This is a genomic window from Ottowia thiooxydans, assembly GCF_040548795.1.
In the GTDB taxonomy this organism is placed as follows: domain Bacteria; phylum Pseudomonadota; class Gammaproteobacteria; order Burkholderiales; family Burkholderiaceae_C; genus Ottowia; species Ottowia thiooxydans_A.
The window spans coordinates 403347-458872 of sequence record NZ_JBEPSH010000007.1 but is presented as its reverse complement, the minus strand read 5'-3'; the positions used below and the strand labels follow the sequence as shown (position 1 = coordinate 458872).

General features: G+C 58.6%; 58 protein-coding genes (2 of these 58 cut by a window edge). 39 read left to right on the top strand and 19 right to left on the bottom strand.

Going from position 1 to position 55526, the window contains the following annotated elements; translation table 11 throughout:
- Positions 1-339, top strand: the end of a protein-coding gene (gene boxA, locus ABIE13_RS19170; RefSeq protein ID WP_354446367.1) for a benzoyl-CoA 2,3-epoxidase subunit BoxA. It extends 957 nt beyond the left edge of the window; 339 of the gene's 1296 nt are visible here — the last part of the coding sequence; the start codon falls outside the window, past its left edge; it ends in the stop codon at positions 337-339.
- Between the two features lie 371 nt (positions 340-710).
- Here boxA and ABIE13_RS19165 read toward each other — a convergent pair whose 3' ends face one another.
- Together ABIE13_RS19165 and ABIE13_RS19160 are read right to left on the bottom strand one after the other, a co-directional pair.
- Entirely contained in the window at positions 711-1871 is a 1161-nt protein-coding gene (locus ABIE13_RS19165; RefSeq protein ID WP_354446365.1) for an acyl-CoA dehydrogenase family protein, read from the bottom strand.
- Positions 1861-2661, bottom strand: coding sequence for a GntR family transcriptional regulator (locus ABIE13_RS19160; protein WP_436278445.1), 801 nt, complete (start codon positions 2659-2661; stop codon positions 1861-1863). The genes ABIE13_RS19165 and ABIE13_RS19160 overlap by 11 nt, the downstream gene beginning before the upstream one ends.
- Positions 2662-2911: 250 nt before the next feature.
- Between ABIE13_RS19160 and ABIE13_RS19155 the strand changes: the two genes are divergently transcribed.
- From ABIE13_RS19155 to dapA, 7 genes are all read left to right on the top strand, one after another.
- Positions 2912-4372 carry a 2-hydroxymuconic semialdehyde dehydrogenase gene (locus ABIE13_RS19155; protein WP_354446361.1) on the top strand — a complete coding sequence of 487 codons (1461 nt, stop codon included), beginning with the start codon at positions 2912-2914 and terminating at the stop codon, positions 4370-4372.
- Between the two features lie 59 nt (positions 4373-4431).
- Positions 4432-5214 (top strand): 2-oxopent-4-enoate hydratase, encoded by a 783-nt coding sequence (gene dmpE / locus ABIE13_RS19150; protein ID WP_354446359.1) that lies wholly within the window; start codon positions 4432-4434, stop codon positions 5212-5214.
- A gap of 30 nt (positions 5215-5244) precedes the next feature.
- Positions 5245-6159 carry an acetaldehyde dehydrogenase (acetylating) gene (locus ABIE13_RS19145; RefSeq protein ID WP_354446357.1) on the top strand — a complete coding sequence of 305 codons (915 nt, stop codon included), beginning with the start codon at positions 5245-5247 and terminating at the stop codon, positions 6157-6159.
- Between the two features lie 13 nt (positions 6160-6172).
- Positions 6173-7237, top strand: coding sequence for a 4-hydroxy-2-oxovalerate aldolase (dmpG, locus tag ABIE13_RS19140; protein WP_354446355.1), 1065 nt, complete (start codon positions 6173-6175; stop codon positions 7235-7237).
- 16 nt (positions 7238-7253) lie between these two features.
- On the top strand, positions 7254-8042 hold the full coding sequence (gene dmpH, locus ABIE13_RS19135; RefSeq protein ID WP_354446353.1) for a 2-oxo-3-hexenedioate decarboxylase: 789 nt from the start codon (positions 7254-7256) through the stop codon (positions 8040-8042).
- 222 nt (positions 8043-8264) lie between these two features.
- Positions 8265-9248, top strand: coding sequence for a Bug family tripartite tricarboxylate transporter substrate binding protein (locus ABIE13_RS19130; RefSeq protein WP_354446351.1), 984 nt, complete (start codon positions 8265-8267; stop codon positions 9246-9248).
- A gap of 578 nt (positions 9249-9826) precedes the next feature.
- Entirely contained in the window at positions 9827-10693 is an 867-nt protein-coding gene (dapA, locus tag ABIE13_RS19125) for a 4-hydroxy-tetrahydrodipicolinate synthase (protein WP_354446349.1), read from the top strand.
- Between the two features lie 62 nt (positions 10694-10755).
- Here dapA and ABIE13_RS19120 read toward each other — a convergent pair whose 3' ends face one another.
- From ABIE13_RS19120 to bfr, 11 genes are all read right to left on the bottom strand, one after another.
- Positions 10756-10974, bottom strand: coding sequence for a SlyX family protein (locus ABIE13_RS19120; RefSeq protein WP_354446347.1), 219 nt, complete (start codon positions 10972-10974; stop codon positions 10756-10758).
- Positions 10975-11035: 61 nt separating this feature from the next.
- The gene (locus ABIE13_RS19115) at positions 11036-11467 is read right to left on the bottom strand and encodes a Fur family transcriptional regulator (protein ID WP_354446345.1); all 432 of its coding nucleotides are present in this window, start codon (positions 11465-11467) and stop codon (positions 11036-11038) included.
- Between the two features lie 253 nt (positions 11468-11720).
- Positions 11721-11921 (bottom strand): hemin uptake protein HemP, encoded by a 201-nt coding sequence (hemP, locus tag ABIE13_RS19110; RefSeq protein WP_354446343.1) that lies wholly within the window; start codon positions 11919-11921, stop codon positions 11721-11723.
- 14 nt (positions 11922-11935) lie between these two features.
- The gene (locus ABIE13_RS19105; protein ID WP_354446341.1) at positions 11936-12346 is read right to left on the bottom strand and encodes an ExbD/TolR family protein; all 411 of its coding nucleotides are present in this window, start codon (positions 12344-12346) and stop codon (positions 11936-11938) included.
- A gap of 22 nt (positions 12347-12368) precedes the next feature.
- Positions 12369-13085, bottom strand: a complete 717-nt coding sequence (locus tag ABIE13_RS19100; RefSeq protein ID WP_354446339.1) for a MotA/TolQ/ExbB proton channel family protein — start codon at positions 13083-13085, stop codon at positions 12369-12371.
- 2 nt (positions 13086-13087) lie between these two features.
- Positions 13088-13822 (bottom strand): energy transducer TonB, encoded by a 735-nt coding sequence (locus tag ABIE13_RS19095; RefSeq protein ID WP_354446337.1) that lies wholly within the window; start codon positions 13820-13822, stop codon positions 13088-13090.
- A 200-nt stretch (positions 13823-14022) separates the two neighbouring features.
- Positions 14023-14256, bottom strand: coding sequence for a (2Fe-2S)-binding protein (locus ABIE13_RS19090; protein ID WP_354446335.1), 234 nt, complete (start codon positions 14254-14256; stop codon positions 14023-14025).
- A gap of 109 nt (positions 14257-14365) precedes the next feature.
- Positions 14366-15463 (bottom strand): alpha-hydroxy acid oxidase, encoded by a 1098-nt coding sequence (locus ABIE13_RS19085; protein WP_354446333.1) that lies wholly within the window; start codon positions 15461-15463, stop codon positions 14366-14368.
- A gap of 86 nt (positions 15464-15549) precedes the next feature.
- A complete protein-coding gene (locus ABIE13_RS19080; protein WP_354446331.1) occupies positions 15550-16245 on the bottom strand; it encodes a Fe2+-dependent dioxygenase in 696 nt (231 codons plus the stop codon).
- Between the two features lie 119 nt (positions 16246-16364).
- A complete protein-coding gene (locus ABIE13_RS19075) occupies positions 16365-18647 on the bottom strand; it encodes a TonB-dependent receptor (RefSeq protein ID WP_354446329.1) in 2283 nt (760 codons plus the stop codon).
- 458 nt (positions 18648-19105) lie between these two features.
- Positions 19106-19576, bottom strand: a complete 471-nt coding sequence (gene bfr / locus ABIE13_RS19070; RefSeq protein ID WP_354446327.1) for a bacterioferritin — start codon at positions 19574-19576, stop codon at positions 19106-19108.
- 532 nt (positions 19577-20108) lie between these two features.
- Here bfr and ABIE13_RS19065 point away from each other — a divergent pair.
- From ABIE13_RS19065 to hisD, 15 genes are all read left to right on the top strand, one after another.
- Entirely contained in the window at positions 20109-21668 is a 1560-nt protein-coding gene (locus ABIE13_RS19065) for a serine hydrolase (RefSeq protein ID WP_354446325.1), read from the top strand.
- Positions 21669-21780: 112 nt separating this feature from the next.
- A complete protein-coding gene (locus tag ABIE13_RS19060) occupies positions 21781-22617 on the top strand; it encodes an ABC transporter ATP-binding protein (RefSeq protein ID WP_436278443.1) in 837 nt (278 codons plus the stop codon).
- Complete coding sequence (mlaE, locus tag ABIE13_RS19055; protein ID WP_354446323.1) at positions 22614-23396, top strand: lipid asymmetry maintenance ABC transporter permease subunit MlaE; 783 nt, start codon at positions 22614-22616, stop codon at positions 23394-23396. Before ABIE13_RS19060 ends, mlaE begins: the two co-directional genes overlap by 4 nt.
- 28 nt (positions 23397-23424) lie before the next feature.
- A complete protein-coding gene (mlaD, locus tag ABIE13_RS19050; RefSeq protein WP_354446321.1) occupies positions 23425-23928 on the top strand; it encodes an outer membrane lipid asymmetry maintenance protein MlaD in 504 nt (167 codons plus the stop codon).
- A gap of 81 nt (positions 23929-24009) precedes the next feature.
- Positions 24010-24819: an MlaA family lipoprotein gene (locus ABIE13_RS19045; RefSeq protein WP_354446319.1), complete on the top strand. Its 810-nt coding sequence runs from the start codon at positions 24010-24012 to the stop codon at positions 24817-24819.
- A gap of 147 nt (positions 24820-24966) precedes the next feature.
- The gene (locus tag ABIE13_RS19040) at positions 24967-25620 is read left to right on the top strand and encodes an MlaC/ttg2D family ABC transporter substrate-binding protein (protein ID WP_354446318.1); all 654 of its coding nucleotides are present in this window, start codon (positions 24967-24969) and stop codon (positions 25618-25620) included.
- Between the two features lie 35 nt (positions 25621-25655).
- Positions 25656-25943 carry an STAS domain-containing protein gene (locus tag ABIE13_RS19035; RefSeq protein ID WP_354446316.1) on the top strand — a complete coding sequence of 96 codons (288 nt, stop codon included), beginning with the start codon at positions 25656-25658 and terminating at the stop codon, positions 25941-25943.
- A 319-nt stretch (positions 25944-26262) separates the two neighbouring features.
- On the top strand, positions 26263-28071 hold the full coding sequence (locus tag ABIE13_RS19030; RefSeq protein ID WP_354446314.1) for a serine hydrolase domain-containing protein: 1809 nt from the start codon (positions 26263-26265) through the stop codon (positions 28069-28071).
- A gap of 142 nt (positions 28072-28213) precedes the next feature.
- Entirely contained in the window at positions 28214-30295 is a 2082-nt protein-coding gene (locus tag ABIE13_RS19025) for a hypothetical protein (RefSeq protein ID WP_354446312.1), read from the top strand.
- 125 nt (positions 30296-30420) lie between these two features.
- Positions 30421-31383 carry an ABC transporter ATP-binding protein gene (locus ABIE13_RS19020; protein ID WP_354446310.1) on the top strand — a complete coding sequence of 321 codons (963 nt, stop codon included), beginning with the start codon at positions 30421-30423 and terminating at the stop codon, positions 31381-31383.
- A gap of 83 nt (positions 31384-31466) precedes the next feature.
- Positions 31467-32207, top strand: a complete 741-nt coding sequence (locus ABIE13_RS19015; protein WP_354446441.1) for an ABC transporter permease — start codon at positions 31467-31469, stop codon at positions 32205-32207.
- A gap of 84 nt (positions 32208-32291) precedes the next feature.
- Positions 32292-32534 carry a BolA family protein gene (locus ABIE13_RS19010; RefSeq protein ID WP_354446308.1) on the top strand — a complete coding sequence of 81 codons (243 nt, stop codon included), beginning with the start codon at positions 32292-32294 and terminating at the stop codon, positions 32532-32534.
- Between the two features lies 1 nt (position 32535).
- Positions 32536-33843, top strand: coding sequence for a UDP-N-acetylglucosamine 1-carboxyvinyltransferase (gene murA, locus ABIE13_RS19005; protein ID WP_354446306.1), 1308 nt, complete (start codon positions 32536-32538; stop codon positions 33841-33843).
- Positions 33840-34493: an ATP phosphoribosyltransferase gene (gene hisG, locus ABIE13_RS19000; protein WP_354446304.1), complete on the top strand. Its 654-nt coding sequence runs from the start codon at positions 33840-33842 to the stop codon at positions 34491-34493. Before murA ends, hisG begins: the two co-directional genes overlap by 4 nt.
- Positions 34494-34518: 25 nt before the next feature.
- A complete protein-coding gene (gene hisD, locus ABIE13_RS18995) occupies positions 34519-35838 on the top strand; it encodes a histidinol dehydrogenase (protein WP_354446302.1) in 1320 nt (439 codons plus the stop codon).
- A 70-nt stretch (positions 35839-35908) separates the two neighbouring features.
- Here hisD and ABIE13_RS18990 read toward each other — a convergent pair whose 3' ends face one another.
- Positions 35909-37141 carry an IPTL-CTERM sorting domain-containing protein gene (locus ABIE13_RS18990; RefSeq protein ID WP_354446300.1) on the bottom strand — a complete coding sequence of 411 codons (1233 nt, stop codon included), beginning with the start codon at positions 37139-37141 and terminating at the stop codon, positions 35909-35911.
- Between the two features lie 257 nt (positions 37142-37398).
- Between ABIE13_RS18990 and ABIE13_RS18985 the strand changes: the two genes are divergently transcribed.
- The 4 genes from ABIE13_RS18985 (at position 37399) to hisB (ending at position 41290) form a co-directional block, all read left to right on the top strand.
- Positions 37399-38379 carry a helix-turn-helix transcriptional regulator gene (locus tag ABIE13_RS18985; RefSeq protein WP_354446298.1) on the top strand — a complete coding sequence of 327 codons (981 nt, stop codon included), beginning with the start codon at positions 37399-37401 and terminating at the stop codon, positions 38377-38379.
- Positions 38380-38632: 253 nt separating this feature from the next.
- Entirely contained in the window at positions 38633-39454 is an 822-nt protein-coding gene (locus tag ABIE13_RS18980; protein ID WP_354446296.1) for a hypothetical protein, read from the top strand.
- A gap of 124 nt (positions 39455-39578) precedes the next feature.
- Positions 39579-40697, top strand: a complete 1119-nt coding sequence (gene hisC / locus ABIE13_RS18975; RefSeq protein ID WP_354446294.1) for a histidinol-phosphate transaminase — start codon at positions 39579-39581, stop codon at positions 40695-40697.
- Positions 40694-41290 (top strand): imidazoleglycerol-phosphate dehydratase HisB, encoded by a 597-nt coding sequence (gene hisB / locus ABIE13_RS18970; RefSeq protein WP_354446292.1) that lies wholly within the window; start codon positions 40694-40696, stop codon positions 41288-41290. Before hisC ends, hisB begins: the two co-directional genes overlap by 4 nt.
- An 8-nt stretch (positions 41291-41298) precedes the next feature.
- Here hisB and ABIE13_RS18965 read toward each other — a convergent pair whose 3' ends face one another.
- The 4 genes from ABIE13_RS18965 to ABIE13_RS18950 are packed head-to-tail and all read right to left on the bottom strand — an operon-like array spanning position 41299 to position 46024.
- A complete protein-coding gene (locus ABIE13_RS18965) occupies positions 41299-42798 on the bottom strand; it encodes a TolC family protein (protein WP_354446290.1) in 1500 nt (499 codons plus the stop codon).
- Positions 42767-44710, bottom strand: a complete 1944-nt coding sequence (locus tag ABIE13_RS18960) for an FUSC family protein (RefSeq protein ID WP_354446288.1) — start codon at positions 44708-44710, stop codon at positions 42767-42769. Before ABIE13_RS18960 ends, ABIE13_RS18965 begins: the two co-directional genes overlap by 32 nt.
- On the bottom strand, positions 44691-45740 hold the full coding sequence (mdtN, locus tag ABIE13_RS18955; protein WP_354446286.1) for a multidrug transporter subunit MdtN: 1050 nt from the start codon (positions 45738-45740) through the stop codon (positions 44691-44693). Before mdtN ends, ABIE13_RS18960 begins: the two co-directional genes overlap by 20 nt.
- On the bottom strand, positions 45737-46024 hold the full coding sequence (locus ABIE13_RS18950; protein WP_354446284.1) for a hypothetical protein: 288 nt from the start codon (positions 46022-46024) through the stop codon (positions 45737-45739). The genes mdtN and ABIE13_RS18950 overlap by 4 nt, the downstream gene beginning before the upstream one ends.
- Before the next feature lie 217 nt (positions 46025-46241).
- Between ABIE13_RS18950 and hisH the strand changes: the two genes are divergently transcribed.
- The 12 genes from hisH to tatC all read left to right on the top strand — a co-directional run bounded on the left by hisH (position 46242) and on the right by tatC (position 54662).
- Positions 46242-46913 carry an imidazole glycerol phosphate synthase subunit HisH gene (hisH, locus tag ABIE13_RS18945; RefSeq protein ID WP_354446282.1) on the top strand — a complete coding sequence of 224 codons (672 nt, stop codon included), beginning with the start codon at positions 46242-46244 and terminating at the stop codon, positions 46911-46913.
- Between the two features lie 81 nt (positions 46914-46994).
- A complete protein-coding gene (gene hisA / locus ABIE13_RS18940; protein ID WP_354446280.1) occupies positions 46995-47735 on the top strand; it encodes a 1-(5-phosphoribosyl)-5-[(5-phosphoribosylamino)methylideneamino]imidazole-4-carboxamide isomerase in 741 nt (246 codons plus the stop codon).
- A 174-nt stretch (positions 47736-47909) separates the two neighbouring features.
- Entirely contained in the window at positions 47910-48689 is a 780-nt protein-coding gene (gene hisF, locus ABIE13_RS18935) for an imidazole glycerol phosphate synthase subunit HisF (protein ID WP_354446278.1), read from the top strand.
- A 102-nt stretch (positions 48690-48791) separates the two neighbouring features.
- Positions 48792-50120, top strand: coding sequence for an NADP-specific glutamate dehydrogenase (gdhA, locus tag ABIE13_RS18930; protein WP_436278444.1), 1329 nt, complete (start codon positions 48792-48794; stop codon positions 50118-50120).
- Between the two features lie 53 nt (positions 50121-50173).
- Positions 50174-50563 (top strand): phosphoribosyl-AMP cyclohydrolase, encoded by a 390-nt coding sequence (gene hisI / locus ABIE13_RS18925; protein ID WP_354446274.1) that lies wholly within the window; start codon positions 50174-50176, stop codon positions 50561-50563.
- A 4-nt stretch (positions 50564-50567) separates the two neighbouring features.
- Positions 50568-50948, top strand: a complete 381-nt coding sequence (locus ABIE13_RS18920; RefSeq protein WP_436278442.1) for a phosphoribosyl-ATP diphosphatase — start codon at positions 50568-50570, stop codon at positions 50946-50948.
- Positions 50945-51337 carry a DUF4870 family protein gene (locus ABIE13_RS18915; RefSeq protein WP_354446272.1) on the top strand — a complete coding sequence of 131 codons (393 nt, stop codon included), beginning with the start codon at positions 50945-50947 and terminating at the stop codon, positions 51335-51337. The genes ABIE13_RS18920 and ABIE13_RS18915 overlap by 4 nt, the downstream gene beginning before the upstream one ends.
- Positions 51330-52379 (top strand): patatin-like phospholipase family protein, encoded by a 1050-nt coding sequence (locus ABIE13_RS18910; protein ID WP_354446270.1) that lies wholly within the window; start codon positions 51330-51332, stop codon positions 52377-52379. Before ABIE13_RS18915 ends, ABIE13_RS18910 begins: the two co-directional genes overlap by 8 nt.
- Complete coding sequence (locus ABIE13_RS18905; RefSeq protein ID WP_354446268.1) at positions 52376-52741, top strand: histidine triad nucleotide-binding protein; 366 nt, start codon at positions 52376-52378, stop codon at positions 52739-52741. The genes ABIE13_RS18910 and ABIE13_RS18905 overlap by 4 nt, the downstream gene beginning before the upstream one ends.
- Before the next feature lie 105 nt (positions 52742-52846).
- Positions 52847-53083: a Sec-independent protein translocase subunit TatA gene (gene tatA / locus ABIE13_RS18900; protein WP_354446266.1), complete on the top strand. Its 237-nt coding sequence runs from the start codon at positions 52847-52849 to the stop codon at positions 53081-53083.
- 82 nt (positions 53084-53165) lie between these two features.
- Positions 53166-53654 carry a Sec-independent protein translocase protein TatB gene (gene tatB, locus ABIE13_RS18895; RefSeq protein ID WP_354446264.1) on the top strand — a complete coding sequence of 163 codons (489 nt, stop codon included), beginning with the start codon at positions 53166-53168 and terminating at the stop codon, positions 53652-53654.
- Between the two features lie 195 nt (positions 53655-53849).
- Positions 53850-54662 carry a twin-arginine translocase subunit TatC gene (tatC, locus tag ABIE13_RS18890; RefSeq protein WP_354446262.1) on the top strand — a complete coding sequence of 271 codons (813 nt, stop codon included), beginning with the start codon at positions 53850-53852 and terminating at the stop codon, positions 54660-54662.
- A 437-nt stretch (positions 54663-55099) separates the two neighbouring features.
- Here tatC and ABIE13_RS18885 read toward each other — a convergent pair whose 3' ends face one another.
- Positions 55100-55526, bottom strand: partial view of a Do family serine endopeptidase gene (locus ABIE13_RS18885; RefSeq protein WP_354446260.1) — the final stretch only. It continues 719 nt past the right edge of the window; only the last 427 of its 1146 coding nucleotides appear in the window; its start codon lies off the right edge, out of view; it ends in the stop codon at positions 55100-55102.

Here is a 55526-nt window from a genome sequence, read left to right as displayed (position 1 = left end):
AAACTCATGCTGTTCTTCGGCGCGCGCACCAAGGAAGAGCTGCCTTATTTCGGCCCTTTGCAAAGCCTGCCCAAGGACTTCATCGACACCAGCTTTGCGTTCAGCCGCACGCCGAATCAACCTAAGAAGTATGTGCAGGATCTGATGCGTGAACGCGCCGCTGATCTGGTTGAGCTTCTGAAGGACCCCAATACCTTCATCTACGTCTGCGGCTTGAAGAGCATGGAAGAAGGCGTGGTGATGGCGCTGCGTGATGTGGTGCAGAACGCTGGCCTGAACTGGGATGAGATTGGCGGCCGCCTCAAGAAAGAAGGCCGTTTGCATCTCGAGACTTATTGATTTTGGTCCCCCCCTGAGGCGCTTCGCGCCTTCCCCCCAGGGGGACGCAACCAGCGGCCTGGAGAAATTAGCTCCCCCCTGAGTCGCTTCGCGCCTTCCCCCAAGGGGGACGCAACCAGCGGCCTGGCAAAGCCAGCTCCGCGGTTACTCCCGAATGGCCTGCTCCGCGGCCTTAGGTTTTACTCCCTCTCCTGCGGGCGGGCGCCCGGCCAGGGGAGAGGGCGGGGGTGAGGGTAGGCGGCGGTCAATTGGAGAGCCGAGCTTGTTAAGGAATTCAGGCCGCATTGCGTACAAAGGGGCCAGTCGAAGAGGTAGGGCCGGCGTGCGAATCTTCGCGCCTTTTAACGCTGGCAATTCATCGAATGCAGTGGTCAATACGACTTCGGAAGCCCCAGAATATGCTCAGCCACATAGCTGAAGATCATGTTCGTGGAGATGGGTGCCACCTGGTAGAGCCGGGTTTCCCTAAACTTGCGCTCGACGTCGTACTCGCAGGCAAATCCAAATCCGCCATGCGTTTGCAGGCAGACGTTGGCAGCCTCCCAGCTGGCCTTGGCAGCCAGGTGCTTGGCCATATTGGCTGCCGCCCCAGCGTTCTCGTGTCCATCGATCTTCTCGCAAGCCTTCCAGCGCATGAGGTTGGCGGCTTCCAGTTCAATCAGTGACTCTGCAATGGGAAACTGAATGCCCTGGTTCTGACCAATCGGACGCCCAAACACCACACGCTCTTTGGCGTATTTGGTCGCCCTGTCGATGAACCAATAGCCGTCGCCAATGCACTCGGCAGCAATCAGAGTGCGCTCGGCATTGAGTCCATCGAGCAGCGTCTTGAAGCCTTTCCCTTCAGGCCCGAGCAGGTTCTCCTCTGGAATCTCCAGGTTGTCAAAGAACAGCTCATTGGTCTCATGGTTCACCATGTTCAGGATGGGTTGCACGGTAAGCCCCTGGCCCACAGCCTCCTTCAAGTCGATCAGAAAGCAGCTCAAGCCCTCTGAACGCTTCTGCACTTCTGCCAGAGGTGTGGTGCGTGCCAGCAAGATCATCATGTCGCTGTGCTGGATGCGAGAGATCCAGACTTTCTGACCGTTGATCACCCACCGGCCGTCCTTCTTCGTGGCCGTGGTCTTGAGCTTGGTGGTGTCGCTGCCGGTGGTGGGTTCGGTCACCCCCATAGATTGGATGCGCAAGTCGCCGCTGGCAATGCGAGGCAGCAGGTCGCGTTTTTGCTTGTCCGAACCGCTGCGAACAATCGCGTTCATCACATACATCTGGCCGTGGCACGCGCCAGAATTTCCACCAGATCGGTTGATCTCTTCCATGATGACTGAAGCCTCTGCCATCGTCAGGCCCGAACCACCGTACTCTTGCGGAATGAGCGCTGCCATCCAGCCGGCGCGCGTGAGCGCGTCTACAAATTGCTCCGGGTAGCCTCGTTGCTCGTCAATCTTGCGAAAGTACTCGTCGGGGAACTGCTGGCAAAGATGGCGAATGGCGTCGCGGATTTCCTGGTACTGGTCGGTTTCATGGAGCATGGTGCGGTGCTTTCATTCCTTCACGGGTCAGTCGAACTTGAGCGGATGATTCAGGCGATGCGCGAAAGATGTCTATGCCCTCGCGCGCGGCGGCCTTCAGCAGTTCGGGGGTGGCACGGATGTGTGCTTCCAGCTCCAGGGCTGCACGGAATTCATTGCCGGCCATTGCGGCTTCAAAAATCCCGTGATGCTCCATGTGGACGTTGCGCCGGCCCTTGCCCAAGTCGATGGCATAGCGTCTGTAGCGCTCGCTATGACGATTAAGTATACGAAGTAGGCGCACGGTCCAGGCGGAGCCACAGTTGGCAACCAGCAGTTCATGGAACTGGGTGTTCAGCGCCTCCCAACGCTGAATGAGGTCAGGAAGAATGGGTTGCTCGAAGGCCGACATCTGTGTGTAGACCTGTTGCAGTTCCTGGCGCCACGACTCATTGGCATGCCGGATGGATTGCCTGAGCGCTTCGATTTCAATTCGAACTCGCAAATCTGTCAGATCGTCCAGATCCTGAACCGTGATGGGCGTGACGCGAAAGCCCCGCTGGCCTTCCGCCTCTACCAAGGCATCGCTGACCAAGCGGTTCAGCGCTTCGCGCAAGGTACCCGCGCTCACATCGTAACGAGCCCGTAAGTGCTCCACCCGGAGTTTCTCTCCCGGGGCGATCCGGCCTTCCACGATGTCGTCGCGCAGTTGCGTATAAGCGCGCTCAATCAGCGTGCGAGGCGTGGTCGTGTCATCGTTCGGAGCTGAGCCTTCTGCAGGCGGTGGGGGGAGGGCGGATCGTTTGACCATGGGTTCGCGTAACTGTCTGGCGCTGGCGTGCTGTAGCAGGAGCATAGCAGTCATGCGCGCCCATAGTTGATAGGAAGTGGCGGATTTTCCTTAAATATCGATAAACAATCGGAAATATAGAGTCGATGCAAAGATGGATTCTGATTTTCGTGAAAATTATCGATATTTTTGTAGACACGCAACCAATGCGATCCTAGAATCAGCTCCATCCAAGCAATGGCGCAAAAGAGCGCCTGATATCAGGGGTGATATGAAAGAGTTTCTTAACTTCATCAATGGCGAATACGTCCGTAACGCCAGCGGCAAGATCTTCGAAAACCGTAACCCGGTGGACAACAGCCTCATTGGCAATGTGTTCGAAGCCGGTCAGGCCGAAGTGGATGCAGCTGTAGTGGCTGCCCGTGCGGCACTTAAGGGGGATTGGGGTCGGCTCGCCATCGGCGAGCGCGTCAAGCTGCTAGACGCCGTAGCCAATGAAATCAATCGGCGCTTCGATGATTTCCTGCAGGCGGAGATTGCTGATACCGGCAAGCCCTACGACCTCGCCTCGCATGTGGACATTCCACGCGGCGCAGCCAATTTCCAGGTCTTCGCCGACACCATAAAAAGCATGTCGACGGAATCATTCAACATGCGCACGCCTGACGGCAAGACCGCACTCAGCTACGGCGTGCGCGTACCGCGTGGTGTCATCGCCGTCGTCTGTCCCTGGAACCTGCCCCTTCTGCTGATGACCTGGAAAGTGGGCCCGGCCTTGGCGTGCGGTAACACCGTGGTGGTGAAACCTTCTGAGGACACACCCGCCACTGCCACGTTGCTTGGCGAGGTGATGAACGCCGTTGGCATGCCCAAAGGGGTGTACAACGTGGTGCACGGCTTTGGCCCTGGCTCAGCGGGTGAGTTTCTGACTAAGCATCCTGGTGTGAATGGCATCACCTTCACTGGCGAAACCCGTACCGGCACAGCCATCATGCAAGCTGCGGCGGTGGGGGTTCGTCCGGTCTCGATGGAACTGGGTGGCAAGAATGCCGCCATCGTGTTTGCAGATTGCGATTTCCAGACGGCCGTGGATACCGTGACACGCTCCTGTTTTGAGAACGCTGGCCAGGTGTGCCTGGGCACGGAGCGCGTCTACGTGGAGCGGCCAATCTTCGATAAGTTCGTGGCAGCGCTGAAGGTCAAAGCAGAAACCATGAAGCCCGGCCTGCCGTTCGAGAAGGATACGAAAATAGGCCCGGTCATCAGCAAGGAGCACCAGAAAAAGGTGCTGTCCTACTATCAAAAAGCCAAGGATCAGGGGGCCACAGTGGTGACCGGTGGCGGCGTGCCGGAAATGCCTGAAGCGCTCAAAGACGGCTGCTGGGTACAACCCACCATCTGGACAGGCCTGCCAGAAACCGCCGCCGTCGTGACCGATGAAATCTTCGGCCCTTGCTGCCACATTTCCCCTTTCGACACGGAAGAAGAGGTGCTGGCCAAGGTCAATAACAACCCCTATGGCCTGGCGACTTCCGTGTACTCCCAGGATATTGGCCGAGCCAACCGCATGGCGCAATCCATTGAAGTGGGGTTGTGCTGGATCAACAGCTGGTTCTTGCGCGATCTGCGCACCTCGTTCGGTGGCTCCAAGCAGTCAGGCATCGGGCGCGAAGGCGGTGTGCATTCCTTCGAGTTCTACACCGACCTTCGCAACGTGATGGTGAAGTTTTAAGGCGCAGCGCTCAGGCAACCCGCGCCAATGCGGGGAGTCTTTTGAAAAACCGAGGTGACATGAAAGCCGAACAGATCAATCAACTGGGCGATGAGCTCTTCGAAGCGCTCAAGGCCTGCCGCACGGTCGAGCCGCTGACCAGTCGACATCCCGAGATCAGCATTGACGATGCCTACGCCATCCAGCAACGCATGATGAAACGCCGCCTCGACGCGGGTGAGAAAGTCGTGGGTAAGAAGATTGGCGTCACCTCCAAGGCGGTCATGAACATGCTTGGCGTGTTTCAGCCGGATTTTGGTTGGTTGACAGACGGCATGGTCTACAACGAAGGTGAAGCCATTGAGGCCAGCACGCTGATCCAGCCCAAGGCCGAAGGTGAAATTGCCTTTGTGCTCAAGAAGACGCTCCAAGGTCCTGGCGTGACCGCTGCCGACGTACTGGCTGCCACCGAAGGTGTCATGGCCTGCTTCGAAATTGTGGACTCACGCATTCAGGACTGGAAGATCAAGATTCAGGACACTGTTGCGGACAACGCCAGTTGCGGGGTGTTTGTACTGGGCGATCGCCTGGTGGATATCCGTGATGTCGATCTCGCCACCTGCGGCATGGTCCTGGAGAAGAACGGTGAAATCGTCGCCACCGGCGCTGGCGCCGCCGCGTTGGGGCATCCGGCCAACGCGGTCGCCTGGTTGGCCAACACGCTGGGCGCACATGGCATCGCTTTGGAGGCGGGTGAGGTCGTGCTGTCAGGCTCGCTGGCGATCATGGTGCCGGTCCAGGCTGGTGACAACCTGCGCGTAAGCATCGGTGGCATTGGTTCCTGCTCTGTGCGCTTTATCTGATCTTCATCATCGAATTCCGAGGAAAAAGTCATGAGCAGGAAAATCAAATGCGCCTTGATCGGCCCCGGCAACATTGGCACGGATTTGCTGGCCAAACTGCAGCGCAGCCCGGTGTTGGAGGCTGTGTGGATGGTGGGCATCGATCCAGCATCTGACGGGCTCAAGCGCGCCCGTGAAATGGGCATCAAGACCACCGCAGAAGGTGTGGACGGCCTGATTCCTCATATCAAGCCAGACGGCGTTCAAATTGTCTTTGATGCCACCAGCGCTTACGTCCATGCCGAGAATTCGCGCAAGGTCAATGCGGAGGGGGCCATGATGATCGATCTGACGCCCGCCGCTATCGGCCCCTACTGCGTGCCGCCTGTCAATCTCAGGCAGCATGTGGGCAAGGCAGAGATGAACGTCAACATGGTCACTTGCGGCGGCCAAGCCACTATCCCCATGGTGGCTGCGGTGAGTCGCGTACAAGCGGTCGCCTATGGCGAAATAGTGGCGACGGTATCAAGCCGCTCGGTCGGCCCCGGTACCCGCAAGAATATCGATGAGTTCACGCGCACCACGGCTGGCGCCGTCGAGAAAGTGGGCGGCGCGCAAAAAGGCAAGGCGATCATCATCATCAATCCGGCCGAGCCACCGCTGATCATGCGCGACACCGTGCATTGCCTGACTGTCGATGAACCCGATCAGGCTGCCATCACCCAAAGTGTCCACGACATGATCACCGAAGTGCAGAAATATGTGCCAGGCTACCGGCTGGTGAATGGTCCTGTGTTCGATGGCAACCGGGTCTCCATTTACCTGGAAGTGGAGGGGCTGGGCGACTACCTGCCCAAGTACGCTGGCAATCTGGACATCATGACAGCCGCTGCCGCGCGCACGGCTGAAATGTTTGCCGAAGAGATTCTTGCCGGCACCTTGAAACTCCAACCCGTCGCGGCCTGAGGGAGAAGCGAACATGAACGGACAAACGAACGCGAGTGCTCTGAAGGGCAGGAAAATCACCGTGCACGACATGACGCTGCGCGATGGCATGCACCCCAAGCGCCATCTGATGACGCTGGAGCAGATGACCACCATTGCCAAGGGGCTGGATGCTTCCGGAGTGCCACTGATTGAGGTGACACATGGCGACGGCCTTGGCGGCAGTTCAGTCAACTACGGCTTTCCCGCACACACAGACGAAGAGTACCTTGGCGCGGTCATCCCTCTCATGAAGCAGGCCAAGGTGTCGGCGCTGCTGCTGCCCGGTATTGGCACTGTCGATCATTTGAAAATGGCGCGGGACCTCGGGGTTCACACCATTCGCGTGGCAACGCATTGCACCGAGGCCGATGTGAGCGAGCAGCACATCTCCATGGCGCGCAAGATGGATATGGATACCGTCGGCTTCCTGATGATGAGCCACATGCATACGCCAGAGGGCTTGGTCGCTCAGGCCAAGCTGATGGAGAGCTACGGCGCCAATTGCATCTACATCACTGACTCGGCCGGCCACATGCTGCCAGGAGACACCAAGGATAAGCTCAGCAGGGTTCGTCAAGCTCTCCGGCCGGAAACCGAGTTGGGCTTTCACGGCCATCACAACCTGGCGATGGGCGTGGCCAACTCGATTGCCGCGATCGAAGCGGGGGCCAACCGTATCGATGCAGCTGCAGCGGGCCTGGGAGCTGGCGCTGGCAATACGCCGATGGAAATCCTGGTGGCAGTGTGCGATCTCATGGGCATAGAGACCGGAGTGGATGTTTTCGCTATCCAGGATGTGGCAGAAGACCTGGTGGTGCCCATCATGGATTTCCCTATCCGCTGCGATCGCGATGCGCTCACGCTAGGTTATGCAGGCGTGTACGGATCCTTCCTGCTGTTTGCCAAACGTGCGGAGAAAAAATACGGCGTGCCCGCGCGCGAGATCCTGGTCGAGATGGGCCGCCGCGGCATGGTCGGTGGACAGGAAGACATGATTGAAGACACGGCACTGACCCTGGCCAAGGCACGCGAAAACGCGGCGCGCAAGGCTGCCTGACTGGAGACGAACGAACATGGCACTGGATAAGCAAACTCTCGATCAACTGGCCCTCCATCTGGAGAATTGCCAGTTGGAATGCAAGGACACGCTCAAGGTGACTGATACCCACCCAGACATGGATTGGGATGATGCCTACGCCATCCAGGATCGCATTCTGGCCGCCAAGCTTGCACGTGGCTCTCGCATGGCAGGCTACAAGGCCGGCCTGACTTCACACGCCAAGATGAAGCAGATGGGCGTAACCGACCCGGTGTTCGGTTTCCTGGTGGACGACTACATCGTGGCCGAAGGCGCAGAGGTCAAGGTGAGTGAACTCATTCACCCCAAGGTAGAGCCCGAGATCTGCTTTGTCACCAAAGTGGAGCTCAAGGGGCCTGGGTGCAGCATTGCCAACGTGCTGGCCGCAAGCGATATCGTCCTGCCTGGAATTGAGGTCATCGACAGCCGCTACCGCGACTTCAAGTTCGATCTGAAAAGCGTGGTTGCAGACAACACATCCGCCTCTCGTTTCGTCGTGGGCGGCCGTGCGGTAGATGCACGCAGCGTGGATCTGCGTACCACCGGCATCGTGTTCGAGAAGAACGGTGAGGTCGTAGGCCTCGGTGCCGGCGCTGCTGTATTGGGACATCCGGCCGCCGCCGTGGCCATGTTGGTCAACCACCTGGGCCGGCGCGGCAAGAGCCTGCCTGCGGGGAGCCTGGTGCTTTCCGGCGGGATCACCGAGGCGGTATCTGTGAAGGCAGGTGACTGCGTCACGCTGCGTGTGCAAGGCATGGGCAGCGTATCGACACGATTCGTTTAATGCCGGAGATGGAGCGCTTCAGCATGGAGCCTCTCGGCAAACCATCTGAACCCTAGGCTCGCCCTGCCCTGAAGGAGGGCCCATCTGCCTCCCCCCGCTTTCCCGTGCGAGGCAGGGAGTTTGCACGCCGGTGCGCTCTCTTGGTTCAGCACGCCCGCTCAGAAAGCCACCCTCAGGCGAGCGGGCCCGTAGTTCACTTGAAACTCATTTTTAGGAGACATCATGAAACGACCCCATTTGATAGCCGCCGCAGCTGCAGTTGCAGGTACAAGCACTCTGCCCACGCTGGCCTGGGGGCAAGCGGCCTACCCTGGCAAGCCGGTCAAACTGATCGTACCGTTTCCACCTGGCGGCCCTACGGACATCATGGGGCGTACGGCTGCCAAAGCCATGGGTGACAAGCTGGGTCAGCAATTCGTGGTCGAGAATAAAGCCGGCGCCGGTGGCAACATTGGCACCGACGCCGTTGCCAAGGCCGCGCCAGATGGCTACACCATTGCCCTGGCTGCTATCAGCAGCCTGGCGATCGGACCGCATCTGTACAGCAAGTTTCCTTTCAACGTCGAGAGGGATCTGGCGCCGATTTCGCTCGTTGGCACCACGCCTTGCGTCGTTGTGATCAATCCTTCAGCGCCGTTCAATGATCTGAAAGGCCTGATCTCGTATGCCAAAGCCAATCCAGGCAAACTGCAATACGCCGTCTCAGGGGTGGGCACCAGCAACCATCTGGCCGCCGAGTTGCTGCAATCAGTGGCTGGTATTCAGCTTGCGAGCATCCCTTACAAGGGTTCGAGCCAGATCATTCCTGACTTGCTATCCGGAGTGATACAGCTGAGCATGGAGAGTTCGCTTGCGACCACTTTGCAGCACATCAAGGCAGGAAAGTTGAAGGCGCTTGCCGTCACATCTGCCAAACGCTCCAAGGCTTTGCCGGACGTGCCTACCGTGGCCGAATCAGGCTTTCCCGGGTTTGAGGTAGAGACCTGGTTTGGCCTGGTGGCACCTGCCGCGACGCCGCCGGCTATTGTGCAAAAACTTCACGATGCCTGGGCGGAAGGTGCCAAGACCGCCGAAGCCCAATCCGCGTTCGATAACATTTCTGGCAATCTGCGCGTGAATTCGCCTCAGGAGTTTGCGACCTTCATCAAGGCTGAGAACAAGCGCTGGGGGGACTTGATCCAGAAGCTGGGCATCAAGGCTGATTGATACCGTTGCGACTAATCTATAAACACCGTTCAGCCTGTCGAAGCCTCGCGCAACGCTTCGACAGGCCCAGCGCGAACGGATTAGTGTGGAACCCGAATCTTTGCGAAAACAGATGCTATTCATTGAGGTCCTATAGTTTTGGTCGAACGGAAAGTGGCATTTGAACTCACTAAAACCGTTCGGGCTGAGCCTGTCGAAGCCTTGCGTAATGCCAGCCAGCGCGCCAAGGGCTCAGTGAAATCTCATCGAGCATGGCTTGTTCCAAATCCAAGCTAATGTGTTTGGAATGCCGCACGATCACCGATATACTCCAGCCCATGGTTCGCAATCTGCCTTTCCAATTCACTCCGAATAGCCTCGTCGCTTCCTGCGCGATGCTTGGGTTCGTGTGTGCATTGGCACAAGTCAGTTCGAAATCCAAAGCCAAGAAACAGTCGCTCATCTGACCGGAGCCAGCTGTTCCGTCGGATGAGCGACGGAACAGCAAGCCGGTGGCCTTTCCCTCTCAATTTTCCCGGCTCGCTTGTCTAGCGCGCCTCTGAACGGACTTTTTAGTCGGTCGAGTTCAAGGGAAAAATATGTCTTCTTTTTCAGGTATCTGGATTCCACTGGTGACGCCGTTCAATGCGGGCAGCGTCGACTTCAACGCGCTTGATGCGCTTGTGCGGCGCTACGCGCGCACCGGTATTTCCGGGTTTGTGGCCCTGGGCACAACAGGTGAACCCGCTGCGTTGAATGAGCACGAGCAAGATAAGGTGCTCGCTACCGTGCTCTCCGCCGCGAATGGCCTGCCGGTCGTGGTGGGCGTGAGCGGCAACCATACTGCACAGCTCTGTGAGCGTGTTGCTGCGCTCAACACCCAGCCGATTGCTGGGGTACTGGTCAGTGCGCCTTACTACATCAAGCCTTCACAAGCGGGAATCATCGCCCACTTCACTGCAATCGCCGATGCGAGCCGAGTCCCCGTGATCCTCTACGATATTCCGGGACGTACGGGGGTGAGGCTTGAATTGACGACACTCCTGGAGCTCGCGGCGCATGAGCGGATCGTGGCCATTAAAGACTGCGGCGGTTCACCTGAAAAGACACGATCACTCATTCTGGATGGGCGACTCCAAGTGCTCTGTGGCGAAGACCTCGACCTGTTCAATGTGCTTTGCGAGGGTGGGAGCGGAGCGATCGCAGCGTCCGCGCACCTTTTCACTGAGCGCTTCGTCGCGCTGGCTCGTTTGCTGGGGGAGGGCAAGCTCACGGACGCGCGCACGATCTGGCATGCCTTGGTTCCGGTGATACAGGCCACATTTGCGGAGCCGAATCCAGCGCCTTTGAAGGCGGCACTCGCCCAACTAGGGAGCATTCGCAACGAACTGCGCGCGCCGATGACACCCGCCAGCAGGGGTTTGGAGATCGAGCTGCAGAAACTAGGGCGTGTTAACACGCCCTAATCGCGTAGCAGGCGAGACGACAAAGGGGCGCTTCTATGGTAGGCCTGCCCAGGGCCCCTGCGTCAATAGTGCGGCGGAAGCTCGTCGCGTGCGTTGGTAGAGGTGTGGGGCCCGCCTTCGGGAATCCGTCGGCGCAAATCATCAAGCTCCATCAGCAGCCGGTCAATCTGTTGCTGCTGCCGGTAAATCGTCATATTCAACTGGTCCAGCAGGTCTTCGCTGTAGCTCGCCTTGATCTCCAGTGCGGTCAGTCTGTCGTCGGTGATGTCAGGGCTTTGCATGGGCAGATCATAGTGCGCCTCTTGGCTCAGTGCGCCGGCTCGGGCTGACAATCCTGGCGACTCAAGGAGGCGGGGGCTCAGCGGATTTGGCCTCACAGTTGGCGCAAACGCCGTGCATCTCCACCGCAGCGCTGTTCAAGGTGAAAGTATTTTCGCGAGACCAGGCCTTCAGCCGTCGCTCTATGACTGGCTCCGAGAACTCGTCCACGTTTCCGCATTGGTCGCATATGGCGAACACGGTGAGGTGATGATGGTCGTGCGGATGCGCGCAGGCCACGAAAGAGTTCAGGCTCTCGACCTTGTGCACCAATCCATATTCCACCAGTTTGTCCAATGCACGGTAGACCTGTTGTGGCGCACGCAATCCTTGGCCACGCAACTGATCCAACAGGTTGTAAGCACTGCTGGCATTTTCTTCGCGCGCAAGGGCATCCAGCACGAGCGACTGGTGCTTGGTCAGCTCGTGGGTGTGCGGCTTTTCAAATTCCGGCATGGCATCAGATTGGGTTGAACGAAGCCAGTTTATCGCGTCTGAGACAAGCCTACATTTCGCAAATCGATGGGAAGGTCTTATGCAGGGACAAAAAAATGAGCCTCGCTGGCAAGCACCCCTTAGGCACCAGCTGGCAGGCTCTTCAATGGCGCCACACGGGCGCCTCCCACGATGATCGAATAACGGTCGGTGACTGCGATGGCCGGGACGCGTTCGCCGTTGGATGTTGGTCGGCGGTCCTCGCGTTCTTGTCTTATTTCGTCAGAATCAGCTTACCCAGCTTGGTAGCTTGCAGTCGATACACCGAACCGTTATGAGTAATTTCTATGGCCTTGCGCCCTTTGAGCAGGTGATTGCTCGATAGCGGAGCAGGGGTTGTTGCAGGCTCCACCGCTGAAGCCAGATTTCCCACCGATGTGGTGGGCGATTGAGGCCTGCTGGTGGAGCTTGGCATGAGGGGCTGCCCGTTCAGCGTTTGGGTTCAGTGATGAAGCCGATTTTCTTCAGGCCAGCTTGCTGGGCTGCAGCCATGGCCATGGCGACGCGTTCGTAGCGAACCTCCTTGTCGCCCCGGATATGCAACTCCGGCTGCGGCTCCTTGGTGGATTCGGCAGTCAGGCGCGCAGGTAGCGCGTCGTCTGAAATCCTTTCCTCACCCAGGAAGTAGCTGCCGTCGGCCTGAACTGAAAGGTTCAGAGTTTCGGGCTTGATCAGCTCTTTTTCGTTGGATACATTAGGTAATTCGACATTCACAGCGTGCTTCATGACGGGCACAGTGATGATGAAGACGATCAGCAACACCAGCATCACGTCGATGAACGGGACCATATTGATCTCGCTCATCACCTCGTCGGTGTCGTCGGCGGTAAATCCTGCCATTTATGTTGCTCCCAGGACCTGTTCAGGCCTTTTTCATCGGCACGACGCGGTTATCGGTAGGCGCCGTGATGACACGGGCGCCCGTGACGTAGTAGGCGTGCAGATCGTGCGCGAAGCGGCCAAGCTTGGCCGTGATGTGCTTGTTGCCACGCACGAGCGCGTTGTAACCCAGCACGGCGGGAATGGCCACTGCCAGACCCAGGGCCGTCATGATGAGCGCTTCGCCAATCGGGCCTGCAACTTTATCGATGGTGGCCTGGCCAGCTGCACCGATGCTCATCAGCGCGTGGTAGATGCCCCATACGGTGCCAAAAAGGCCCACGAACGGCGCGGTGGAGCCCACAGACGCCAAAATCGCCAGACCGGCTTGCAGCTTGCCGGTCGAATTGTCAATGCTGTTGCGCAGAGCGCGTGAAATCCAGTCGCTCACGTCCAATGAATCATGCAATTGCGCCTGAGTAGCACGGTGGTGGGCAGCGGCTTCCCGCCCTTCAATGGCCAGCTCGCGGAACGCATTGCTATCTGCTGGGCCGAGCTTGTTCAAGCCCTCTGCCATATCAGAGGAGTGCCAGAAACTCTCGACTCTTGCCGCCAGCCCTTTGGCGCGCACGACATCCAGCGCCTTGATGAGGATCACAATCCAGGACACCAGCGACATTGCGATCAAGGTGACAAAAACCGCGCGGGTGACCCAGTCACCTTGTGACCACACGTGAAAAAGACCAAACTGAGAATCCATGCTTACTCCAAAACGAAATTGATAGGTACGTTGAACCACATGGCTGAGGGCACGCCATCGGTGGTGCCAGGCTTATAGCGCCAGCGGTCGCGCGCAGTCTCCAAAGCCACTTTGTCCAGCCTCTCGAAGCCACTGGAGGCTTGAATGCGGGCATCTTGTGCACGGCCATCGGGGCCAATCAAAACCCTCACCACGACGCGTCCGGTTTCGCCGAGTCGACGGCTCATGGCCGGATAGGGCGGCGGTGCATTGTTCAAGTAGTCCGCCGTGCTGGACGGCTGCACCACCTTCGGAGGCGGCGGGGGAGCTGGGGGAGCGGGCGGGGCAGGCGGTGGCGGCGGCGCGGGAGGTGCAGGCGCTGGAACGGGCGCTGGGGTGATGGGCGACACGTCCACTGCAGGTGCCGGGGACTCTACTGCCAAAGGCTGGGGCGCAGGCGCGGGGCGCGGGCGCTGAACAGGTTGTGGGCGTGGTTTGGGCGGCGCGGGTTGCGGCGGCGTGGGCGCAGGTGGGGGCGGTGCGGGAGGACGCTCTGGGGCGGGTGGCGCAGGTGGGGTGATGAATTCCGCCAGGATTTCCGCCGGGACCACTACTTCTACTGCACGCCGCAACAATCCGCTTTGAAGCGCCCACAAGCCGACCCCGTGAAACAGCAAAACGCTGCCCACAATGATGGTGTTGCGGCTAAGGCGCGGTAGGCGTGTTGGTTGGGGAGACAAGGTAGCAGAATTCGACATCGTAATCGCGGCGGCCAGGGGAGCCCTTGCGGCGGCTGAGCACGGCAGGACGAAATGAGAAGGAAAGAGTCCGCGGTTTGCGTTTCAGTAAAGGAGAACTATGAGCTTAGCGCTTCAGGACCCAGAAGAGTGCGCCAATGACCAGAATCAAGCTGCCACCGAATGCCAGGAAAACTTCGCTGTGCATTGTGGGCTCCAGGTCAGGCGGCGGCGTAGGTGTTGAAGCCTGACGCGTTGGCTGCGCTTTCCTGCCGCAGAGCGGCGACGGGGTGGCCCGCATTGCATTGGTCCACGATATCACGGGCGCAGCCTTCGCAGGAGCCGCAGCAAGTCGCGACTCCCAGCTCCAGCTGGATGTCATCGAAACTCATGCCAGCACGGGCATGGCGAGTGATGTCGCGATCCGAAACACGGTTGCAAACGCAAACGATCATGTGAAACAACTCTTGGGGGAGAAATCTTAGGCTCGATAATAAATGCGAATTACTCTCATTGTCAATGTCTATGCTGTCGATAGGGTGAAGTCACCACCTAAATCAGTACTCAGCTGGGGGTGAGGAGCCCGGGCGTGGCCTCGGCAAGCGTGCGGCAGCCAGTCAGCGCCATGGCGATTTCCAGTTCATCGCGCAGAAGTCGGATCACGCGTGCAACACCCAAAGCCCCCTCTACGGCCAGGCCGTGCACCATGGGGCGGCCAATGAGTACAGCGTCAGCTCCCAGCGCCAGGGCTTTGAGCACGTCGGTGCCACGTCTGATTCCGCCATCGACGATCAGCGGCAGTGTTCCTCCCAGCGCTTTGGCAATGAGCGGCAGGGCGCGCAGGGTGGTGGGGGCCGTGTCCAAAGTACGTCCGCCGTGGTTGCTGACGATCACGCCGGCCACCTCCATGCGTTGCGCTTGTTGGGCGTCAAGGGGGTGGAGTACGCCCTTGATCCAGATGGGCAGGCGTGTTCGTTCCTGTAACCAGGCAATATCGTCCCAGCAAAGCGCGTGCGCAGGCAGGCCGCCGCAGTAGGTATCAGTGGGCAGATGCGCAGGTGACGGCAGGTTCTGCAGATGGACACTGCCGATACCAGGCGGTAGCCTGAAGCCGGATTTTCGCTCGCGATCGCGTGCACCGCTGACAGGAGCGTCCGCCGTCAAGACCAGCGATTCATAACCGGCGGCGTGTGCACGCTGGGCAAGTTCGAGATTGAAGACGCGGTCATGTTGCCAATAAAGCTGGAACCAGAGCGGCCCCCGCCCCGGATCGCCCTGCACGGCGCGTGCGACAGCTTCCAGGGGGGTGCTGGACTGCGTGCTCAGCACATACCCCGCACCCTGGGCGGCGGCGGCAAGCGCACTGGCGAGTTCGCCGTCAGGATGCGCCAGTTTTTGATGGGCGACCGGTGCCAGCAAGATAGGGTGGGCTATCTCGCGCCCGGCCAGATTCACCCGTGTATGTCCTCCAGCCAATTGCCGAAGGACGCGCGGCCAAAGCTCCATGTTTTGCCAGGCCTCCGTATTTCTGCGGAGAGTGAATTCGTCAGCCGCGCCCCCGCTGAAGTAGGCCCAGATGCCAGGCTCCAGCTTTTCGCGCGACTGTGCTTCGTAGTCAGCCAGCGTCAGGGCCTGTGGCGGCGTGATGTGCGGAGCAACCATGAGCGAGGCGTGTGCCGTGAGCGCTTGTTTCTGCGCTCAGAATGTGTGAATGGATCCGTCGGGCATAGGCGACTCTTCGCACCTTCTCAGGTGTTGGCCCACATGCGCAGCAGGTTGTGATACGTGCCGGTCAGGGCCCGCGCCTCAGCGGTTTCTCCGTGTCGTTGCCGCATGGCGAGTAGTGACATGTCCATTTCGAACAACAAGGCGCGCTGCTCAGGTGAGCGCACCATGCTTTCGATCCACAGAAAACTGGCCAGGCGTTCGCCGCGCGTGACAGGTCGTACTTCGTGAACACTGGTGCCAAGATACAGCACGGCGTCTCCGGCCGGGAGTTTGACCTCGCGTGAAGGCTCGCCTGGCGCGCCGTGCACCACAAGTTCCCCGCCCTCGTATTCACTTGGGTCCGAAAAGAACACCGTGCAGGAAAGGTCACTGCGAATCCATTCCCCAGTGGCGGCGGAATGCATGACTGCACCATCCACGTGAGGTCCGTAATGATTGGCCTCGCCGCTGTAGCGATTGAAAAGCGGGTTGAAGATTCGACGCGGCAATGCGGCAGAGAGCACGACAGGGTCTTGCCGCAGGGCGTTCAGGACCAGTTCCCGAAGGGCATGGGCGCTCGGACTTTCCTGGGCCAGTTGTAGATTGTTTTTTTGCTGAACAGCTTGCGCACCTGCACTGGTGCGCCCGTCCACCCATGGCGCTTCCGGCGCCATCAAAAGAGAGCGGGCTTGTGAGACTTCAGCAGTGGACAGCAGGCCTTTGAGGTGCAGCAGCATCGAACCTCGGGTGCAGCGGTGAATAGGTTGTGTGCTGGATACTACCGCAGCTTGGGTCCACGCTCGGGCCCGGGCTGTTAAGGAACAGCCGAGCGGCGAGCGCCGTCTTCATAGGAAGATCAGAACAGCACTTTCAGCGCAAGCTGTACACGGCGTGGAGCGCCGGGTTGATAGAAGCCGCGATACAGGGAGTCTGCGTAGAGCTTGTTGGTGAGGTTACTCACGTTAAGCTTGAGCGTCACCTTTTCGGTGAAAGCGTATTCAGCCATCGCATCAAATGTCACGAAGCTGGCCGCCTTGATGTGGCGCGCACCTTCTGGGCTCTGGCTGGAGCGGTAGTTGGCGCCTAGCCCGAAGCGCAACTGAGGTATGACGCGGTAAGTGGTCCACACGCTACCCGAGTGCTTGGGCGTAAGACCTGGGCGATCTCCCTCAACCTGTGCACCTGTACCTGCAGCATTCAGAGCGACGTTGCTGCTGTCGATCTTTGCACTGGGAATCCAGGTGTGGTTCCAGAAAATTTCCCATGCGGGCGTCACGCGGCCGGCGAAATTGAACTCCATACCAGCTGCATGGCGCTTGCCCGAGAGCAGCTCTTGAGCGGCCGCCGAATCGGGGTCGGTATTGCGCTCGTTGTACTTCTCGCTGTAGAAGATTGCCACACCGGCCAAGGCGCGCTTGTCGAACAGGTCCCACTTGCCGCCGATTTCGAAGTTGCGGCTTTTCTCGGGTGGGGTATTTGATGAGCGAGCTGTGCCAGAGCCGACGGAGACTCCGTATTGGTAGGCATCACCTGACGTATTGAACGAAGTTCCGTAGGACACGTAGTAAGAGGAGATGTCGTTGGGCTGATAGATCAGACCCAGACGAGGACTCCACATGTTGTCACTGCGGGCGTTGGTCAGCGAACCGTCGGTGTTGTGGTACGAAGCGCGGAAGTGGTCGAAGCGCACGCCACCCACCAATTTGAGCGTGTCATTGAGCGCCATGGTGTCTTGCGCATACAGGCTGACACTGCGCGAGCTGAAATCGTTGTACGGTACCGGCGTGGCGCGCATATCCGGAACCCAGGCGCCGTCATTAGGTGTGCCAACCGTGGTGTTGGGACGTGCAGGCGTGTTGGGCAAGGGATAGTTGTTGGCGCGCTTGGCTTTTTCGTCGTAGATGTCGATACCGGTCAGCAGAGTGTGCTTGCGGCCACCCAGATCAAAAGTTTGGCTGTAATCGCTTTGCAGCTGCACGACATCGCTCTTGCCGATACGGCCCTTGGAGCCACGCGTCAGCACGGTGCTGTCGGTGATGTCTTCCACCACGGTTGGACGGGGCGTCGCAAACCCGACGGTGGTGCCTAACAGGTCACGCTCGTATTGGCCCGCGCGCAGGCGCGTCTTGAGTTCGCCACCGTTATCGAAGCGGTGGGTGTGGCCAAAGTTGAGGTATTTGGCTGAGGTATTCAGGTGATCACCATCCAGCCCGTAGAAACCTTTGGCCGGCAATGTGGGAATGATGGTGCCGGAAGCGTCCGTCAGCCATGGATGCGAATAGCTTTGACGCCCCTTCACGTCGAGATAGTAGGCCCCCACGGAAAACTCATCACGGGTTCCGATGCCCCAGCGGAAGGTTGGCGCGACGCCGATCTTGCGCTGCTTGGATCCCCAGTTCTCTGCGTCATAACCCATCAGGTTCAGGCGCAAGGCGGAATCTTCGCTGGTCTGGAAGTTGAGGTCACCGGACACGCGTTTCTCGCTGCCCGTTCCAATCATGGCGTTGAACTCATGCTGCGTCATCAGGAAAGGCTGTTTGCTGACCTGGTTCACGACGCCGCCAGTGGAGCCTTTGCCGAACAGCATCGATGCAGAGCCCTTGATGATCTCGATGCGATCATCATTGAACGTGTCGCGTTCGTACAGTGGGGCATCACGCAGGCCGTCGCGATAGATATCACCTGCCTGGCCCAGCGAGAAGCCGCGCAGGCGGACATCTTCTTCACCGGTTTCACCAGCCTGGAAGGTCACGCCTGCTGTGGTACGCAGCACGTCTCGGAAGTCGTCCAGGTTGCGGTCATTGATGAGCTTTTCAGTCATCACCGTGACACTTTGTGGAATGTCGCGCAGTTCCTGGTCACCCTTGCCAAGCTGAGTGCGGTTCGCGCGCAACTCATTTTTGCTGTTGGTGGCGCCATCTTTCTGCACGGCGTCTCGTACGGTCACAGTACCCAGGGTAGGCGTCGCTGGCGCCGCTGGCGCTTGAGTTTGCGCCCACGCTCCTCCCGCTAAAGAGCCTGCCAAAAGCATCGCCCCCAGGGGGCGCAGCGCAGGTACAGCCGCGGCCAATGCGGGGCTGGACGCCTCACGCGCAGCACGGGCGAGAGGAGACTCAAAGTCATGGAAAGAAGAGGACATGGAAAAAGGCCAGTCAGACGAAGTTGGAGGAAAAATAGCTGGCTACATAAGCGACCCCAACAGGGAGGTGCGTTTCGCTTGCTTGCAATGAATGGAAAAACTTTGCGATTCTACTAAAATGAGAATCGTTTTCATTCAATATGTTGCTTCATAGCAACAAACTGCATGCGGCGCGCAGCGCAGACTTGGACCATGAAAAAGTCCACATGCGAGAGTCTTCGCGTTGAATTGGAGACAGGGAGAGGGAGGAGATGGGGGTAGCGCTGTCCCCATCCCTGCGTTGCCCGTCTGCGAGGACGGGGCAATGAATTCGACTGACCGAATACCGAGCGCTTGAAGATCTGTTTGAAAGGTATTTTCAGCAGTTTTCGATATTACCGAGATTTTAACAAGAATGAAAATAATTCTTGATTAGATTATCGGTGTTCGATTTCCAAAACCTTGCGTGTTTAACCAGATCAGGCGCCCATCTGAGTTTGCAAGTAGTTCTGAATGCCGACTTTTTCGATCAAATCCAGCTGGGTTTCCAGAAAGTCGATGTGCTCTTCCGTATCGTTCAAAATTTCCTGCAACAGATCGCGAGAAACATAATCACGGACGCTTTCGCAGTGGGCCATGCCGTCTTTGATGGTGGCTTGTGCGCCGTATTCCATTTTCAAGTCGCTGCGCAGGGCTTCCGGCACGTCTTCTCCTATGAGGAGCTTGCCCAGATCCTGCAGGTTAGGCAGGCCATCCAGGGTGAAGATGCGGTCCATCAGCTTGTCGGCGTGTTTCATCTCACCGATGGACTCTTCGTACTCTTTCTTGGCAAGCTTTTCCAGCCCCCAGTGCTTGTACATGCGGTAGTGCAGGAAGTACTGGTTGATGGCTGTCAGTTCATTTTTCAACTGAGCTTGCAGGAATTCGATGGCCTTTTTATCGCCTTGCATGCTTAACTCCATTAGGGATTCTTGAGCCCGGATTTTAACAAGTCTGAATAAGAAATGAGTGATTGGCTGGCCAAAAATCCAATAAAAGCAGGGGTTTCCTGATTCATTTATTGAGATATTGGGAGGGATTGCCGTGCAGCTGCGGATGAGAATCTTTTACGAACGCGGCGGACGGGTCATACGGTCTGTGGTTTTTCCGGCCAGCATCATTGAAGTGCGACCTTCTCAGGTCCGCAACAGCGGGCAGAGGATGTGTGGGCTTTTTGGGGTTGCATGCAAAAGAATGCTTTTGGTGTACGTTCTTTGCTTTGGCATTTGCTGACGCCATACTAGACATTCTTTGCAAAACTCGATGTCGCAGAAGGCAGCTGGGTGCCCTCTGGGCAATGACCTGGTGGGCTGTCCATCCGGGCGATAGGGTAGTTGCAGAGGCCTCCTGAAGCGCGCCTATTTCATCGCTTGGATGTGGAAAAGGAGCGCGCTTGGCAATCGACACCATCTATCAAAGGACTTTCTGCGGAGAGCAATTAGCATGAACAATAAGTTTCGTACTGCCGGTACCAGTCACCCTGCTCCAGCACCTGAGCGTTGGTTGGATAGGCGCACCTTGCTGCAGCGGGCGGCGTTACTTGGCGCCGGCGTGAGCCTGGGCGGGGGCCTTGCCGCCTGCGACAGCGATGGAGCGACCGTTTCGGCTGCCGCACAGGTGCCGGAGATGGCCCGCAACTTGATGAAGAAAACGGGTATTCCTGGCCTTGCCGTCGCCATAGTCCACAGAGATGAAACCCTGTTGGCCGAGGGATATGGCGTGCGCCGGGCCGGGCATTCAGAGGCCGTCAATGCCGATACCGTGTTTCAACTGGCCTCGGTTTCCAAGCCTCTGGGTGCGACGGTCGTGGCGCGCCAGGTGGGTGAAGGCACTGTGGGCTGGAATACGCGTATGCGGGAATTGCTGCCTTGGTTTGAGCTCAGCAATGCAGAAACTCCCGACCAACTCACGGTGGCCGATCTTTATTCCCACCGAAGTGGATTGCCCGACCATGCTGGCGACGATCTGGAGGAAATGGGCTGGTCGCAGCGCGAAGAGCTGGAACGCCTGCGTCTTCTGCCCCTTCTGCCATTTAGACAACACAATAAATATACGAATGCGGGCCCGACTTTGGCGGGCATTGGCCTCGCAGGCCGGCTCAATACGGACTGGGCCACTCTCTCGCAGAGCACGCTTTATGGCCCCTTGGGAATGACGCGGACCACCTCGCGCTACGAAGAATTTGCCGCACAAAGCAATCGAGCAGTGGGGCACGTGCGAGACGGTAATGGGTGGACGCCCGGCGCGCCTCGAAATGCCGATCCGCAGTCACCCGCCGGTGGGGCCAGCAGCAGCGTGCGGGACATGGCCAACTGGCTGAAGCTGCTGTTGGCGGAAGGGCGCTGGCAGGGCCGTGCGCTGGTCAGCGCCGCGCCCTTGCAAGCGGCCATGTCACCCCACTCATCGGATGGCAGCTACGGTTTTGGCTTCAATGTGGGCACGGTCGGGGCGGGTGGCCCGCGCATGGCAAGTCACTCAGGCGGGTTCCAACTGGGGGCGGCCACTTGCTTCATGGTGGTGCCTGAGTACGAAGTAGGCATCATTGTCCTGACCAATAGTTCCCCCATTGGTGTGCCGGAAGCAATTTGCCGCCAGTTCCTGGATCTGGTGGTGGAAGGGCGTGAGACTGCGGATTGGTGGACCCGATTCAACCAGGCATTGGCAAATTTTTCCGCACCTGTAGGAAGCCTTGTCGGTCAGTCGCCGCCTGCCAATCCCGTACCGCCCCAATCACTTGAGCGTTACGTGGGTAGTTACAGGAACGACTACTTCGGCACTTTCAAAGTCGAGCGTGCGCAAAGTGGGGGGCTGACGATTGCAATAGGGCCGACTCTACAGCGCTACCCCATGCGCCACTGGAGCGGTAACGACTTTGTCTACTATCCCTCAAGTGAGAGCATCCCATCAGGAAGTGTTTCATTGTTGCGCTTCAATCCAGACATTGGCAGCCTTTGGGTGGAGGTCTACAGCGCCAATGGGCTAGGTACTCTCATGCGCGTCTGAGCATTCAATTGCTCACAAAAGTCGAGGTCTTGCTCGCTCTGAGGATATTTCTGCCGCTCTGTACAATGAGTGGAACGAATTCCCGCGCCGGCTTTGACCGGCGATTTTTGTCTTGACGCCAGACATTTCCCCTGCTGCTGACGCCTTGGTGGAGCTGCGCAACGTGACTTTCGGTTACGACGAGCGGTTGATCCTCAAGGATCTCTCGCTCGTGGTTCCACGAGGACGGGTCACGGCACTGATGGGCGCGTCCGGTGGTGGAAAGACCACGGTACTGCGCTTGATCGGCGGGCAACATCGCGCGCAAAAGGGAGAAGTCCTTCTGGACGGCAAAGACGTGGGTAGCATGGACGAAGCAGCGCTTTATGTGGCGCGCAGGCGCATGGGCATGCTCTTTCAGTTTGGCGCTTTGTTCACAGATTTGTCCGTTTTTGAGAACGTGGCATTTCCGCTGCGTGAGCACACTGACTTGCCAGAAGCCCTGATTCGCGACATTGTTCTGATGAAATTGGGGGCAGTGGGTTTGCGGGGCGCGCGCGATCTGATGCCTGCTCAGGTATCCGGCGGCATGGCTCGACGCGTGGCGTTGGCGCGGGCCATAGCGCTCGACCCGGATCTCGTGATGTACGACGAGCCCTTTGCTGGACTCGATCCCATTTCCCTGGGAACGACCGCGCGGCTGATCCGCCAACTCAACGATGCTCTGGGCATCACCAGCATCGTGGTTTCACACGACGTGGATGAAACTTTCCGCATTGCGGACAACGTCATCATTTTGGCGGAAGGCGGTATTGCCGCTCAAGGCTCACCGGACGAAATTCGCGCCAGCAATGATCCGTTGGTTCGGCAGTTCGTGGGTGCGCAAGCTGACGGACCAGTGCGCTTTCATTATCCCGGCCCCAGCATAGAACAGGATTTTGGCGAAAACGTATCTGAGGTGGCCCGATGAGCTGGTGGCGCCCATCCGACGTTGGCTATGCGCTGCGCGTCAGCGTTTCCGACATGGGGTATGCCACACGCTTTTTTTGGCGTCTGCTCAAACTGGCTGGCCCCACTTTCCGGCGTTTTTCGCTGGTGAGGGACCAAATCCATTTTCTAGGCAATTATTCGCTCGCAATTATTGCCATTTCCGGCCTTTTTGTTGGCTTTGTTCTGGCCTTGCAGGGCTATAACATTCTGCAACGCTATGGCTCTGCCGAGGCAGTGGGGCTCATGGTCGCGCTCTCGCTGCTGCGCGAACTGGGTCCAGTGGTGGCTGCGCTTTTGTTTGCCGGCCGGGCCGGCACATCGCTCACGGCAGAGATCGGTCTGATGAAATCCGGTGAGCAATTCTCAGCCATGGAGATGATGGCGGTAGACCCGGTGCGTCGCATCATCGCACCGCGTTTCTGGGCTGGAGTGATCGTGTTGCCACTGCTCACCGCTGTGTTCAACGCGGTGGGTATCCTGGGCGGCTGGGTGGTCAGCGTGCTGATGATCGGCGTTGATCCGGGCGCTTTCTGGAGTCAGATGCAGGGCGGCGTCGACGTCTGGGCCGATCTCGGCAATGGCGTCATCAAGAGCCTGGTATTTGGCGTGACGGTCACTTTCGTTGCCTTGCTCCAGGGCTACCGCGCCAAGCCTACGGCAGAAGGCGTCGCCAGAGCCACAACGCGCACCGTGGTGATGGCTTCTTTGATGGTCTTGGGGCTGGATTTCCTGCTCACGGCCATGATGTTCAGTTTTTGAGTGCCTGGTTTAAAGGACGACAAGCAACATGGGACGTTCAAAAAACGATTTCTGGGTGGGCCTATTTGTGCTCATCGGCCTGGCAGCGTTGGTGTTTCTGGCGCTGCAGTCGGCCAACCTGCTGAATATGAACTTCCAGCGCGGCTATCGCATCACGGCAGATTTTGACAACATAGGCGGGCTCAAGCCCAAGGCTGCCGTGAGGAGCGCGGGCGTGGTTGTGGGACGCGTGGTCTCCATCGGCTTCGACGACCAGAAGTTTCAAGCCCATATCACCCTCGATATGGATCCCCGATTCGCATTTCCGAAAGACAGCTCGCTAAAAATTCTTACAAGCGGATTGCTGGGCGAGCAGTACATTGGGGTTGAACCTGGCGCCGATGAGAAAAATCTGGCGGCCGGTGATAATGTCACCACCACACAATCGGCCGTGGTATTGGAGAATCTCATCAGCCAATTCCTGTTCAACGGGGCAGCTGATGGCGGCTCTGGAGGTGGAGCATCCAATCAGTCGAAAAGCGGCAGCAAGTAGCGCTGCCAACGCCGTAAAAATAATGCATAAGTGGCTCTGCTTCAGAGGCAGGGCCTATATAAATCAAGAATAAGGTACTCGATGAATACGCAATCACCGGCATGGGTCCGGTTGTCCGGCCGATTGGCCGTCGTGTTGCTGGCTACGGTCCTGGTCGGTTGTGCCAGTGCGCCCAACGCTGATCCTCGCGATCCCTGGGAGCCGTATAACCGCTCCATGACGACGTTCAACGACGCAGTGGATGACGCAGTGCTCAAGCCCGTGGCCACTGTGTACAAGGAAGTCCTGCCGCGTCCGGTTCGAACAGGTGTGGGTAATTTCTTCGGCAACCTCAGTGATGTCTGGTCCTTCGTCAACAATGTCTTGCAAGCCAAACCAGAAGGAGCCTTGCATTCCTTTTGGCGCGTGGTGATCAACACCTCCATTGGTATTGGCGGGGTGTTTGATCCGGCCAGTGAAATGTCGCTGGAGCGCCATAGGGAGGATTTTGGCCAGACCTTGGGGCGTTGGGGTGTCCCATCTGGCCCTTATGTCGTTCTGCCTATCCTCGGATCGAGCACGCTTCGAGATTCGTTCGCCTTGCCCGTGGACTCTTACGGTCAACCGCTCCGTTACTCAGATAACGTTCGCCTGCGCAATTCTCTTTCAGTCCTTGGAATTGTGGACGTTCGGGCGCGATTGCTTGATCTCGGCAACATTCTGGATGAGGCTGCGCTTGATCCATACACGTTCAAGAGGGACGTCTATCTCCAAAAACGCCAAAGCGACATCTCGGACGGATCAACGTCCTCTGATGAAGAGCGTTATGACCTCGATGAGGGTGATTCTGGGGCCGCGGAAAAATCACCCGTGTCGCCTCGCCCTCCCAGGGCCGGACGGCGAGCGCGCTAGCACGCCCTAGTACGAATACATCACTGCGGCAAGTGCTGACTGGATAGTCGTGGAACAACTTGTAACAGCCTTGGGGAACCTCAGGCTGCCCGGTGTATTCGAAATAGAGCTGACGCACGTTGCGTCCTTTTGCGAGAAAGAAAAAATATGACACAGCCGATTCGACGTTCATTCATCAAAGCTTCAGCGGCACTTCTAGGTGCCTTGACGTTGGTTGCAGCCGCCCCCTGGGCCCATGCTGCAGACGAAGCCCCCGATGCCATGATCCGCCGCCTCTCGGTCGAAGTACTGGACACCATTCGCTCAGACAAAAGTTTGCAATCAGGTGATGTGGCGCGGGTGATGGCGGTGGTTGACAGCAAGATCATGCCCAACGTGAACTTCCGCCGTATGACAGCCTCGGCGACGGGCCCCGGCTGGCGCAAGGCGACACCTGATCAGCAGCAGAAGTTGCAACAGGAATTCAAAACCCTACTGGTGCGGACCTACGCAGGCGCCCTCAGGCAGGTAAGTGACCAGTCCATAGAAGTGCGCCCCATGCGTGCTGCCGACACCGATAAGGAAGTCATGGTTCGCACCCTGGTCAGAGGCAAGGGTGAGCCAGTGCAACTTGACTACCGCATGGAGAAAACTCCTGGGCAGGGCGCTGGTTGGAAGATCTATGATCTGAACGTGGCCGGCATCTGGTTGGTAGATACCTACAGACCCCAATTTGCCCAACAGATCAATTCCAATGGCATCGACGGCTTGGTTTCGTCTCTGGTTGAGCGCAATCAGACCAATGCCGGTGCAAAGAACTGATTCATGTGATTTGTATCCTGAGTTAGGACTTCAAATTGCTTGTTCTGCCTGCTGAACTGACATCCGCACAGGCGCAGCCGTGCCTGAACATGCTGTTGAAATCAAGTCGACACGAGTCTGGTGACGAGGTGCTGGTAGATGCCACCGCGCTTGTGAAGTTCGATTCGTCCGCTCTGGCAGTTCTGCTGGAGTGCAGGCGCCATTGTTTTCATGACGGGAAACGGTTCGCAGTGCAAGGACTGGCTCCTCGTTTACGCGAACTTGCCGAGCTATATGGTGTTTCCACCTTGCTTCCGGAGCCCGGGTCGGCTCTAACCGCTTGAAATTGATGATTCGAGTGTGACATCCCCTCAGTGGGCGAATAACACTCTGACCGCACTGTTGGCGTTGTGGCCTTTGTTCCCGCTGTGACCGTCGGGCAGACTCCACACGGCGTGCCTGCTTTGGATCAAACTTTCCCGAATGCCTCTTCGCGGACATGCTTGCGCTAGTGGAGTGAACCGCATAATGCGATGAGCTTTTCCTCGCATTTTCCATCCTTAATGGGCGTTCCAGAGCATGAACATGATCAGACGTAGGATCCTTCACCCTCTATCCTTTAGCACCGGGAGGCGGCAGTTTCTAGGAACGGCTGGCGCTGGCATGCTGGCGACCAGCCTGCCAGGCTGTAGCACTCCTGCCAGCGTGGTTCCCTCCTACCCGAACACCATTGACTGGGCTCAGAAGGCCATCGCTCAAGTCATGAGCGAACAAGCTGATGCGGCAGCTATTTCTGTCGCGCTTCTCAAGCGCGACAAGCTCGTATGGCAGCAGGCCTTTGGCATGGCTTCCGTGACGGACCATCACCCAGCCACCACTCGTACGCGATTTAATATTGGCTCGGTTTCCAAGGTTTTCGCAGGCTTGGCGGGCGTGATTCTCCAGGACCGGCGATTGATCGACCTTGACGCTCCGATCAGCCGCTATCTCCCCGGCTTCAAGATGCTTTCGCCGGAATATCAACGCATTACTTCCCGGCATCTGTTGTCTCATTCTTCCGGGCTGCCCGGCACCAACGGCAGAAACATATTTTCTTTCGCACCCATAGCCGGTTATGCCGCAGACACTGAAAGCGAGCTTGCGAACGCGCACCTGAAGCATTCGCCTGGGCAACTCGCCGTGTACAGCAATGACGGATTCACCATGTTCGAGCAGGTGGTGCTGGCAGTCACAGGTCAGGCGTATGCCGATTTCGTCGAGGAGCACATCCTCAAGCCCTTGAAAATGACCGACTCCGGCTTCCTGCGCACTGCTAAGCCGCCGGGAGAGTTGGCCTACCCGCGCTACCAGGGCAAGCAATACCCTCTTGAGTTCGTCAATGCGTTTGCAACAGGCGGGCTAAGCTCCACGCCTGCTGACATGATGAACCTCGCGCAGATGTTTCTTGGTGGCGGAGTTTTCGAGGGAAATCGAATCGTCTCTGCATCTGGGGTGGCTGCGATGGCAGAGGATCAGACGAAAAATCTGAAGATCAATCCATCACCGGAATGGCGTTGGGGCCTGGGGTGGGACAGCGTGCAGCAACCCGGGCTGGCACAAGCGAATATTCATGCCTGGGAGAAAAACGGAGGAACGGCGTTTTTCTCCACGGAGTTCTTCGTGTTGCCAGAAGCCCAGATGGGCTTGCTTCTCACGGGAAATTCCGCATACGGTGCGAAGGCGCTTGCGATTGCGGAGGGCATCTTGCTGCGTGCATTGCAAGAGGAGGGCACCCTCGCGGCGCTTCCCCCAATGGTCGTCAATGCGGTCCCTGCTCTGGCGACCCCTGCCAACGTGACAGATGCTGCAGGCATATATGGCAACTACAAAGCGCCTATGCAGGTCGATCTGGACAAGGACGGTGGCCTGACGCTGAACCAATGGAATGGACAGGAATGGGAGCCTCTCTTCAAGGGTGCACCCCGGTTTCAGTACCGCAGCGATGGTTGGTGGTGGAGTGACAACGGTTCACTGCCGAGTTTTCGCTTTTCTGAAGCATCGGGAACCGATGAGTCAGGTAAGGCCTATCGTTACCGTTACCTGATGCAGCGGGTGGCTCCAGGAGCCAGGCTCGGATATGTCACCTTGCCGATTGCTCAGCAACTGGCGCCGTTGCCAAACATTTCCGCGGCCTGGCAAGCCAGGGTGCAATCTAAATGGTCTCCCACCAATGAGTCGCGGGAATCGGTCTCATGGAGCTTGACGGAGAACATGCAGTTTTCAGTGAGCACTCTCGCAGCTTTGCCAGGCTACATTCTGTTTGGCGGCGCAGACATGGGCTACCAGTTGCTTACTCCGCTAGACGACGATCGCGCGGGGCCATCGGTCAAGATCCCCGTCAACCATGGCCGGGACCTCAACGAGATCAATTTCTCAACGCATAACGGTACGCTGGTACTGAAAACCGGCAGTTTGATCTGCACGCTCGTTTGATAACTGTCCCCGCCGGGGCTAGGCAGGGCAGCCAGAAGTTCCTATTCGATCGTCTTCCTACCCCGGTGGGGTGGTGCGCGAAGCGTCGTGAATAGATAACTTTCGCGTTCTTGAATCCAACAACTTGGAAACGGACGCGATCATGAAACCATCAGACACCACGAGACGCCAATTGCTGGGGCGGGCTTTGACCATGGGATTGGGGGCTACCCTCGCAGCCTGCGGAGGCGATGACGACACTCAGGGAGGAGGAGGCGGTAGCGGAGGCGGCGGTAGCGGCGGCTTCACCGTGGATGAGCGCTCGGAAGCGACCTACCGCATCGCAGAGAAATATGAGCAAATCATGGCTGCGAATTCCCCGGCGCCTTTCGAAGCCTTGAAAGAATGGGTGCGTCAGCAGCCTCAGTTTGATGAAGTAGGTATTGGTGCGGGGAGCCTGTGGGCACGCTTTACGGACGGACGCTACTTTCTGTTTACGGACAACTGGCGAAACACAGGCGCAACGGCCAAGGCGGCCTCTGCCTCAGAGCCGCACAGCGCCGACATCGCCAAGCTGGTTCCAAAGGCTGGCGCTTCCATGCAGGTGCCAGGTAGCGATCAGACCGTGCTGCTCAAGATGATGAAGGATCCGGCGTCCTTTTCGCCCGAGGGTGATGCGGCTCTGGCCCAGGCCAAGGCGGCACTTGAGAAGCGTGGTTGGACTGTGCCAGCCCAGCATGCGCTCACAGTGGACGCGCTCAAGAATATAGGCCAGCCTGGACTTCTTTATCTCAACACGCATGGAGCCGTTTTCGGCACGGAAAGCGGGCGCGACGCCTACCAGGACTACTCGATCACCACTGATACGTTCATCAGTGGAGATCTGGATGAGGCCTACAAGGACGACCTGGACAACCGCCGACTCATCTACCACCGCGACCGCAGCTACTGGGCAGAGATCGTCGAGGGCAAACATCGTCCCAAGTACGCGGTCACAAGCTTCTTCATCTCGAAATATATTCGCCTGGCTCCGAACTCGCTGGTCATCCTCATGCTTTGCGAGGGGGGGCTGCCTCAGGCTGCTGTTTTCCGCGCAGCATTGAGCAATGTGGGCGCTGCGGAAATCATGGCGTGGCAGGGTAACGCGACGGCAGCCGGCTACCGGACAGTGAACACCCTCATAGATCGGATGACTGGCGCCAACACGCATGACCCGAGAAGCCCGGCCAATAGAGCCTTTGACTTCGAACACGTCTGGGCTTATCTCGGCGCTCAGGGTTTATTGGTGAACCCCGCGAGCGGGGAACCTGGTTCGAGCCCCGCGCCCATAAAGCGTTATGGCTTGGGTGGCTTCGATCTGACCAATCCGGTTATCACCATGCTGGAGATGGATTGGAAAGACAAGCTTGTCATCCACGGTAGCTTTGGGTCGGAGGCGGGGACTGTCCAGGTAGGGGGAATTGACTTGCCGATCTCGCGTTGGAGCGAGGATCGAATCGAGCTGGTGTTGCCCACTGGGGCCAACGATCCTCCGGGCTCCCATGGCGACGTGGTGGTCACGGCGCGCAAGCGAACGAGCAACGTGCGTCCATTGACATCCTGGCGTGGACAGATCGAATATGTGGAGGAGGAGACAGGTGGACCCAACGCCACTGGAAAACATACCAAGCGCCTGATTCTGGACTTGCACCTTCGCGGTGATGCCTATGCGAATCGCTCAGATGTGGACGGACCGCTCAAGCCCAACACTTTCAACCTGATCGCCTCCTCGGACAGCCGGGCGAGCTACTCGGTGGGTGGATCGATTGTGCGCAATGTCGAGGGGGGCAACTACACGACATCGCAAAAAGGGGAGGGGGAACTGCGCGTGGTGGGGCCTCGCGAGGCAGTGGATGGCCCCGGTCTGATCGTGGTGATAGGCCGAGTGGATGCACCAGGCAAACGGATTGAGATCATGCCGATTGTCACCGTGGGGGACTACTACAAGCATTATCTGGATGGGGAATACAGGGGAACCGGCTTTCTCCTGCTCAATACGGGGTCGCTCGGATTCGTGAACAACAATGGCGGTGCCCACTCGCACGTGCCGCTGATGTACGGTAGTTCATTGCCCATCGGAAGCTCGGGCGCTGCAAACCCCTATGAAGGTGTGATTTTGGTGAACGATAACCCCCTGCTCAAGCAGATCGTCAGGACAGCCGGGCTGAATGCCACGCCCGCACTTCGTGGAGATGTCGGGTTGTAGTGGGCGGCATTCCCCGTCTCTCATTCCTCGGCCATGGCCCGGCTCACCAGCGGGTGGACGGCTCGGGGTAATGAGGTGCGGGCTACGCTCTGAACCCCAAACACGTAGAATTGGGGGTTCAGCCTATGTCCGCCATTTCCATTCAATCGGTATCGAAGGTCTACCAGGCCTCCGGTAAACCCGGCTCATCCCCCCTCAAAGCGCTCGACAACGTCAGCTTCGACATCGAAGAGGGCGAATTTTTCGGCCTGCTCGGCCCGAATGGGGCGGGCAAGACGACTTTGATCTCCATTCTGGCCGGCTTGGCTGGAGCGACCAGCGGAAGCATCAAAGTCCATGGTTTTGATGTCAGGCAGGATTTTGTCCAGGCCCGCCGTCATTTAGGCATCGTTCCCCAGGAATTGGTGTTCGATCCATTTTTTACCGTGCGCGAAGCGCTGGTTTTCCAGTCCGGCTATTTCGGTCTCCATCGCAATGGCGCCTGGATTGATGAACTCCTTCACGGACTGGGCCTGACCGACAAGGCTGGTGCCAACATGCGGCAGCTTTCGGGCGGCATGAAGCGCCGTGTGTTGGTGGCGCAGGCCCTGGTGCACAAGCCGCCAGTCATCGTGCTCGACGAACCGACGGCGGGTGTCGATGTCGAGTTGCGCCAGACACTGTGGCAGTTCGTCGCCGAACTTAACCGACGTGGTCACACGGTGCTTTTGACCACGCACTATCTCGAAGAGGCCGAAGCGCTGTGCTCGCGTCTTGCCATGCTCAAGAGAGGGCGGGTGATTGCGCTGGAAAAAACCAGCACCTTGCTCAGCAACGCGACGTCCAACGTACTGCACTTCAAGACGGACAGCCCCCTTCCGGATCACTTGGCACGCCTGGCAAGAGTCACCGGCCGCATTGTGGAAATGCCGGCCGATGGTCCGGTTGCCATAGAACGCCATCTTGCAGCGTTGCGTGAGGCTGGGGTAGCGGCGGAAGATGTTGAAATTCGCAAGGCGGATCTCGAAGACGTCTTCATCGAATTGATGAGCGGCGCCCCGGAAGCGGGTGTCACGGAAGCCGGACTGGCAGAGGTGGCCACTGTATGACCCATCCAGACGTCACCCTGCCCACGACCCTCAAGGTTTCACCTCATCTTCAGGCCGTGCCAGCGCCCAATGATGGCTGGAAGATGCTGCTGAAAAAGGAAGTGCTGCGGTTTTGGCGCGTCGCCTTCCAGACCATTGCCGCCCCCGTACTCACGGCCGTTCTCTACCTGCTCATTTTCGGACATGTGATGAGCGATCGCGTGCAGGTCTACCCCGGTGTGAGCTACGTGGCATTTCTGGTGCCCGGCCTGGTGATGATGAGCATGCTGCAAAACGCATTTGCCAACAGCGCCTCCAGCTTGGTGCAAAGCAAGATCATGGGTAATCTCGTGTTCGTGCTGCTGACCCCATTGGGGCCCTGGCACTGGTTCATCGCCTACGTTGGAGCTGCCATTTTGCGCGGCTTGCTGGTGGGCGCGGGGGTTTATCTCATCACGCTGTTCTATGCGCCGGCACAAGCGGCAGCCCCTGTCTGGATTTTCGTATTCGCGTTCCTGGGTACTTCGCTGATGGGCGTGCTGGGTTTGCTGGCGGGACTGTGGGCGGACAAGTTCGACCAGATGGCGGTCTTTCAGAACTTTGTGATCATGCCCATGACCTTTCTGGCGGGTGTCTTCTATTCCATTCATTCTCTGCCGGGGGTTTGGCAGAAACTCAGCCATTTCAATCCGTTTTTCTACATGATTGATGGATTTAGGTACGGTTTCTTTGGTGTGAGCGACGTTTCGCCCTGGCTGAGCCTGGCGGTCTCTGGGGCAAGCTGCCTGGGCGTTGCGCTTTTGACGCTCCATCTCCTGAAAATCGGATACAAATTAAGAGGCTGAAGACGCGCTGGAGTCTCGAAACTCGAGCTCCGATGCGTGACAAGGAGGGATATTTCTCCGCCTCGACGCCATTCAACCAAGACCATGACTGCGCAAGAACTCCAATCCATCATTGCCGCCGGCCTGCCGTGCGAGCACCTCAGCGTTGAAGGCGACGGGCGCCATTGGTTCGCGACCATTGTCTCGCCTGCCTTTGAAGGCCTGCGCCCGATCGCACGCCATCAGCGTGTGTATGCTGCCCTTGGCGATCGCATGAAGACCGATGAAGTCCATGCCCTGTCGATGAAAACGCTTACACCGACCGAATATCAAAAAAATCCTGCATGACATGGACAAATTGCTGATCCGCGGAGGCCGGCCACTTCGGGGCGAGGTCGTCATCTCCGGCGCCAAGAATGCCGCATTGCCTGAAATGTGCGCTGCGTTGCTGACCGAAGAACCTGTCGTGCTGACCAATGTGCCGCGCCTTCAGGACGTGCGCACCATGCGTAAGCTTCTCGACAATATGGGTTGCGTGACCGATACGCATGGCGAGCGGGGCGGCATGACCTTCAATGCAGGCGGGACCATCAATCCTGAGGCCCCCTACGAATTGGTCAAGACCATGCGAGCTTCGGTGCTGGCCTTGGGTCCGTTGCTGGCGCGATTTGGACAGGCCAAGGTTTCCTTGCCGGGTGGCTGTGCCATTGGCTCGAGGCCCGTAGACCAGCACATCAAAGGCCTTCAGGCCATGGGCGCTGAAATCGACGTGGAACATGGCTACATGCTGGCGCGCTTGCCAGAAGGCCGCACCCGCCTGAAGGGCGCCCGTATCACCACCGATATGGTCACCGTGACGGGCACGGAGAACTTCCTCATGGCCGCCACCCTCGCCGAGGGTGAAACCGTGCTGGAAAATGCCGCTCAAGAGCCAGAGATCACCGATCTCGCGGAAATGCTCATCAAGATGGGCGCGCGCATTGAGGGGCACGGCACCAGCCGCATCCGAATCGTCGGGGTTGAGAGGCTGCATGGCTGCACGCATGAGGTGGTGGCCGACCGCATAGAGGCCGGCACTTTCCTGTGTGCCGTAGCAGCCACCGGAGGCGAAGCCACTTTGCGCAACGCTTGCGCCCATCATCTGGATGCCGTGATCGAAAAGCTCCGTGACGCGGGTGCCGAGATAGAGGCCTTGGGAGGCCCCGACTGTGAGGGCGGAGCCAAAGCCCACGCCATCACCATCCGCAGCCTGGGTGGCAGAGCGCTGAAAGCGCAGAGCTTTCGCACCAGCGAATATCCAGGCTTTCCAACGGACATGCAGGCGCAGTTCATGACACTCAATTGCGTGGCTGCCGGATCCAGCATGGTCAGTGAAACCATCTTTGAAAACCGCTTCATGCACGTCAATGAACTGACGCGGCTGGGCGCAGCTATTCACGTGGACGGCAGGTCCGCCATGATTGATGGCGTGCAGAACCTGTCCGGAGCCAGCGTCATGGCAACGGATCTGCGCGCTTCTGCCAGTCTGGTCATTGCGGGTTTGGTAGCCGAAGGCGAAACCATGATCGACCGCATCTATCACCTCGACCGCGGCTACGACCAGATGGAAGAAAAGCTGCGTTTGATCGGGGCGGATATTCAGAGAGTCCAATCATGATTACCCTCGCACTCTCCAAGGGCAGGATCTTTGATGAAACGCTGCCTCTTCTGGCTGCGGCCGGGATCGAAGTGCTCGAAGATCCTGAAAAATCCAGAAAACTCATTCTGCCGACCAATCAGGACGGTGTTCGCGTGGTGCTGGTTCGCGCCACCGACGTGCCTACCTATGTGGAATATGGCGGCGCCGACATCGGTGTGACTGGCAAGGACGTGCTGATAGAGCACGGCGGTGCAGGCCTCTACCAGCCTCTGGATCTGCGAATCGCGCAATGCCATATGGCCGTGGCCGCGCCGGCCGGTTTTGATTACCTGCGGGCGGTGCGTCAAGGCAGCCGCATCACCGTGGCGACCAAATACACCGCCATTGCCCGTAATTTTTTTGCTGACAAGGGCGTTCACGTTGACCTGATCAAGCTCTATGGCAGCATGGAGCTGGCTCCATTGACCGGCATGGCTGACGCCATCGTCGACCTGGTAAGTACTGGCAAAACGCTCAAGGCCAACAATCTGGTCGAGGTCGAGCACATCATGAATATCAGCTCCCGCCTGGTGGTGAACCAGGCGGCGCTCAAGCTCAAGACTGCCCCCATTCGCCGCATCATCGATTCTTTTGCTGCGGCCGTTGGCTCAGCCACCGTCCCTGCCTGACGGAGATCAGAGGAACTTCCAAACCATGACCTTCATCGCTGTCCCTGCTCGTTTGTCCACCTCCAGCGCCGATTTCGAGCAGCAATTTGCTGCTCGCCTGCATTGGAGTGCCGAGCAGGATGCCGCCATCGAAGATCGGGTGAGGGACATCCTGGCTGACGTTCGCACACGCGGCGACGCGGCAGTTCTGGAGTACACGGCAAGGTTTGACCATCTGGCAGAGACCAGCATGGCTGGACTTGAGCTCAAGCCCGATGAACTGAAGGCGGCGTTTGAGAGTTTGCCCTCTATCCAGCGGGAGGCCCTGGAGCTTGCTGCCGCCCGCATCCGGCGTTATCACGAATGGCAGAAAAGCCAGGGTGGCGAAACAGCCACTTACCGTGATGAAGACGGAACCCTGCTAGGGCAGAAAATCACCCCCCTGGACCGGGTAGGCATCTATGTGCCGGGGGGCAAGGCGGCCTACCCCAGCAGCCTGCTGATGAACGCCATTCCTGCGCATGTGGCCGGTGTGGGCGAGATTGTGATGGTCGTGCCCACCCCGCGAGGAGAGAAAAACCCGCTGGTCCTGGCTGCGGCCTACGTCGCTGGGGTCAGTCGTGCTTTCACCATCGGAGGCGCGCAAGCTATAGCGGCACTGGCGTATGGCACAGCGACGGTGCCCAAAGTAGACAAGATCACCGGCCCCGGAAACGCCTACGTCGCCAGCGCCAAAAAACACGTCTTTGGAACGGTGGGCATCGACATGATCGCGGGCCCGAGCGAAATTCTGGTGTTGGCTGATGGCAGCACCCGCCCTGATTGGGTGGCTATGGATCTGTTCAGCCAGGCAGAACACGACGAACTGGCTCAGAGCATTCTGCTCAGCCCTGACGCGGCCTATATTGACGCTGTACAGCGCGAGATAGACCGTTTGCTTCCCACCATGCCTCGTGCCGAAATCATTGCCAAGAGCCTCACCGGGCGTGGCGCCTTGATCCATACGCGCAGCATGGAAGAGGCATGTGAAATCAGCAACCGCATCGCGCCTGAGCACTTGGAAGTCAGCAGCGAGGATCCACATCGCTGGGAGCCACTGCTCAAGCATGCTGGCGCCATTTTCCTGGGGGCCTACACCAGCGAGTCTCTGGGCGACTACTGCGCGGGCCCTAATCACGTGTTGCCTACCAGTGGTACCGCTCGGTTCTCCTCCCCGCTGTCGGTATACGACTTTCAAAAGCGCAGCAGCCTGATTGAGGTCAGCAAGGTGGGTGCTCAGAAGCTTGGTCAAATCGCTCGCGTATTGGCCCTGGGTGAGGGCCTGCAGGCCCACGCAGGTGCGGCGGAGATGCGGTTGTCTTCCTGAACAGAAGGCCAGAATGCAACGCCGTCGCTGACGGCGCGGTGTTCTTCTGCGAAAAAACTTGGAGAGCTTGCTATCCGCGGCGCCGGATGCGGCGCAGTCCCAGGGCGCCTAACCCCAGGCCCAACACCGTCAACATCCACTCGCCAAGCGTCGGCACGGCAGTGACACCAGAGCCTGAGGCACTGCTGTCACGTACAGTGATGGTCTGCGCCGAGCCCGTCACCAGCCATGATGGTTCCTCGGGATCGGAACTTACGGAGACGATGACGGGGGCATCGCCATCGCCAGGTGTGCTGTTGGGGGTGGCGGTCACCGTGCAGGTGGCCTGCGTTTGAAGGGCTGTAAAGCTCACGCTCGCGCAGTCGCTGCTGAATCGGGCGCTATTGCCCGCGACGCTCAGGGCAATGGCATAGGCTGAGCGCGGAGGGTTGACGACGTCAACGGTGCAGGTGGCGCTTTGGCCAGCGGTATCGACCAGCGTGGCAGGCGTGCAGGTGACGCGCGCCTCTGGGATAAGGGGAATCACACCAAATGCGACCGCCTGTGCTTCTGACTGGTCACCAAGACCCGGCTCCGTACCCAGAATGGCGACGATGTTGCTTGGATTGGTCGTAGTGTGCATCCAGGCTGAGGCGGCGTAGTTTTCCGGCAGCAAGGGCAGGCGGCTTTGCAGCAACACACTTTTGGGATCGGGGTAGGTTGCCAGCACTGTCGCGGGCAGTTGACCTGCAAGGGGTGAAAGCTGAACGGGGTCGATCCAGCCGCCGCCGTCCGTGGTGAAACGGATTCCCTCGGTTTGAGCACTGTTCAAGGGGGTGGTCTCCTCTGCATCCACTGCGACTATCTGGAACTGCAGTTCATGACCGGCTGGATTGGTAAGGACCAATTGATTCAGATTCAGCCGCATGATGCCTCCCCGGCTGCGCAGTGCGGGCTCACGGGCAGCGGTATCGGGGCGGTAGCGCGCAGTCAGTCCAAACGCTGATCCACGGTTCGGTTGGACCCCCACATACGCAGGCAACGGCTGAGCACTCAAAGTGCCGTGGTAAGTGGTCAACATGTAGCCGCGTTCAAGGGTAAGCGCCAGTTGAGTTCTTACGCCGCTGGGTGACGGCACGTCAAACAGAAAGTCCTGCGAGTAGCTTGGCCCCGCGCCTGTCATGCCTGAGAAGTCAAGCCATCTGATCACGTCGGCGTTGACAGGCCCGTCGATGGCCTGATACGCCTGAGCGGAGGTTTGAGCCTGAGCGAGTGACCAGGGCAGGAGCAAACTGGCGAGCGTAAGGAGTGAGTACTTCATCATTAATACGAGAGTTAGGCGCAGGTGCAAGGGTGTCAATAAAGACAAGAACTGGCGTTGTGACTGCTCACGAAGCTTCCCAAGGCCTCCCCTGAAAATGCACAATAGGCGAAAGGGCACTTTTCTCCTTGGGCCTAGGAGAAGTCGACATGGACCCAAGTGAACTTGTTCGAAATTATTTGTGCAGATTTTGAATCGTCGAGGCTTTCGGTTTGTATGCCGATGATCTCCTGGATGCAAGATCAGCAAAAAGGGCAAATATGGACGGCGCTGGTATCCGCAACGAATCTGCAACCAATTGGTTGCGATGCCCGCCCATTCATGACCCCCGTCGCCTGAAGGTGTTTCAGGAACAGTTCGAGCACTTTCTCGGAGGAATTCATATTGAGCCGCTGGACGGTCATCCGCTGGCGATGGAGACCACGGTAAGCCAATTTGACGATATATCTATCATGATTGGAGAGACATCTCCATCGCGCTGTACCCATCCAGTTTCCTCAGGCTCCGACGAGAGCGTCCTGTTATTAGGCATGTACCGGGGGCAGGGCTCCATGAAAACCCGCGACTGTGATTGGAGCATGGCCGGCGGCGATATGGTTTTTGCGGGTTCTGACGATCTGCGGTCAGTCGTCACGAACACAAATACGCATTTATGCCTGATTTCATTGAGCCGCGCACGCCTGACCTCCATGCGGGTCGATGCAGATGCCGCCATGCACCGTCCGCTGCGTGGACACTCGGCAGTGGGTATGCTGATGCGCTACGCATACCTGTTGCGCGACCATGGTGATCTTGCCACGCCCGAGTTGCGCCGTGCCGCCACATTGCATCTGCATGATCTCGCGGCCTTGGCCGCAGGCGCGACGGCGGACGTTGCCCACATGGCACAGGGTCGTGGAGTCCGCGCGGCTCGCCTGTTGGCTGTCAAACGCGACATAGCAACGCACTTCACAGATGCGTCGCTTTCCGTAGGGGGCGTAGCGCAACGCCTGGGCATAACGCCGCGTTATCTTCATATGTTGTTGGCCCGTGAGGGACTTGCTTTCAGCTCGTTGGTGATGGATCAACGTCTGGCACTGATACACCGCCAACTGACAGACTCTAGGCTGCGTGCTTGCTCTATCCAGACGCTTGCTTTCGACGCCGGTTTTGGCGATTTGTCCTACTTCAATCGCAGCTTCAAGCAGCGCTACGGAATGACGCCTTCTGAGGCGCGTGCACAGGAAGATGCCTCGCAATAGCGTGTGATCGACTCCAAGCAGAGGAGGCCGGCCGCTATCATTTTCCCGGAATGATGTGTTGCAGGTTTTGGAGCGCCCCGAGTTTCTGTGGCTGGCCTCTGGCCGTGAAAACCATTCACTCAATATGTGAAAAAAGTCTCGATCTCGTCATGTATGAGGAGTGCGATACCGGCGGTTTTCAAAGAAAAAGCAAAGAATGCAATAACTTGTAAGTGAGACTTTTGTTTCGCATTTCCCCTATCGAGGTGTTGTCATGTTCTTTGCTTCGCGTGTCGGTGGTGCTGTGGTCCTGCTGGCAGCAGCCCTCTTTGGCTCCAATCTGCAGGCCGCACCCGTATGGCTTCAGGTCAGCCCGGTGGGGACGTCAGGCACGAGTTTGACGGGGACCTTGGGCAGCATTCCCGTAACGCTGACAAGTTCGGGGTCAGCTGTCACGAGCACGCCCAGTGTCAATCCTCCCTACAACAGCTACGACATCTGGGATAACAACGCTACAGACGTCTTGGGCGGCAACACGGTGTACCCGAACGGTGCCGGGATATGGCCTGCATCGGCGATGGGCAACATGCAGTACGTCATTGCAGCCCGGCCTGTTGCAAGCCTTGTAACTTTGCGATTCGCCCACCCGGTGTTCAACCCCCAGGTGCTGATCTACAGTCTTGACAACTCGCATGTGGACTTTTCACAAACCACGAATTTTGTGGGCGGTCCTGCCAGCATTTCGGCCGTTACAAATACTTCTGCGCAGTTTGTTGCTGGCACCAAGCGGCTTGATCGCGGGCCAGTACCTGCTACCTTTCCGCGAGAAGGTTGCAGCAGAAGCACGGTAGCCGATCCGAATGTCCCGAGCGGGCGTGGGTGCGGGGTGTTGCAATTCCAGGGGTACTACTCGGAAATCAAGATGACTTTCGTCACAGACACAGGCGGCAATGACGGTGTCGGCTTCCAGGTGGGCTACGAGCCGAATGCTGCCAAGTCAGTCGAAGCGGTTCCGACGCTGGCGCCTGCGGGGCTGGCTGCTTTGGGGCTGATCATGGCCGGGTTTTTTGGGTGGCGCCGTCGTTCGCAAAGGTAAAGACCCGGCAAGGACAGCGCGTTGACGACCTGCCCTTGGTGCCGTCAGATCCGGGTTCAAGTTCGACATCCGAGTTCTTGTAGCATCGGTGGCCACGTTCCATGGCCCTTTCGCCAAACGCTTCATGAATTCGGAAACTCACTTGTCAGACCCACTTTCTCGCATCCGCCAGGATGTACAGGGCATGCACGCCTATGCAGTTCAGGATTCTGCGGGCATGCTGAAGCTGGACGCGATGGAAAACTCGCACCGCCTGCCATCTGCGCTTCGAGCTGAGCTGGGCCGCCGTCTGGGCGAGGTCGCCATCAATCGTTACCCCGGCGCGCGCGTTGAGGAGCTGAAACTGGCCCTGGCCCAGTATGCTGCGCTGCCTTCAGACTGGTCTTTGATGCTGGGCAATGGCTCGGATGAACTCATCAGCTTGCTGGCTATGGCCTTCGTAAGGCCAGGCTCGGCGCAAGATCCGGAGGTGATCCTGGCCCCTGTACCGGGCTTCGTGATGTACGGTATGAGTGCGCAGTTTCAGGGGCTGGCCTTTCACGGCGTCCCGCTCACCGACGCATTCGAACTGGATGAATCGGCCATGCTGGAGGCCATTGCTGAGCATCGCCCTGCAGTGCTCTATCTGGCTTACCCCAACAACCCTACTGGGACGCTCTGGAATCCCGGCGTGATTGATCGTCTGATAGATGCCCAGGGCGCGCAAGGGGGGCTGGTGGTCATGGATGAAGCCTACCAACCCTTTGCTGCCCGCAGCTGGATGGAATCGGTGCAGAAGGAGCCTGATCGGCACAAGCACGTCCTGATCATGCGCACGCTCAGCAAGTTCGGCCTGGCGGGTGTGCGTCTAGGATATCTCATGGGCCCCGCTGCCATCGTTCATCAGCTCGATAAATTGCGCCCACCGTATAACGTGAGTGTGCTGAACGCAGAATGCGCCTTGTTTGCCTTGGAGCACCAGGAGGTGTTTGCCGAGCAAGCTGTAGATATACGCGCTGAGCGTGAAAGGCTCGTCTCGGCTCTGAACGCTCTGCCTGGCGTACATGCTTATCCCAGCGAAGCGAATATGCTGCTGGTGCGCCTGCCAGACGCGGCGAAAACCTTCCAGGGCATGAAGGCGCGGAAGGTCTTGGTGAAGAACGTTTCTACAATGCATGCTTTACTGGCCAATTGCCTGCGTCTGACCGTAGGCACTCAGAGTGAAAATAAGCAGATGCTGGCCGCGCTGCAAGCCTCCCTATGAATAATCCACGTACCGCAGAAGTCACCCGCAACACCGCCGAGACCAAAATCAAGGTCAGCCTCAATCTGGACGGCAAAGGCCAGTCGCGCCTGGCCACGGGCATTGGCTTTTTTGACCACATGCTCGATCAGATTGCGCGCCACGGCATGATCGATCTGGATGTTCAGTGCGACGGCGATCTGCACATCGACGGCCACCACTCAGTGGAAGACGTTGGCATTGCCATCGGTCAGGCCGTTAAGGAGGCTGTGGGCGACAAAAAAGGCATCACCCGCTACGGACATAGCTACGTGCCCCTCGATGAGGCGCTGTCCAGAGTGGTGATCGACTTTTCGGGACGTCCAGGATTGATATCGGACGTGAAATTCACCAGCGGCATGATTGGCAGCTTCGACACCCAGTTATTCCACGAGTTCTTCCAGGGCTTCGTCAATCACGCATTCGTGACGCTGCACATTGACAACCTCAAGGGTGTCAACGCCCACCACCAGGCCGAAACGGTCTTCAAGGCTTTCGGCCGTGCACTTCGCATGGCACTGACGCCAGACCCCCGTGCCGAAGGGCAGATTCCCTCAACCAAGGGCGTGCTTTAAGCGCCTGTTCAAGGTCTGGGCGCGGAGCCCAGCGCCCCCGTTGCCAGCGCCAGCGTGACGGCAGCGGATTGAGCGGCGGCACGTGCGTCAGCCAGAAGCTGTCCAGCCTCGAGCAGTTGTGTCTCGGCCAAGGTGACGGCTGTCACGGTTCCTATTCCATGGCGGTAGGCGTCCGATGCCGCCTCCTGGGTCACCCTGGAGGCCATACGCAATTGCGTCGCGGCTTCTACAGACGCTAGCGCAGTAAAAAGCGCATCCTGAGCGACCACAATTTGCTGCACAGCCTGTTGGCGTACTCGGTCGAGACGTGCCTGGGCGGCCTCTACGCGCTGATAGGCCTGTAACTGCATGGATGCACGGGTTTCGCCGTCCCATAGCGGAATGGTGACCCCGATGAAGGCGCCAACCCCAGAGCCGCTCCCGGAGAGATTGAGCGTCGGGCCATCTTGCCCAAAGCCAGGAAAAGTCGTCACATTGGTTCCGCTGCTTCGTGAGGCGGAGGCTGCCAGGAATACTTTGGGCATTCGCGCCGCGTCCGTTGCTTTGGCGCCTGCACGGCTGGTTTGAAGCGTCGCATACGCAGCCTGGATGTCCGGACGGCGTGCAAGGGCGGCTGCCACAAGGCGCTCGATGGGTTCCTTGTCCGCAATGCCGAGGCGAGGTTCCGGAGCATCTGCCAGTTTCAGGGGTGTCAGCGGAGATATGCCCATGGCGGCAATCAGGGAGTGGTAGGTGTCGCGCTCTCTGCCATGGGCTTGTACCCTGGCAAGTTCCGCTTGAGCCACCGCTTGCTGGGCATGAGCCACTTCAAGTACGGTGCCAATACCTTGTTTGAAGCGTGCCTGGGCCGCTTCGAGAACCTGACGGCTGTTGGCCAAGGCGCCCTGCGCCACGCCGACGCGAGTTCGCGCCGCCCCATGGGCGTAGTAGGCCAGGCTAACGGCTTCGATGATTTGCTGATGGGCTGCGGTGAACCCAATGTGGGCGGCGATGGCTTCTTGCCCGGCTCCTTCGGCCAGGGCTTCGCGCTCGCCAAAGTCGAACAGCAGCCACTGAAGAGACAGTATGCCTGCGGCCGCGTGGCCATTTCTTTCGCTGTTGACAGACAGAGTTTGCCCACCAGCTTCTCCCTGCCGGTGCCGTGCGCCTGCCAGTACCGTGGCGGATAGCCTCGGCAGCCAGCTTCGCTGTGCAATCTCGGTCGTCGTGGCGGCATTTCGCGCTGCAATCCACGCGATCCGGGTGGCAGGGTGGTTGCGTTGCGCAAGATCTATCAACTCCGCCAGGGAATACGGATGGAGAGTATCGATACCTGGCGTCGGGATGAGCTCTGCCAGAGCTGGCTTTGGCGGCAGAACGAAATCCTTGGAGCTGGCGTTCGGTTGCCAGGCCGTATCCGGAGGACGAGGCGCCAGCTGGGCCGTGGGTGCTGCGCAGCCGCCAAGCATCCCCAGCGTGACAGAAAAGGCCAGGAGGCTACGGAGCCTTTGTGGGGATGGGGTTGACATTGCGTTGATTCTGTACGGCATCGATGGCCGCGGACAAGGGCTGCTGCAGCCATGAAGCTCTTGATTGGAACGCTAACTCTGGCGAAGCACTTGCGGTTTCGACCTGCCTTGCAAGCGAGTTCATCAGATGGCTCAGTGCGGGTTCACCGTCTTGCAGAACAAGCGGTCCTGCGAGTGCGTAAGTCGCCTCCAATGTCCTTTCACGCTGCGCTGTCCATTGCGGGGCAGGGCGCACGCTGGAGGGTTCGTAAGCCATCAGGGAGAGGTCCGCCGCCACGGCGGAATATCCGGCTTCGACTTTGGCCAGTTCGACATTGGCCGTGCGGGTCGCCGGTCCTTCAGCTATGCGCGCCAGACGGCGCAGCAGCAAAGCCAGCAGGGAGTCCACCCGAGTGGCCACGCTGACAGGCCATAGACGTGTGAAGACGAGATAGACGACAGCATTGCCGATCAAGATGCCAATGACCCGATCACGAGCAAGCCCCAGGTCGTAAGACGGTCCATTTCCCTGAAGCACGCAAAGGTAGAACGCGAAAGCGATCTGAAAGCCCGCGTAGGAGATGCGCGAGCTTCCGGCCGCCACCCAGCTCGCACCCAACGTGACCGCGAAGACCAGACCAAGCAGACCCGCCAGTCCCTCTATGGCTGGCAGGACCGTGAGCAACGCCAGCAGGCTGATGGCCGCGCCTATCAGGCAACCTGCGATGCGCAAACTCAGCTTCTGGACAGTTTCACCCGTGGTACTCAGCGCCACGATGAAGCACGTGATGAAGGCTGTGTGGATGCCATTCCAGCCTAGGGCGTGATAAAAAAGATAGCAAAACATCGCGGCACCGGTCGCTTTGATCGCAAAGCGCGTGTGCAGGGGGTTGCTGAAGGCATCAGCTGCGAAAAAGCCTGTGGGCGCCTGCGGGTCGGTAGCAGCCGGCTCATCCGAATCCGTGAAGTGGGCGAGCGTGTGGCGCAGCGCGAGCAGTGCGCGCTGGGCCGGCTCAGGCAGCGCAGTGGCGGAAAAGGCCGGTAACTCCACTTCAATGGGGTAAGCACCGCTCTTCAGGATGTGGGCCATGCCGTCCAGCGTGTCCGCCACGCTGGTTCGTACGTCCCGTATGGGCAAGCAATGGTCCAACAAATCCACGAGGACCAGCACGCGTGTGACAGACTCGCTGGCGTGGCTCAGCGCCTCGATAGTTTCGGCGGGGCTTGTGCGCTCAAGTCGGGCAAGCCGCAGCCAGGCCTGGATCTCTCCCGTGCCTTGCATGCGCATTTGTCGCAACTCATCGCGGCTCTCGTCGTCGGCAGCGCGAAGCACGGCTGCTGCGGCTGCCAGTCGGCGTGCCAATGCCGATTCCGCCAGACGGCGTGGCGCGGGCCCGATCAGCAGGTTGACAGCCGTCGACACGCCTACAGGTATGGCCACGATCAGCCAGGCATAGAGCAGGGCGCGCGTCGCCAACTCGCCTATGGGAAGCGCAGCAATGAGTGAGAGTGCATAGGTGGTGATCAAGGCCAAGATCCCGCCCACAGGTGCCAACTTGCTGGCCGAGGTCAGGAAAAACAAGGCAAACGCGATCAAAGTCATGCTGGCCAGCAAGGCAGCAGGCCTGCCAATCAAGCCGTTGGCCATCAGAGCGACCAGGCCGATGAGCAGCGATGCCAGCACCAGCATGCCCAATCCCACCACGACGCTGGTCGCGCGGTCGGCGCGGATCAGGAAAAATCCCACATAGGCAGTAAGCGCGACTTCTGGTGTGTGAAACCACTCGGCCACGGCCACGCTCAGCGTGCAGATCAGAGCCAGGCGCAGAGCGAACTCAAGGCGCCCCGGCGTGGGGCGCAGGAGGGCAGGCAGGGAGCGTACGCCGGGCATCAGCGCATTGAATGGGGCAGATTCAAGGGCAGGCGCTGCCATGGCGGATCTCCACCACCGCGCTTGCCCCCAGGCGCATCAGGGAGTCGGGCGGTTCATTCAATTCGATCCGAACCGGAAAACGCTGTGCCACACGGACCCAGTTCATGGATTTCTGCACATAAGGAAGACTTCGGGGCAGGGCAATGCGATCTGCATCCAATACGCCCGCTCCAATGCCCTGAACCGTGCCTCGAAGTGCTTTGCGTCGGTCGATCATGGAATACACCGTCGCGCAGTCTCCCTCGGAAATTTTGGAGAGATCCGACTCACGCATATTTGCCACGGCGGACCATTCGTTGGACACCACCAGGGTGAAAAGGGATTGAGAGGGCACCACGATTTCTCCGCTGGTCACGGTCAGTCCCACGACACGCCCATCATGGGGTGCGCGCACAGTCGCACTGGCGAGCGCATGCCGTGCCAGACCCAAGGCCGCTTCTCGCGCACGCACTGTCGCCAGACCTGCGTCATCTGTTCCCACGGCATGCCCTGCTGCACGCGCCTGCTCCTGGGCCTGGCGCAAGCTCGTCTGGGCGTCGCGCTCTGCCGTTTCAGCTTGATCCAACTGCTGCTGCGGAACATAGCCCTTGGCCGCCAGGGGGCGCAACCGCTCTACAGTGCGCTGCGCAAGGGCCAGATTGGTTTGCGCTCTGCGCGTCTGGTCTGTTGCTTGAGACACGGCTGAGCGTTGCGTGTGGACACCGCGTTGCTGTGTCGCCAGCGTTGCACGGGCCAGAGCCAGGTCGGCTTCTGCCTGATTGACGGCCAGTTGCAGGGGTTCCGGGTCAATCTGGAACAGCTCTTCACCCGCCCGGACGCTGGTGTTTTCTTTCACCGCAATGCGGCTGATGCGACCACCGACGGTTGAGGCGATGTGCACCACCTCAGCGTCCAGGGTGGCATCATCGGAAGAAACCATCTGATCTTTCTGATGCAACAGCCAGGCGCCCGCCCCTATGGCGGATGCCACGAGAACGATCACGACAGCGCGCCGCCACTTGATGGGACGATGTTGGCCAGCAGCTTTCATGGCAGTGCTCCCAGAGCGAAAAACCACAAAGCCAATGCCAGCAGAAACCCGCTTGAAAGGCACAGAGCCAGCGGCCAAGGCCAGGTTGGCCCCGCGCCCATGAGAACCATGATGGCGCGTACGACTACTGCCAGCATGCCCCAGAGCATTGCAAACAGCAACCAGGAAGGAAAGTAAGCGCCAAGGAAAATGTGGCTGGGCGCGCTGGATGAGCTGCAGCCTGCAAGGGCCAGGCTCAATGTGGCGCAAGCGGCCTGCTTGCAGATGAAGTGGTCAGAACGCATGAACCTATGCACCTTGGGTGAGCGGCAGGCCGGATGGGGCCTGCTATTGGCAATCCAAACCTCGAAATCCTTGCGGGCTTTCCGAATGGCGATTTCGCCCAGATGAGGCCAATCATGGTAACTCACCGCGCTGGAAAGGCTATGGCGCATCCCGAATGGCGGCCGCCGAAAACTGAATAAAATCATCGTTCTGCGCTACGTATAAGCGCGTTGAATTATGAATGCTTTAGCTAACAAGACTGTTGCGGTGATTGATTACGGCATGGGCAACCTGCGCTCTGTGGCGCAAGCCGTCATGCATGCCACTGCGGATACGCGCGTCAAGGCGGTCGTGACCTCTGATGCGAATGTGGTCAGGCAAGCACATCGCGTGGTCCTTCCCGGCCAGGGGGCTATGGCAGACTGTATGCAGCAACTTCGTGCTTCTGGCTTGCTTGAAGCGGTTCTGGACGCCGCCAACACCAAGCCTCTCTTTGGCGTTTGTGTGGGCATGCAGATGCTGCTGGATCACAGTGCAGAGGGTCATACCGTGGAAGGTACTCCCGGCTTGGGGCTGATACCCGGGCAAGTGGTGAAGTTCGACATGGCCGGGCGCACCGCACCGGATGGCAGCCGTTTCAAGGTTCCGCAAATGGGGTGGAACCGCGTCAAACAGGCGCAACCCCATGCAGTGTGGGACGGTGTTCCTGACGACAGTTGGTACTACTTCGTCCACAGCTACTATGCCCGCCCGTCCCAGGCGCAGCATTGCGTCGGTCTGGCAGACTATGGTGGGGGCTTTGCAGCCGCCATTGCGCGCGATAATATTTTCGCTACTCAATTCCACCCTGAGAAGAGTGCCGCTCAAGGGCTAGCCCTTTATCGCAACTTCCTTCACTGGGAACCTTGAATCCAAGGCCACCTGGGCAGATGCCCGCGCATGGGGCGCGGGCAACACGCCTGGGCTCACGCAACGCTTCATCTAATTGCCATGCTATTGATTCCCGCCATTGACCTCAAAGACGGCCACTGCGTTCGCCTCAAACAAGGGGATATGGACCAAGCCACCACTTTCAGCGAAGACCCGGCCGCCATGGCTGCGAAATGGCTGGAGCGCGGAGCGCGCCGCCTGCATCTGGTTGATCTCAATGGCGCTTTTGCGGGCAAACCGCAGAACATGGGCGCCATCAAGTCCATCCTGAAAGAAGTGGGCGAAGATATTCCGGTGCAACTGGGCGGCGGCATTCGCGATCTGGACACGATCGAGCGCTATGTCGACGCGGGCATGGCCTATGTGATCATAGGCACGGCGGCCGTGAAAAACCCTGGCTTTCTGAAAGACGCCTGCACCGCCTTTGCGGGTCACATCATTGTCGGCCTGGATGCCAAGGACGGCAAGGTGGCCACCGACGGCTGGAGCAAGCTCACCGGGCACGAGGTGATTGATCTGGCCAAGAAATTCGAAGACTGGGGTGTCGAAAGCATCATCTACACCGACATTGGCCGGGACGGCATGCTGAGCGGCATCAATATCGACGCCACCGTCAAACTCGCGCAAGCGCTGAGCATCCCTGTCATTGCCTCCGGTGGGCTCTCCAACATGGCTGATATTGAAGCTCTGTGTGCGGTAGAGAGTGAAGGCGTTCAGGGCGTTATCTGCGGCCGAGCGGTCTACAGCGGCGACCTCGACTTTGCCGAGGCCCAAGAGCGGGCTGATGAACTCAACGGCTAGAGAAGGTGTGAACGAATCCCTCATGCCCGCCTTGACCGCCAAAAACCACCCGCTCGGCGTTACAAATGCTCGCCGTAGCCCAAGCTACGTCTGCGCTTTGCGCCTTGATCGGGCGGCTTTTGACGGCCCTTTCGAGCACGCAGGATTCATTCACACCTTCTGATCGCTATCTCCATGCTTGCCAAACGAATCATCCCTTGCCTGGACGTCACCGGCGGCCGAGTGGTCAAAGGCGTCAATTTTGTCGAACTCAGAGACGCTGGCGATCCTGTGGAAATTGCCGCCCGCTACAACGAGCAGGGCGCAGACGAATTGACGTTTCTGGACATCACCGCTACGAGCGACGGGCGTGACCTGATCTTGCACATCATCGAGTCGGTGGCTTCGCAGGTTTTCATACCTTTGACCGTCGGAGGGGGTGTCCGCACGGTGGACGATGTCCGCAGGCTACTCAATGCTGGAGCGGACAAGACAAGTTTCAATTCTGCTGCCATCTCCAATCCACAGGTCATCCGCGATGCGTCTGCCAAATACGGCGCCCAATGCATCGTGGTGGCCATTGACGCCAAGCGCAGGCTTGGTGACGACCTGCGCGAGCGGGGTCCAGGCTGGGACGTCTACAGCCATGGTGGCCGCAAGAACACCGGCCTTGACGCTGTTGAATGGGCGTGCCGAATGGCCGAGTACGGCGCAGGAGAAATCCTGCTCACCAGCATGGACCGTGACGGCACCAAGTCGGGGTTTGATCTCGAACTGACCCGCGCTGTGTCCGATGCGGTCACAGTACCTGTCATCGCTTCAGGCGGGGTGGGTACACTTGACGATTTGGCTGACGGCGTTCAGATCGGCGGCGCCGACGCTGTACTGGCGGCCAGCATTTTTCACTACGGGGAATTCACGGTAGCCCAGGCCAAACATCGCATGGCCGAACGGGGCATTACCGTACGCACTTGAAGGTACGCGCTCATTCGCATGCTGGCAGGCTCGTAGTGAAGTCCAGGGACGGATTCTTATCCAACAATCAAAAATAGGAGAAACATTTTGACGACAGCGAGCATGCAGGAATTTTTGGATACAGTTACACAGCGCGATCCGCACCAACCCGAGTTTCTGCAAGCCGTCAAGGAGGTTGTCGTCAGTCTCTGGCCATTCCTTGAAAAGAACCCGAAGTACCGTGAGCACGGTATTTTGGAGCGGTTGGTCGAACCCGACCGCGCCATTCAGTTTCGCGTGAGCTGGGTGGACGACAAGGGCCAGACACAGGTCAATCGCGCCTTCCGCGTGCAGCACAGCATGGCCATTGGGCCCTACAAAGGCGGCATGCGTTTTCACCCGTCGGTCAACCTCTCCATTCTGAAGTTTCTGGGCTTCGAGCAAACCTTCAAGAACGCCTTGACAACCCTGCCCATGGGCGGTGGCAAGGGCGGCTCCGACTTTGATCCCAAAGGCAAGAGCGACGGCGAAGTGATGCGTTTCTGCCAGGCCTTGATGACCGAGCTGTATCGTCATCTCGGTCCGGACACCGATGTGCCTGCGGGCGATATTGGCGTAGGCGCGCGTGAAGTGGGCTTCATGGCCGGCATGATGAAAAAGCTGTCCAATGACGCCAGCAGCGTGTTCACTGGCAAGGGCATCGCCTTTGGCGGTAGTTTGATGCGCCCTGAAGCTACAGGCTACGGCACAGTGTATTTCGCCCAGGAGATGCTTCGTCGCAAGCAAATGGGCTTTGAAAACCGCAGCGTCAGTATTTCGGGCTCTGGCAATGTGGCGCAGTACGCTGCCGAAAAAGCCATGGAACTGGGGGCGAAGATCATCACCCTCTCGGACTCTGGCGGCACCCTGGTGCACGAAGCAGGTCTCACCCATGGCATGCTGGAAGACCTCATGGAATGGAAAAACGTCAAGCGTGGGCGCTTGGCCGATTTCTGCAGCCTGCACAAGATCAAGTTCGAAGCAGACAAGAACCCGTGGCATGTGCCGGTCGATATTGCGCTTCCCTGCGCCACGCAGAACGAACTGGACGGAGCAGATGCCAAGCACCTTATTGCCAACGGCGTGGTGTGTGTGGCTGAAGGCGCCAACATGCCCAGCACGCTGGATGCGGTGGATCACTTCCTGGAAGCCGGTACGCTCTATGCCCCTGGCAAGGCCAGCAACGCGGGTGGGGTGGCTACTTCAGGTCTGGAAATGAGTCAGAACGCCATGCGTCTGTCCTGGTCGCACAGTGAGGTGGATCTGCGTCTGCACGAAATCATGAAAGACATCCACGGCAACTGCGTGCGCCACGGTGAGCGCTCGGACGGCAGCGTCAACTACGTTGAAGGTGCCAACGTGGCCGGTTTCGTCAAGATTGCAGATGCCATGCTGTCGCAAGGCGTTCTCTGAGAGCGTGTTTCTGATCCTTTTGAGTCAACCTGGCCAAGGGCCGCTGGAGTGTCATGAACTGGCTCGATGAAATCCGTTGGGATGCCCAAGGCCTGGTGCCGGTGATTGCGCAAGAGCAATCATCCGGTGACGTGCTCATGTTTGCGTGGATGAACCGCGAGGCGCTCGCCAAGACGGCAGAGACCGGGCGCGCCGTGTACTACAGCCGTTCGCGCGGCAAACTTTGGCCCAAAGGCGAAGAGTCAGGCCATGTGCAGACTGTGCATGAAATCCGCATGGATTGCGACAATGACGTCGTACTTTTGAAGGTGACTCAGCTCGGTCATGAGCCTGGTATAGCCTGCCATACCGGTCGCCACAGCTGCTTTTTCCAGAAATTTGAACAGGGCGCCTGGGTCTCGGTCGAGCCGGTCTTGAAAGATCCAGCAACCATCTACAAATAAGGGTATGAGTTCAGAAGACACCCTGGCCCGCCTGGCCGCCGTCATTGAAAGCCGTAAGCCATTGGCAGGGGGCGATGCGTCTTCAAGCTATGTGGCGCGATTGCTGGCCAAAGGCCCCGATGCATTTCTGAAGAAAATCGGCGAAGAGGCTACGGAGGTCGTCATGGCGGCCAAAGATGCCGATCATGGGGGCGATTCCTCGAAAATCGTCTATGAAGTGGCCGATCTCTGGTTTCACAGCATGATTGCGCTGGCGCACTATGGTTTTTCGCCTGCGGATGTAGTCAATGAACTGGCACGCCGCGAAGGCGTGAGCGGCATTGAGGAAAAAGCCTTGCGCAAGGCTGTTGCGCGTGACGCTGACGAAGAAGGATCCAAGTCATGAGCAAAGACATCATCGACGTGCAAGCCATCGACACTGAACGTAATCAGTCTCTCAAGACATGGGGCTGGGTGAGCTACATCCTGCACTTGATCGTCGCGGTGGCCGCTGTCGTGCCCGGCGCGCAGGTCAGTATTGCCCTGCTGCTGATTGCCTTGGTCATCGACCTGGTGAAAAAGGGTGATGCCGCCGGAACCTGGCAGGAGAGCCACTTCAGCTGGCGTATCCGCTCGGTGATCTGGGCCGGTATCCTGTATCTCGTCACGGCCCCCTTGTTTATTCTGTTGTATTTGCCAGGCGCCATCGCCTGGGCCATCATTTCCCTGTGGTTCCTCTACCGCATCGTCAAAGGCATGGTGCGCATGAACGCCAATCAGGCGGTCGATGCCTGACGAAGGCTCTGCCGCAGGTGGCGCCGGAGGGCATCCCGGGCGCCAAAGCAAGACTGTCAATCTGGCTCTCCAGGGCGGCGGTTCGCATGGCGCTTTCACCTGGGGTGTGCTGGATGCGCTTTTGGAGGATGGTCGCATCGACTTTGAAGGCATCAGTGGCACCAGCGCCGGGGCCATGAACGCGGTTGTATTGGCTCACGCGCTCGCCAAGGCTAGAGTCGAAGGCGTGGGGGATCAGGGTGCACGTGAGGCTGCTCGTGCGGCTCTCTCGCGGTTCTGGGAAGGCGTCGGGGTGCTGGGAACCTTCATGGCCGGCCTGCCCTTGCCCGCTGCACAGGCCATGGCCAGCATGTTCACGCAATGGTTTTCGCCTTCTCAGGTCAACCCGCTGGGGCTCAACCCCCTGCGTCAATTGCTGGAGCGGGAAGTCGATTTCGATCTGCTCACCAAGCACGGCCATATCAAGATATTCGTGACAGCCACCAATGTGCGCACGGGCCGAGGAGATATTTTCAGCGGTGCGCGCGTGTCTGCAGACGCCGTGATGGCCTCTGCCTGCCTGCCCAGCCTGTTTCAGGCGGTGCAAATCGAAGGCGAGCACTACTGGGATGGCGGGTTTTCTGGCAATCCTGCGATCTACCCCTTGATTTATGACACCAAGTCCTGCGACGTGGTGCTGGTTCAAATCAACCCCGTCGAAACGCCTTACATACCGGGCGCTTCATCGCAGGAAATCATGGAGCGGGTCAACGAGATCACATTCAACGCCCCGCTGCTGGCAGAAATGAGGGCGATTGAATTCGTCCGGCGGCTCCTGGCCGAGGGCCGGCTGGATCCGGACCGCTACAAGAACGTGTTGTTGCACCGGGTCGATGGTGGAACCGCGTTGGCGGAATTTGGCGCCAATTCCAAATCTCGCGCGGACACCCCGTTTCTGCGCCGGCTTTTCGATCTCGGTCGTACGACGGGCAAACAGTGGCTCAAGCAACACCTGCGTGACGTCGGGGTACGATCGAGCGCAGAACACACTCACAGACCATGAACGCTACTCACGACCCCAATTGCATCTTTTGCAAAATCATCGCTGGACAGATTCCATCCCGAAAAATCTATGAAGATGATGAGCTGTTCGCGTTTCATGACATTGCGCCATGGGCTCCCGTTCATTTCATGATCATTCCCAAGACGCATATTCCCTCGATGGCACAGGTCGGGCCTGAACATGAGGCTTTGTTGGGCCGATTGATGGTGCTGGCACCCAAGCTTGCACTTGAACAGGGGTGCCGTCCTTATCCAGAGGGCGGTTTCCGCATTGTGACAAATACAGGCGCTGAGGGCGGCCAGGAAGTGCATCACCTGCATGTTCACGTCATGGGAGGTCCGCGTCCATGGTTGCGCGGGTAAGCGTTTAAGGCCAAGATGGCCAATTAAAAGTCTAATGAAGGCCCCAGGGGAACCCGAATGCCTTCGTCGGCGTCTAAAATCAACTGATTCGCAAGGAGAATTGCAATGGGTACCTTTTCCATCTGGCACTGGCTGATTGTGCTGCTGATCGTCGTCATGATCTTTGGCACCAAGAAACTGAAAAACATGGGCACCGATCTAGGTGGTGCCGTCAAGGGCTTCAAGGACGGCATGAAAGACGGATCTGCCGATGCTGACCCCAACAAGCCTGCAGCAGGTCAGGTCGCTAACGCAGCGGCTGAAAAGACCACGATTGACGTGCAAGCCAAAGAGAAGAGCTGATCTTTCATTTCAGCCTCAGTGACCCGGCTCCTGGCAGCGAATCCGCTGTTGGCCGGGCGATTGACGTTGAAGTCAAACGCTTATGCTAGATCTCGGCATTTCCAAAATGGCGCTCATCGGAGCGGTGGCGTTGATCGTCATCGGACCGGAGAAATTGCCACGCGTTGCGCGTACCGTGGGTACGCTGCTGGGCAAGGCGCAGCGTTACGTCGCTGACGTCAAGGCTGAGGTCAATCGGTCGATGGACCTGGACGAACTCAAGAAAATGAAGGAATCGATGGAGGATGCTGGCCGAGAGGTCGAAAAAAGCATTCATTCCACCCAATCTGATTTTGAGAAGGAATGGTCCAGTGTCACCACCGGCCTGGACAACGCAGGCAGCACGGACGACGCAAGCAGTGGCACAAGCCACACTTGGGAGCCCCCTCCGCCTTCGTACAAGAACCCAGGCAAGAAGTGGCGTCTGAAGCGGGGATCCACGCCCCAGTGGTACAAAGTGCGCCACGGCGTGCGCCGCCAAGCACAATCAGGTGCAGCGCGCGTGGCACGTTACAGACCTAAGAGCCAATGAAGAATAACCCCCATGTTGTGCCGATTTGCGGTCTGCTGCCCCCGGGGGAAGTTTTTCAGTTCGGGGCAGCCCAGCAATGAATATTGGCGGGTGATTCTCCGCTCCATAGCGTCTGTAGCCGACGGCAGATTTCTTGATCGCCCTTGTCATTGACGCCGCAAAGCGGTAGATCCACCTGTCGTGGAAAAGAACGAGATGTCCAACCCAAAGCCCGACCCAGAAGACGAACTCGCAGGCACTGAGCAGCCATTCGTCACGCATTTGATGGAGTTGCGCGACCGGCTTATAAAAGCACTCGTCGCGGTGGGCATTGTTGCTGCGGTGCTGGCAATCTACCCTGGTCCTGGACATCTCTACGATCTGTTGGCCCAGCCGCTGGTCGCGCATTTGCCTCCAGGCGCGACCATGATCGCTACTTCGGTCATATCGCCATTCATGGTGCCGCTGAAGATTTTGCTTATGGCGGCTTTTTTGATTGCCTTGCCCGTCGTGTTGTACCAGGTGTGGGCATTCGTTGCGCCTGGTCTCTACTCCCATGAGAAAAAAATGGTGTTACCGCTGGTCGTATCCAGCACACTGCTTTTTTTCGCGGGAGTGTCCTTCTGTTACTTTCTCGTCTTTGGGAAAGTCTTCGCGTTCATCCAGCAGTTCGCGCCTCAGAGCATTACCGCCGCGCCAGACATTGAGGCCTATCTAAGCTTCGTGATGACCATGTTCCTGGCATTCGGGCTGGCGTTCGAAGTGCCCATTGCAGTGGTCGTTCTGGCTCGTATCGGCGTAGTGACCATTGCGCAGTTGCGGCAGTTCCGCGGTTATTTCATCGTCCTTGCATTTGTCGTTGCTGCGGTAGTGACCCCGCCAGACGTGGTTTCCCAGCTCGCACTGGCGATCCCCATGTGCATACTTTACGAAGTGGGCATATGGGCTGCCCAGCTTTTCATTAAACACACCAAAAAGCCCGAAGACGAGGCAGATGAGAAATCTGCCGAAGTCGTGAAGCAGGATTAATCAGCTGTTCCCAGCCGCCTACGCAGGTCCATGCTGCGTTAGGCCGCCCCGGGTGCCAGGGCGCTGACTTTGCTTGTCCTTGGCTGAGGCGGTTGCCGCAGCTGTCGGTTGGCTATTGGCTATTGACTGTTGGCTGTTGGCTGTTGGCTGTTGGCTGTTGACCTGGGAGCGCCAAGCTCCAGCTTGGCATCTTCTTGCGGCTTCCCGCGGGCAGTGTTCGTCAAAACGCCCCGCTGCCACTTACGCCCAATGAAGCGGCGTCTCAGCAACAAGGCAAACACCGCCCGCCCGTGAAGTGGCGCCCACCCCGCAGCGTCATTCGAAAATCACTCGTGGGTCAAGCCAGTTCTGCTTGCCGGCGCAAGAGCGCCCTGGCTACTCAGCGCGGCCATGATGGCCTCCAGTGAGCTCTGGCAGCCGTTCTAGGGCCGCTTCCCTCAGCGCCCCTGTTGCTGCCGCGGCCGAGGCCGCTGCGTGGGCGTCACGCTGGCCTGAACCTGCTCTCCACGCCTTTGCAGCGTGAACGCTGAGGCTTGCCCGGGAGCCAGCGCTGCAATACGCGTCAGTAACTCGGACACCGTGCGTATGGACTCTCCGCCCACCTGGGTGATCACATCCCCGGGCCGAATGCCCGCCTGCGCAGCGGGGCCGCCGTTGAGTACGCCTGTCACGATGACGCCTTGCTGCGTGTTGACGCCAAAGGTCTGCGCCAGCTCAGGGGTCAACTCGCCGGGCTCTATGCCGATCCAGCCACGCACGACCTGACCATTCTTGACGATGCTTTCCATCACCTGCTTGGCAGTGGACACGGGAATCGCAAAGCCAATACCCATGCTTCCGCCTGACCGCGAATAAATGGCGGTG

What these genes read in the sequence shown, in the direction of transcription:
- ABIE13_RS19165 (WP_354446365.1), bottom strand. Translation starts at nt 1,871, where the DNA reads ATGCTCCATGAAACCGACCAGTACCAGGAAATCCGCGACGCCATTCGC.
- ABIE13_RS19160 (WP_436278445.1), bottom strand. Translation starts at nt 2,661, where the DNA reads ATGGTCAAACGATCCGCCCTCCCCCCACCGCCTGCAGAAGGCTCAGCT.
- ABIE13_RS19155 (WP_354446361.1), top strand. Translation starts at nt 2,912, where the DNA reads ATGAAAGAGTTTCTTAACTTCATCAATGGCGAATACGTCCGTAACGCC.
- dmpE (WP_354446359.1), top strand. Translation starts at nt 4,432, where the DNA reads ATGAAAGCCGAACAGATCAATCAACTGGGCGATGAGCTCTTCGAAGCG.
- ABIE13_RS19145 (WP_354446357.1), top strand. Translation starts at nt 5,245, where the DNA reads ATGAGCAGGAAAATCAAATGCGCCTTGATCGGCCCCGGCAACATTGGC.
- dmpG (WP_354446355.1), top strand. Translation starts at nt 6,173, where the DNA reads ATGAACGGACAAACGAACGCGAGTGCTCTGAAGGGCAGGAAAATCACC.
- dmpH (WP_354446353.1), top strand. Translation starts at nt 7,254, where the DNA reads ATGGCACTGGATAAGCAAACTCTCGATCAACTGGCCCTCCATCTGGAG.
- ABIE13_RS19130 (WP_354446351.1), top strand. Translation starts at nt 8,265, where the DNA reads ATGAAACGACCCCATTTGATAGCCGCCGCAGCTGCAGTTGCAGGTACA.
- dapA (WP_354446349.1), top strand. Translation starts at nt 9,827, where the DNA reads ATGTCTTCTTTTTCAGGTATCTGGATTCCACTGGTGACGCCGTTCAAT.
- ABIE13_RS19120 (WP_354446347.1), bottom strand. Translation starts at nt 10,974, where the DNA reads ATGCAAAGCCCTGACATCACCGACGACAGACTGACCGCACTGGAGATC.
- ABIE13_RS19115 (WP_354446345.1), bottom strand. Translation starts at nt 11,467, where the DNA reads ATGCCGGAATTTGAAAAGCCGCACACCCACGAGCTGACCAAGCACCAG.
- hemP (WP_354446343.1), bottom strand. Translation starts at nt 11,921, where the DNA reads ATGCCAAGCTCCACCAGCAGGCCTCAATCGCCCACCACATCGGTGGGA.
- ABIE13_RS19105 (WP_354446341.1), bottom strand. Translation starts at nt 12,346, where the DNA reads ATGGCAGGATTTACCGCCGACGACACCGACGAGGTGATGAGCGAGATC.
- ABIE13_RS19100 (WP_354446339.1), bottom strand. Translation starts at nt 13,085, where the DNA reads ATGGATTCTCAGTTTGGTCTTTTTCACGTGTGGTCACAAGGTGACTGG.
- ABIE13_RS19095 (WP_354446337.1), bottom strand. Translation starts at nt 13,822, where the DNA reads ATGTCGAATTCTGCTACCTTGTCTCCCCAACCAACACGCCTACCGCGC.
- ABIE13_RS19090 (WP_354446335.1), bottom strand. Translation starts at nt 14,256, where the DNA reads ATGATCGTTTGCGTTTGCAACCGTGTTTCGGATCGCGACATCACTCGC.
- ABIE13_RS19085 (WP_354446333.1), bottom strand. Translation starts at nt 15,463, where the DNA reads ATGGTTGCTCCGCACATCACGCCGCCACAGGCCCTGACGCTGGCTGAC.
- ABIE13_RS19080 (WP_354446331.1), bottom strand. Translation starts at nt 16,245, where the DNA reads ATGCTGCTGCACCTCAAAGGCCTGCTGTCCACTGCTGAAGTCTCACAA.
- ABIE13_RS19075 (WP_354446329.1), bottom strand. Translation starts at nt 18,647, where the DNA reads ATGTCCTCTTCTTTCCATGACTTTGAGTCTCCTCTCGCCCGTGCTGCG.
- bfr (WP_354446327.1), bottom strand. Translation starts at nt 19,576, where the DNA reads ATGCAAGGCGATAAAAAGGCCATCGAATTCCTGCAAGCTCAGTTGAAA.
- ABIE13_RS19065 (WP_354446325.1), top strand. Translation starts at nt 20,109, where the DNA reads ATGAACAATAAGTTTCGTACTGCCGGTACCAGTCACCCTGCTCCAGCA.
- mlaE (WP_354446323.1), top strand. Translation starts at nt 22,614, where the DNA reads ATGAGCTGGTGGCGCCCATCCGACGTTGGCTATGCGCTGCGCGTCAGC.
- mlaD (WP_354446321.1), top strand. Translation starts at nt 23,425, where the DNA reads ATGGGACGTTCAAAAAACGATTTCTGGGTGGGCCTATTTGTGCTCATC.
- ABIE13_RS19045 (WP_354446319.1), top strand. Translation starts at nt 24,010, where the DNA reads ATGAATACGCAATCACCGGCATGGGTCCGGTTGTCCGGCCGATTGGCC.
- ABIE13_RS19040 (WP_354446318.1), top strand. Translation starts at nt 24,967, where the DNA reads ATGACACAGCCGATTCGACGTTCATTCATCAAAGCTTCAGCGGCACTT.
- ABIE13_RS19030 (WP_354446314.1), top strand. Translation starts at nt 26,263, where the DNA reads ATGCTGGCGACCAGCCTGCCAGGCTGTAGCACTCCTGCCAGCGTGGTT.
- ABIE13_RS19025 (WP_354446312.1), top strand. Translation starts at nt 28,214, where the DNA reads ATGAAACCATCAGACACCACGAGACGCCAATTGCTGGGGCGGGCTTTG.
- ABIE13_RS19020 (WP_354446310.1), top strand. Translation starts at nt 30,421, where the DNA reads ATGTCCGCCATTTCCATTCAATCGGTATCGAAGGTCTACCAGGCCTCC.
- ABIE13_RS19015 (WP_354446441.1), top strand. Translation starts at nt 31,467, where the DNA reads ATGCTGCTGAAAAAGGAAGTGCTGCGGTTTTGGCGCGTCGCCTTCCAG.
- ABIE13_RS19010 (WP_354446308.1), top strand. Translation starts at nt 32,292, where the DNA reads ATGACTGCGCAAGAACTCCAATCCATCATTGCCGCCGGCCTGCCGTGC.
- murA (WP_354446306.1), top strand. Translation starts at nt 32,536, where the DNA reads ATGGACAAATTGCTGATCCGCGGAGGCCGGCCACTTCGGGGCGAGGTC.
- hisG (WP_354446304.1), top strand. Translation starts at nt 33,840, where the DNA reads ATGATTACCCTCGCACTCTCCAAGGGCAGGATCTTTGATGAAACGCTG.
- hisD (WP_354446302.1), top strand. Translation starts at nt 34,519, where the DNA reads ATGACCTTCATCGCTGTCCCTGCTCGTTTGTCCACCTCCAGCGCCGAT.
- ABIE13_RS18990 (WP_354446300.1), bottom strand. Translation starts at nt 37,141, where the DNA reads ATGATGAAGTACTCACTCCTTACGCTCGCCAGTTTGCTCCTGCCCTGG.
- ABIE13_RS18985 (WP_354446298.1), top strand. Translation starts at nt 37,399, where the DNA reads ATGGACGGCGCTGGTATCCGCAACGAATCTGCAACCAATTGGTTGCGA.
- ABIE13_RS18980 (WP_354446296.1), top strand. Translation starts at nt 38,633, where the DNA reads ATGTTCTTTGCTTCGCGTGTCGGTGGTGCTGTGGTCCTGCTGGCAGCA.
- hisC (WP_354446294.1), top strand. Translation starts at nt 39,579, where the DNA reads ATGAATTCGGAAACTCACTTGTCAGACCCACTTTCTCGCATCCGCCAG.
- hisB (WP_354446292.1), top strand. Translation starts at nt 40,694, where the DNA reads ATGAATAATCCACGTACCGCAGAAGTCACCCGCAACACCGCCGAGACC.
- ABIE13_RS18965 (WP_354446290.1), bottom strand. Translation starts at nt 42,798, where the DNA reads ATGTCAACCCCATCCCCACAAAGGCTCCGTAGCCTCCTGGCCTTTTCT.
- ABIE13_RS18960 (WP_354446288.1), bottom strand. Translation starts at nt 44,710, where the DNA reads ATGGCAGCGCCTGCCCTTGAATCTGCCCCATTCAATGCGCTGATGCCC.
- mdtN (WP_354446286.1), bottom strand. Translation starts at nt 45,740, where the DNA reads ATGAAAGCTGCTGGCCAACATCGTCCCATCAAGTGGCGGCGCGCTGTC.
- ABIE13_RS18950 (WP_354446284.1), bottom strand. Translation starts at nt 46,024, where the DNA reads ATGCGTTCTGACCACTTCATCTGCAAGCAGGCCGCTTGCGCCACATTG.
- hisH (WP_354446282.1), top strand. Translation starts at nt 46,242, where the DNA reads ATGAATGCTTTAGCTAACAAGACTGTTGCGGTGATTGATTACGGCATG.
- hisA (WP_354446280.1), top strand. Translation starts at nt 46,995, where the DNA reads ATGCTATTGATTCCCGCCATTGACCTCAAAGACGGCCACTGCGTTCGC.
- hisF (WP_354446278.1), top strand. Translation starts at nt 47,910, where the DNA reads ATGCTTGCCAAACGAATCATCCCTTGCCTGGACGTCACCGGCGGCCGA.
- gdhA (WP_436278444.1), top strand. Translation starts at nt 48,792, where the DNA reads ATGCAGGAATTTTTGGATACAGTTACACAGCGCGATCCGCACCAACCC.
- hisI (WP_354446274.1), top strand. Translation starts at nt 50,174, where the DNA reads ATGAACTGGCTCGATGAAATCCGTTGGGATGCCCAAGGCCTGGTGCCG.
- ABIE13_RS18920 (WP_436278442.1), top strand. Translation starts at nt 50,568, where the DNA reads ATGAGTTCAGAAGACACCCTGGCCCGCCTGGCCGCCGTCATTGAAAGC.
- ABIE13_RS18915 (WP_354446272.1), top strand. Translation starts at nt 50,945, where the DNA reads ATGAGCAAAGACATCATCGACGTGCAAGCCATCGACACTGAACGTAAT.
- ABIE13_RS18910 (WP_354446270.1), top strand. Translation starts at nt 51,330, where the DNA reads ATGCCTGACGAAGGCTCTGCCGCAGGTGGCGCCGGAGGGCATCCCGGG.
- ABIE13_RS18905 (WP_354446268.1), top strand. Translation starts at nt 52,376, where the DNA reads ATGAACGCTACTCACGACCCCAATTGCATCTTTTGCAAAATCATCGCT.
- tatA (WP_354446266.1), top strand. Translation starts at nt 52,847, where the DNA reads ATGGGTACCTTTTCCATCTGGCACTGGCTGATTGTGCTGCTGATCGTC.
- tatB (WP_354446264.1), top strand. Translation starts at nt 53,166, where the DNA reads ATGCTAGATCTCGGCATTTCCAAAATGGCGCTCATCGGAGCGGTGGCG.
- tatC (WP_354446262.1), top strand. Translation starts at nt 53,850, where the DNA reads ATGTCCAACCCAAAGCCCGACCCAGAAGACGAACTCGCAGGCACTGAG.